The 56514-nt window shown below is 66.9% G+C and carries 49 protein-coding genes and 1 tRNA gene (2 of these 50 running past the window's edge); 25 read left to right on the top strand and 25 right to left on the bottom strand.

The genetic code is table 11. The annotated features are described in order from the left end of the window. The 4 genes from J8I34_RS05410 to ilvA form a co-directional block, all read left to right on the top strand. A protein-coding gene (locus J8I34_RS05410) for a TerC family protein (protein WP_029045574.1) crosses the window boundary here: on the top strand, positions 1-133 show its end. The gene continues 572 nt to the left of window position 1, outside the view; 133 of the gene's 705 nt are visible here — the last part of the coding sequence; the start codon falls outside the window, past its left edge; it ends in the stop codon at positions 131-133. 128 nt (positions 134-261) lie between these two features. After that, the gene (locus tag J8I34_RS05405) at positions 262-1056 is read left to right on the top strand and encodes a thymidylate synthase (protein WP_209805519.1); all 795 of its coding nucleotides are present in this window, start codon (positions 262-264) and stop codon (positions 1054-1056) included. Continuing rightward, positions 1053-1553 (top strand): dihydrofolate reductase, encoded by a 501-nt coding sequence (locus tag J8I34_RS05400; protein ID WP_029045572.1) that lies wholly within the window; start codon positions 1053-1055, stop codon positions 1551-1553. The genes J8I34_RS05405 and J8I34_RS05400 overlap by 4 nt, the downstream gene beginning before the upstream one ends. A gap of 213 nt (positions 1554-1766) precedes the next feature. Further along, a complete protein-coding gene (gene ilvA, locus J8I34_RS05395; RefSeq protein WP_209805518.1) occupies positions 1767-3350 on the top strand; it encodes a threonine ammonia-lyase, biosynthetic in 1584 nt (527 codons plus the stop codon). A gap of 58 nt (positions 3351-3408) precedes the next feature. On the opposite strand, the gene pmbA is transcribed toward ilvA, so the two are convergent. Beyond that, the gene (pmbA, locus tag J8I34_RS05390) at positions 3409-4776 is read right to left on the bottom strand and encodes a metalloprotease PmbA (RefSeq protein WP_029045570.1); all 1368 of its coding nucleotides are present in this window, start codon (positions 4774-4776) and stop codon (positions 3409-3411) included. Between the two features lie 57 nt (positions 4777-4833). Here pmbA and yjgA point away from each other — a divergent pair, with 57 nt between their 5' ends. Beyond that, positions 4834-5448, top strand: a complete 615-nt coding sequence (yjgA, locus tag J8I34_RS05385) for a ribosome biogenesis factor YjgA (RefSeq protein WP_029045569.1) — start codon at positions 4834-4836, stop codon at positions 5446-5448. After that, on the top strand, positions 5445-6092 hold the full coding sequence (gene mog, locus J8I34_RS05380) for a molybdopterin adenylyltransferase (RefSeq protein ID WP_051320352.1): 648 nt from the start codon (positions 5445-5447) through the stop codon (positions 6090-6092). Before yjgA ends, mog begins: the two co-directional genes overlap by 4 nt. A 52-nt stretch (positions 6093-6144) precedes the next feature. On the opposite strand, the gene J8I34_RS05375 is transcribed toward mog, so the two are convergent. Together J8I34_RS05375 and orn are read right to left on the bottom strand one after the other, a co-directional pair. Further along, positions 6145-7026: an AEC family transporter gene (locus tag J8I34_RS05375; RefSeq protein WP_209805517.1), complete on the bottom strand. Its 882-nt coding sequence runs from the start codon at positions 7024-7026 to the stop codon at positions 6145-6147. 90 nt (positions 7027-7116) lie between these two features. Further along, complete coding sequence (gene orn, locus J8I34_RS05370; protein WP_029045567.1) at positions 7117-7752, bottom strand: oligoribonuclease; 636 nt, start codon at positions 7750-7752, stop codon at positions 7117-7119. A gap of 96 nt (positions 7753-7848) precedes the next feature. On the opposite strand from orn, the gene J8I34_RS05365 reads away from it, so the two are divergent. From J8I34_RS05365 to J8I34_RS05355, 3 genes are read left to right on the top strand one after another with little or no spacing between them, the layout of a single operon-like run. After that, positions 7849-9096: a M48 family metallopeptidase gene (locus J8I34_RS05365; RefSeq protein ID WP_029045566.1), complete on the top strand. Its 1248-nt coding sequence runs from the start codon at positions 7849-7851 to the stop codon at positions 9094-9096. After that, on the top strand, positions 9093-10073 hold the full coding sequence (gene rsgA, locus J8I34_RS05360) for a ribosome small subunit-dependent GTPase A (RefSeq protein WP_029045565.1): 981 nt from the start codon (positions 9093-9095) through the stop codon (positions 10071-10073). Before J8I34_RS05365 ends, rsgA begins: the two co-directional genes overlap by 4 nt. A gap of 32 nt (positions 10074-10105) precedes the next feature. Continuing rightward, positions 10106-10411, top strand: coding sequence for a putative signal transducing protein (locus J8I34_RS05355; protein WP_029045564.1), 306 nt, complete (start codon positions 10106-10108; stop codon positions 10409-10411). 30 nt (positions 10412-10441) lie between these two features. Here J8I34_RS05355 and J8I34_RS05350 read toward each other — a convergent pair whose 3' ends face one another. Then, positions 10442-11434, bottom strand: a complete 993-nt coding sequence (locus tag J8I34_RS05350; protein WP_029045563.1) for a CobD/CbiB family protein — start codon at positions 11432-11434, stop codon at positions 10442-10444. Positions 11435-11607: 173 nt separating this feature from the next. Further along, positions 11608-12306 (bottom strand): pirin family protein, encoded by a 699-nt coding sequence (locus J8I34_RS05345; protein ID WP_029045562.1) that lies wholly within the window; start codon positions 12304-12306, stop codon positions 11608-11610. 161 nt (positions 12307-12467) lie between these two features. On the opposite strand from J8I34_RS05345, the gene J8I34_RS05340 reads away from it, so the two are divergent. Next, complete coding sequence (locus tag J8I34_RS05340) at positions 12468-13388, top strand: LysR family transcriptional regulator (protein WP_209774146.1); 921 nt, start codon at positions 12468-12470, stop codon at positions 13386-13388. Between the two features lie 10 nt (positions 13389-13398). Next, positions 13399-14304 carry a tRNA glutamyl-Q(34) synthetase GluQRS gene (gene gluQRS, locus J8I34_RS05335; protein ID WP_029045560.1) on the top strand — a complete coding sequence of 302 codons (906 nt, stop codon included), beginning with the start codon at positions 13399-13401 and terminating at the stop codon, positions 14302-14304. Between the two features lie 30 nt (positions 14305-14334). Here gluQRS and J8I34_RS05330 read toward each other — a convergent pair whose 3' ends face one another. Next, positions 14335-15831, bottom strand: coding sequence for a DEAD/DEAH box helicase (locus tag J8I34_RS05330; protein WP_029045559.1), 1497 nt, complete (start codon positions 15829-15831; stop codon positions 14335-14337). A gap of 263 nt (positions 15832-16094) precedes the next feature. Here J8I34_RS05330 and J8I34_RS05325 point away from each other — a divergent pair, with 263 nt between their 5' ends. Beyond that, positions 16095-16313 (top strand): hypothetical protein, encoded by a 219-nt coding sequence (locus J8I34_RS05325; protein WP_035876877.1) that lies wholly within the window; start codon positions 16095-16097, stop codon positions 16311-16313. Between the two features lie 829 nt (positions 16314-17142). Here J8I34_RS05325 and J8I34_RS05320 read toward each other — a convergent pair. The 7 genes from J8I34_RS05320 to J8I34_RS05290 all read right to left on the bottom strand — a co-directional run bounded on the left by J8I34_RS05320 (position 17143) and on the right by J8I34_RS05290 (position 24757). Beyond that, a complete protein-coding gene (locus J8I34_RS05320; RefSeq protein ID WP_209805516.1) occupies positions 17143-17496 on the bottom strand; it encodes a DUF1428 domain-containing protein in 354 nt (117 codons plus the stop codon). A gap of 229 nt (positions 17497-17725) precedes the next feature. Next, positions 17726-17804: transfer RNA gene (locus tag J8I34_RS05315), tRNA-Ile, on the bottom strand. A gap of 10 nt (positions 17805-17814) precedes the next feature. Next, on the bottom strand, positions 17815-20355 hold the full coding sequence (rpoD, locus tag J8I34_RS05310; protein WP_245175787.1) for an RNA polymerase sigma factor RpoD: 2541 nt from the start codon (positions 20353-20355) through the stop codon (positions 17815-17817). Between the two features lie 201 nt (positions 20356-20556). Next, positions 20557-22377: a DNA primase gene (gene dnaG, locus J8I34_RS05305; protein WP_209805515.1), complete on the bottom strand. Its 1821-nt coding sequence runs from the start codon at positions 22375-22377 to the stop codon at positions 20557-20559. Positions 22378-22577: 200 nt separating this feature from the next. Next, positions 22578-23027: a GatB/YqeY domain-containing protein gene (locus J8I34_RS05300; protein ID WP_209805514.1), complete on the bottom strand. Its 450-nt coding sequence runs from the start codon at positions 23025-23027 to the stop codon at positions 22578-22580. A gap of 126 nt (positions 23028-23153) precedes the next feature. Further along, entirely contained in the window at positions 23154-23366 is a 213-nt protein-coding gene (gene rpsU, locus J8I34_RS05295) for a 30S ribosomal protein S21 (RefSeq protein WP_209805513.1), read from the bottom strand. A 131-nt stretch (positions 23367-23497) separates the two neighbouring features. After that, positions 23498-24757, bottom strand: coding sequence for a BaiN/RdsA family NAD(P)/FAD-dependent oxidoreductase (locus J8I34_RS05290; RefSeq protein ID WP_209805512.1), 1260 nt, complete (start codon positions 24755-24757; stop codon positions 23498-23500). A gap of 156 nt (positions 24758-24913) precedes the next feature. Between J8I34_RS05290 and tsaD the strand changes: the two genes are divergently transcribed. Beyond that, entirely contained in the window at positions 24914-25948 is a 1035-nt protein-coding gene (gene tsaD, locus J8I34_RS05285; RefSeq protein ID WP_209805511.1) for a tRNA (adenosine(37)-N6)-threonylcarbamoyltransferase complex transferase subunit TsaD, read from the top strand. Between the two features lie 65 nt (positions 25949-26013). On the opposite strand, the gene folE2 is transcribed toward tsaD, so the two are convergent. The 4 genes from folE2 to J8I34_RS05265 all read right to left on the bottom strand — a co-directional run bounded on the left by folE2 (position 26014) and on the right by J8I34_RS05265 (position 30225). Next, positions 26014-26817 carry a GTP cyclohydrolase FolE2 gene (gene folE2, locus J8I34_RS05280; RefSeq protein WP_209805510.1) on the bottom strand — a complete coding sequence of 268 codons (804 nt, stop codon included), beginning with the start codon at positions 26815-26817 and terminating at the stop codon, positions 26014-26016. A gap of 255 nt (positions 26818-27072) precedes the next feature. Next, positions 27073-28989 carry a 1-deoxy-D-xylulose-5-phosphate synthase gene (gene dxs / locus J8I34_RS05275; protein WP_209774141.1) on the bottom strand — a complete coding sequence of 639 codons (1917 nt, stop codon included), beginning with the start codon at positions 28987-28989 and terminating at the stop codon, positions 27073-27075. A 43-nt stretch (positions 28990-29032) separates the two neighbouring features. Next, positions 29033-29917 (bottom strand): polyprenyl synthetase family protein, encoded by an 885-nt coding sequence (locus J8I34_RS05270; protein WP_209805509.1) that lies wholly within the window; start codon positions 29915-29917, stop codon positions 29033-29035. Continuing rightward, positions 29914-30225 carry an exodeoxyribonuclease VII small subunit gene (locus J8I34_RS05265; protein WP_029045547.1) on the bottom strand — a complete coding sequence of 104 codons (312 nt, stop codon included), beginning with the start codon at positions 30223-30225 and terminating at the stop codon, positions 29914-29916. Before J8I34_RS05265 ends, J8I34_RS05270 begins: the two co-directional genes overlap by 4 nt. Positions 30226-30593: 368 nt before the next feature. Between J8I34_RS05265 and J8I34_RS05260 the strand changes: the two genes are divergently transcribed. The 3 genes from J8I34_RS05260 to J8I34_RS05250 all read left to right on the top strand — a co-directional run bounded on the left by J8I34_RS05260 (position 30594) and on the right by J8I34_RS05250 (position 33695). Continuing rightward, a complete protein-coding gene (locus tag J8I34_RS05260; protein ID WP_209805508.1) occupies positions 30594-31697 on the top strand; it encodes an aromatic ring-hydroxylating oxygenase subunit alpha in 1104 nt (367 codons plus the stop codon). Between the two features lie 176 nt (positions 31698-31873). After that, the gene (locus J8I34_RS05255) at positions 31874-32797 is read left to right on the top strand and encodes a DMT family transporter (RefSeq protein ID WP_029045545.1); all 924 of its coding nucleotides are present in this window, start codon (positions 31874-31876) and stop codon (positions 32795-32797) included. Positions 32798-32840: 43 nt separating this feature from the next. Then, a complete protein-coding gene (locus tag J8I34_RS05250) occupies positions 32841-33695 on the top strand; it encodes a sulfurtransferase (RefSeq protein WP_029045544.1) in 855 nt (284 codons plus the stop codon). A 23-nt stretch (positions 33696-33718) separates the two neighbouring features. On the opposite strand, the gene J8I34_RS05245 is transcribed toward J8I34_RS05250, so the two are convergent. The 4 genes from J8I34_RS05245 to polA form a co-directional block, all read right to left on the bottom strand. Further along, the gene (locus J8I34_RS05245; RefSeq protein ID WP_232232320.1) at positions 33719-34510 is read right to left on the bottom strand and encodes a ZIP family metal transporter; all 792 of its coding nucleotides are present in this window, start codon (positions 34508-34510) and stop codon (positions 33719-33721) included. A gap of 242 nt (positions 34511-34752) precedes the next feature. Next, positions 34753-35631 (bottom strand): dienelactone hydrolase family protein, encoded by an 879-nt coding sequence (locus J8I34_RS05240; protein WP_209805507.1) that lies wholly within the window; start codon positions 35629-35631, stop codon positions 34753-34755. A 123-nt stretch (positions 35632-35754) separates the two neighbouring features. Continuing rightward, positions 35755-37080, bottom strand: a complete 1326-nt coding sequence (locus J8I34_RS05235; protein ID WP_029045541.1) for an NAD(P)/FAD-dependent oxidoreductase — start codon at positions 37078-37080, stop codon at positions 35755-35757. Between the two features lie 151 nt (positions 37081-37231). Beyond that, complete coding sequence (gene polA, locus J8I34_RS05230) at positions 37232-40060, bottom strand: DNA polymerase I (protein ID WP_209805506.1); 2829 nt, start codon at positions 40058-40060, stop codon at positions 37232-37234. Positions 40061-40064: 4 nt separating this feature from the next. Between polA and J8I34_RS05225 the strand changes: the two genes are divergently transcribed. The 4 genes from J8I34_RS05225 to J8I34_RS05210 all read left to right on the top strand — a co-directional run bounded on the left by J8I34_RS05225 (position 40065) and on the right by J8I34_RS05210 (position 43611). After that, positions 40065-41012 carry an LOG family protein gene (locus tag J8I34_RS05225; RefSeq protein WP_232232318.1) on the top strand — a complete coding sequence of 316 codons (948 nt, stop codon included), beginning with the start codon at positions 40065-40067 and terminating at the stop codon, positions 41010-41012. Between the two features lie 246 nt (positions 41013-41258). Further along, a complete protein-coding gene (locus tag J8I34_RS05220) occupies positions 41259-41672 on the top strand; it encodes a hypothetical protein (protein ID WP_209805505.1) in 414 nt (137 codons plus the stop codon). Positions 41673-41814: 142 nt separating this feature from the next. Next, a complete protein-coding gene (locus J8I34_RS05215) occupies positions 41815-42807 on the top strand; it encodes a homoserine kinase (protein WP_029045537.1) in 993 nt (330 codons plus the stop codon). A gap of 6 nt (positions 42808-42813) precedes the next feature. Next, positions 42814-43611, top strand: a complete 798-nt coding sequence (locus J8I34_RS05210) for a BPSS1780 family membrane protein (protein ID WP_029045536.1) — start codon at positions 42814-42816, stop codon at positions 43609-43611. An 82-nt stretch (positions 43612-43693) separates the two neighbouring features. Here J8I34_RS05210 and J8I34_RS05205 read toward each other — a convergent pair whose 3' ends face one another. Then, on the bottom strand, positions 43694-44452 hold the full coding sequence (locus J8I34_RS05205; RefSeq protein ID WP_209805504.1) for an IclR family transcriptional regulator: 759 nt from the start codon (positions 44450-44452) through the stop codon (positions 43694-43696). A gap of 178 nt (positions 44453-44630) precedes the next feature. Between J8I34_RS05205 and sauS the strand changes: the two genes are divergently transcribed. From sauS to J8I34_RS05190, 3 genes are all read left to right on the top strand, one after another. Continuing rightward, entirely contained in the window at positions 44631-46076 is a 1446-nt protein-coding gene (sauS, locus tag J8I34_RS05200; protein ID WP_209805503.1) for an acylating sulfoacetaldehyde dehydrogenase, read from the top strand. Next, complete coding sequence (locus J8I34_RS05195; RefSeq protein WP_209805502.1) at positions 46073-47602, top strand: acyl--CoA ligase; 1530 nt, start codon at positions 46073-46075, stop codon at positions 47600-47602. Before sauS ends, J8I34_RS05195 begins: the two co-directional genes overlap by 4 nt. Positions 47603-47843: 241 nt before the next feature. After that, complete coding sequence (locus J8I34_RS05190; RefSeq protein WP_029045532.1) at positions 47844-49136, top strand: MFS transporter; 1293 nt, start codon at positions 47844-47846, stop codon at positions 49134-49136. A gap of 33 nt (positions 49137-49169) precedes the next feature. Here J8I34_RS05190 and J8I34_RS05185 read toward each other — a convergent pair whose 3' ends face one another. Then, a complete protein-coding gene (locus J8I34_RS05185; protein WP_029045531.1) occupies positions 49170-51518 on the bottom strand; it encodes a UvrD-helicase domain-containing protein in 2349 nt (782 codons plus the stop codon). A gap of 269 nt (positions 51519-51787) precedes the next feature. On the opposite strand from J8I34_RS05185, the gene J8I34_RS05180 reads away from it, so the two are divergent. After that, on the top strand, positions 51788-54655 hold the full coding sequence (locus J8I34_RS05180; RefSeq protein ID WP_209805501.1) for a valine--tRNA ligase: 2868 nt from the start codon (positions 51788-51790) through the stop codon (positions 54653-54655). Positions 54656-54777: 122 nt separating this feature from the next. After that, positions 54778-55668: a UTP--glucose-1-phosphate uridylyltransferase GalU gene (galU, locus tag J8I34_RS05175; RefSeq protein ID WP_029045529.1), complete on the top strand. Its 891-nt coding sequence runs from the start codon at positions 54778-54780 to the stop codon at positions 55666-55668. A 63-nt stretch (positions 55669-55731) separates the two neighbouring features. Here the strand turns inward: galU and J8I34_RS05170 are convergent, their stop codons facing one another. Together J8I34_RS05170 and J8I34_RS05165 are read right to left on the bottom strand one after the other, a co-directional pair. After that, positions 55732-55959 (bottom strand): sulfurtransferase TusA family protein, encoded by a 228-nt coding sequence (locus J8I34_RS05170; RefSeq protein ID WP_029045528.1) that lies wholly within the window; start codon positions 55957-55959, stop codon positions 55732-55734. A 28-nt stretch (positions 55960-55987) separates the two neighbouring features. Next, positions 55988-56514, bottom strand: the 3' portion of a protein-coding gene (locus J8I34_RS05165; protein ID WP_029045527.1) for an NUDIX domain-containing protein. It continues 58 nt past the right edge of the window; the window shows 527 of its 585 coding nt (coding positions 59-585); its start codon lies off the right edge, out of view; its stop codon occupies positions 55988-55990.

Genomic DNA, 56514 nt, shown 5'->3' with positions numbered 1-56514 from the left:
GGTCAAGGCGTTCTTCGAGGCCAACCCGGTGGTTAACTGGGGCCTGTACGTGCTGATCATCGGCGGCGTACTGGGTGCCGGCTACCTGGTCCAGAAGCGCCGCGATCAGCAGGAACCGGCTGGCAGCCACTAAGGCTCGCCGCGCCGGGGCAGCCGCCCCGGCCTGCTGAAGGAAGGGCCGCCCGGAAGGGTGGCCCTTCTTGCTTTAAAATGCCTGCTTTGCGGGTCCAGCGCCCGCGCCACATCCCCTGCCCCGCGCCGATGAAACAGTATCTCGACTTCATGCGCCATGTGTACGAGCATGGCACCGACAAGGCCGACCGCACCGGCACCGGCACGCGCTCGGTGTTCGGCTACCAGATGCGCTTCGACCTGCGCGAAGGCTTCCCGGTAGTGACCACCAAGAAGCTGCACCTGAAGTCCATCATCCTGGAGCTGCTGTGGTTCCTGCAGGGCTCGACCAACGTGCGCTGGCTGCAGGAAAACGGCGTCAGCATCTGGGACGAGTGGGCCGACGAGAACGGCGAGCTGGGCCCGGTGTACGGCTCGCAGTGGCGCTCGTGGCCGGCGCCGGACGGCCGCCATATCGACCAGATCACCGACCTGATGGCGCAGATCCGCGCCAACCCGGACTCGCGCCGGCTGATCGTGTCGGCCTGGAACGTGGCCGATATCCCCCGCATGAAGCTGCCGCCCTGCCACGCGTTCTTCCAGTTCTACGTGGCCGACGGCAAGCTGTCGTGCCAGCTGTACCAGCGCAGCGCCGACATTTTCCTGGGCGTGCCCTTCAATATCGCCAGCTATGCGCTGCTGACGCACATGATCGCGCAGCAGGCCGGGCTGGAAGTGGGCGACTTCATCTGGACCGGCGGCGACTGCCACATCTACAACAACCACTTCGAGCAGGTGCAGACCCAGCTGGCGCGCGAGCCGCTGCCGCTGCCGCGGCTGAACATCCTGCGCAAGCCCGACAGCATCTTCGACTACCGCTACGAAGACTTCGAACTGGACGGCTACCAGTCGCATGCCGCCATCAAGGCACCGGTGGCCGTATGACGATCCTGACCCTGGTTGTCGCCAAGGCCCGCAACGGCACCATCGGCCGCGACAACACGCTGCCGTGGCGCCTGCCGGAAGACCTGGCGCATTTCAAGCGCACCACCATGGGCGCGCCCGTGATCATGGGCCGCAAGACCTGGGACTCGATCGGCCGCCCGCTGCCGGGCCGGCGCAATATCGTGGTCAGCCGCAACCCGGACCTGCGCATCGAAGGCGCCGAGGTGGCAACGTCGCTGGAAGACGCGCAGCGCCTGTGCGTGGGCGTCGACCAGATCTTCCTGATCGGCGGCGCGCAGCTGTATGCCGAGGCGATGCCTTGCGCCGACCGGCTGGTCGTGACCGAGATCGATGCCGACGTGGAAGGCGACGCCTTCTTCCCGCCGATCGACCGCACGCAATGGCTGGAAACCGCGCGCGAGACGCATCATTCCGAGGCCAACGGCTTCGACTATGCGTTCGTCACGTACGATCGGCCAGCTTCGGAAGAGTCCTGAGCCGCTGCCGGCGTCATTGACAAATCCCGCCGCATCGCCCAAAGTCTGGCCCATGGACCGCCGTCACTTCCCCGTCGCGCGAATTATTCGCACCATTCTCCGAATGGTGGGTTAGCGCGCGTCCAGAACCAGTTTCCGCAAACACCCGCCCTGCAGGCGGGTGTTTTGTTTTCCGGCTCCAGGGCAATCGACAACGAACCCCGGAGCCGCACCATGCACACCACCGCCGAAGCCGCCGCTGACGACGCCGCCGACGCCACCACATCCGCCGCGTCCGACCATCACGCCTACCTGAAGCGCATCCTGACCGCGCGCGTCTATGATGTGGCGCGCGAGACCGAGCTGGACTTTGCCAGGCACCTGTCCGCCCGGCTGCACAACCAGGTCTACCTTAAGCGCGAAGACACCCAGCCGGTGTTCTCGTTCAAGCTGCGCGGCGCCTACAACAAGATGGCGCACCTGAGTCCCGAGGCGCTGCGGCGCGGCGTCATCACCGCCTCGGCGGGCAATCATGCGCAAGGCGTGGCGCTGTCCGCGGCGCGGCTCGGCGTGCGCGCGCTGATCGTGGTGCCGACCACGGCGCCGCAGGTCAAGGTCGACGCGGCGCGCGCGCACGGCGGGCCCACCGTCGAGGTGGTGCAGGCCGGCGGCTCCTATACCGATGCCTACCGCCACGCGATGCAGTTGCAGGCCGAGCAGGGACTGACCTTTATCCCGGCATTCGACGACCCCGACGTCATCGCCGGCCAGGGCACGGTGGCGGCGGAAATCCTCAACGCGCACCGCGGCCCGATCCACGCCATCTTCGTGCCGATCGGCGGCGGCAGCCTCGCCGCTGGCGTGGCCACCTACGTCAAGGCGGTGCGGCCGGAGATCAAAGTCATCGGCGTGCAGACGGAGGACTCGTGCGCGATGGCGCAATCGGTGCGCGCGGGACGGCGCGTCGAGCTGGAGGAAGTGGGACTGTTCTCGGACGGCACCGCGGTCAAGCTGGTCGGCGAAGAGACCTTCCGGCTGTGCCGCCGCTACCTGGACGAGATCATCACCGTCGACACCGACGCGCTGTGCGCGGCGATCAAGGATGTGTTCGAGGACACCCGCAGCGTGCTGGAGCCCGCCGGCGCGCTGGCGGTGGCCGCGGCCAAGCAGTACGCGGCGCGCGCAGGCCTGCGCGGCCAGACGCTGGTGGCAGTGACCTCCGGCGCCAATATCAACTTCGAGCGCATGCGTTTCGTTGCCGACCGCGCCGAACTGGGCAACGCGCGCGAAGCCATGTTCGGCGTGACGCTGCCCGAGGCCTGCGGCGCGTTCCGCCGCCTGTGCGCCCGGGTGGGGGACCGGCAGATCAGCGAGTTCACTTACCGGATTGCCGATGCCCAGACCGCGCACGTCTTTGTCGGCATGCAGCTGCGCGCGGCCGGCGAGGCGACGGAGATCCTCGACACGCTGCACGCCGACGGCTTCCCGGCGCTCGACCTGACCGCCGACGAGGTGGCCAAGGGGCACGTCCGCCATATGATCGGCGGGCGCTCGCCGCTGGCGCGCGGCGAACGCTTGTTCCGCTTTGAATTCCCCGAGAAGCCAGGGGCATTGATGGACTTCCTGTCGGCGCTGGCGCCGGACTGGAACATCAGCCTGTTCCACTACCGCAACCAGGGCGGCGATACGGGATCGGTGCTGGCCGGCATCCAGGTCACCGACGGCCAGGTACACGCATTCCGCGAGCGGCTGGCCACGCTGGGCTATCCCTGGCAGGAAGTCAGCGACAACCAGGCGTACCGCATGTTCCTCGCGTAGACGCTGGTAAACGAAAGCGAGCCGCCCGAAGGCGGCTCGCAGTTCCGTCAGTCGCTGGTCAGTTGCCGGCGATGGTCATCTGCTCGATCAGGATCGAGCCGGTTTCCTTGGTGCCGCGGATCAGCGAATCGGCGCCGATCGCGACGATCTGCCGGAACATCTCGGCCATATTGCCGGCAATGGTGATTTCCTCCACCGGGTACTGGATCACGCCGTTCTCGACCCAGTAGCCCGACGCACCGCGCGAATAATCGCCGGTCACGTAGTTGACGCCCTGCCCCATCAGCTCCGTCACCAGCAGGCCGGTGCCGAGCTTGCGCAGCATCGCCGGGAAGTCATCGCCGGGCTCGGTCAGGTTGCTGTGCAGCGTCAGGTTATGCGAGCCGCCCGCGTTGCCGGTGGTCTTCATGCCGAGCTTGCGCGCCGAATAGGTAGACAGGAAGTAACCCTGCACCACGCCGTCGCGGACCACGTCGCGCTCGTGAGTGCGCACGCCTTCTTCGTCGAACGGGGCGCTGCCCATGGCGCCCGGGGTGTGCGGCTGCTCGTGGATCTGCACGTGGGGCGCGAACACGGCCTTGCCCAGCGTATCGCACAGGAAGGTGGACTTGCGATATAACGCGCCGCCCGACACCGCCTGCACGAAGGCGCCCAGCAGGCCGGCGGCCAGCGGCGCCTCGAACAGCACCGGGCAGCGGCGCGTGGACAGCTTGCGCGCCTGCAGCCGCGCCAGCGCGCGCTCGGCGGCGTAGCGGCCGATGTCCTCCGGGTTGGCCAGTGCCAGCGGCGAGCGCTTGGACGAGTACCAGTCATCGCGCTGCATGCCGCCGCCGCTGCCGGCGATCGGCGCGCACGAGATGAAATGGCGCGAATACGGATAGCCGCCCGAGAAACCGCGCGTGGTCGCCAGCACGAACTGCGAGTGCTGCGCCGACACGCTGGCGCCGTCGCTGTTGCGGATGCGCGGCGACACCGCGAAGGCGGCGGCCTCGGCGCGGGTGGCGATGTCGATGGCGGCCTCGGCATCGATGGTCCAGGGATGGAACAGGTCCAGGTCCTGCGGCGAGCGCTCCAGCAGTTCTTCCTCGGCCAGGCCCGCGCATTCGTCTTCCGCGGTGAAGCGGGCGATGTTGTAGGCCGCCTCGGCGGTAGCGCGCAGCGCCGCCGGCGAGAAGTCCGAGGTGCTGGCGTTGCCGCGGCGCTTGCCGATCATCACCGTGACGCCGACCACCTTGTCGCGGTTCTGCTCGATCGTTTCCACCTGCCCCTTGCGCACCGATACGGACAGCCCGCTGCCTTCGGAGATCTCCGTGGCGGCGTCCGTCGCGCCCAGCTCGCGTGCCACACGCAGCACATCGGCGGCCATCTCGCTGAGCTGGGCCTGGGTGTAGGTGAAATGCGCGGTCTGTTCTGCGATCTGGTCCATGTGGGATCCGTGCCTCGGGGTCATCAAAAGTCCAAGCGGGAATCATAGCAAGATAAAATGCCGGTCATGACGCGAAATTCCCGTAATTCCCAAGGCTCACGCTTCCCTGGCGCGTTTTCGCCGGAGCCCGAAGACGACGAACCGAAAAGCAAGTCGCAGCGCAAGCGCGACATGACCGCCCTGCAGGACCTTGGCGCGGAGCTCGAGGCCCTGCCCAAGGACCGGCTGGCGCGCGTGCCCATGCCCGAAACGCTGGCCGACGCCATCCATGAGGCGCGCCGCACCACCAGCCATGAGGGCAAGCGCCGCCAGATGCAGTTCGTGGGCAAGGTCATGCGCGGCCTCGACGACGACGAAGTCGAGGCGGTCCGCGCCGCGCTGGAAGGCTTCAAGGGCACCAGCAAGGCCGAGACCGCGCGCATGCACCTGATCGAGCGCTGGCGCGAACTGCTGCTTGCCGACGACGCGGCGTTGACGCGGTTCCTCGGCGAACACCCGGTCGCCGATGTCCAGTCGCTGCGCAACATCATCCGCAACGCACGCAAGGAAAAGGAGCAGGCCAGGCCGCCGCGCTACTTCCGCGAACTGTTCCAGGCCATCAAGGCAGCGCTCGACGCCAAGGACGGCGCTGCCTCCAGCGACGCAGCCCCTTCCCCGGAGCCCGAGGCATGACCCAGACGACGCAGTCCACGCAGCCGGTATCCCGCAATCATCCCGACGAACTCGTCGTCGGCTTTGTCTCGGTCTCGGACCGCGCCTCGGCCGGCACCTATCAGGATGAAGGCATCCCGGCGCTGCGCGAGTGGTTCGGCCGCACGATGACCTCGCCATGGCAGGCGGTGGAGCGGCTGATCCCCGACGAGCAGGCACAGATCTCGCGCACGCTGATCGATCTGGTGGACGTGGCCGGCTGCGACCTGGTGCTGACTACCGGCGGCACCGGCCCGGCGCGGCGCGATGTCACGCCGGAGGCCACGCTGGCGGTGGCCACCAAGGAAATGCCGGGCTTCGGCGAGCAGATGCGGCAAGTAAGCCTGCACTTCGTGCCGACCGCGATCCTGTCGCGGCAGGTGGCGGTGATCCGCGAGACCGCCAGCCGCGCCGCGCTGATCATCAACCTGCCCGGCCAGCCGCGCGCCATCCGCGAGACGCTGGAAGGCCTGCGCGATGCCGACGGCAAGCCGGTGGTGCAAGGCATCTTTGCCGCGGTGCCATATTGCATCGACCTGATCGGCGGGCCTTACATGGAAACCGACGAGGCCGTGGTCAAGGCCTGGCGCCCGAAGAACGCGGTGCGCGCCAAGCCTGCTGAGTAAGTCACAGAAACCTCTCCGCCGGCACCTGCCGGCGGCAGCCGCCCCCTGCGCCTCATCGCAATCCCAGGTACAACCCCACCGGCACGAACACCACCGCGGCAATGTTGCCGAGCAGCACGATCGACGCGACCTGGTCGGGCTCCTGCCGGAAATGATCGGCAATCAGGAAGTTCAGCACCGCCGGCGGCAGCGCTGCGAACACGAACAGCAGCCCGCGCTGCAGTTCCGTCAGCGGCACCCACTGCGCCAGCAGCAGCGCCACCGCGATGCCGGTCAGCGGGCACGCGACCGCGCCCACCAGGCCCATGCCCCAGTTGCGCAGGCTCACGTCCTTCATGCGCACGCCCAGCGCGAACAGCATCAGCGGCACGGTGGCATCGCCCAGCAGCTTGACCGACTGGTAGACCGGGTCCGGCAACGTGAACCAGGGCCGCGCCAGCGACAGCCCGACGCCGGCCACCGTGGCCAGCACCATCGGGTTGCGCGCTATCTGCGCCATCGACGCATGCCGGTTGACGATCTTCAGGCCGAGGGTGAAGTGCATCAGGTTCGACGCCGCGAACAGCGCCACCGCCGGTGCCAGCCCGGCGTGGCCGAAGGCAAAGACCGACAGCGGCAAACCCATGTTGCCGCAGTTGTTGAACATCATCGGCGGCACGAAGGTGCGGGGATCGACCTTGAGCAGCCGCGCCACCGCCCACGCCAGCACGCCCGAACCCAGCACCACCGCCACCGCGCAGACCAGCAGCACCAGCTGGTCGGCCAGCACGAATTCCTTGCTGACAAAGGCCGACACCACCAGCAGCGGCGCGATCACGTCGAGCGTGGCGCGGTTGATGCCGGCCATGTCCGGATGGGCCTTGCGCCCGTACAGCCACCCGACCAGGATGATCAGGATGACCGGCGTGATGATGGATACGATGCGCTCGAACATGGCAGGCTCGACGGGAGGTGCCCGGGAGGGCAGCGCGCGCCCCGTCGGTGGTGGTTGGTTATTGTTGTCGTCGCAGGCCGGGAACCCGGCTTATTGCGCCGGGGTGTCGGCAGCAGGAGTGTCGGCAGGCGGAGTGGCCGCCGGCGCGCCCGGCGGCGTGTGACGGATAAAGTGCGTGCGGTAGTAGCGCAGCTCTTCCACCGATTCCAGGATGTCGGCCAGCGCCGTGTGCAGCTGGCGCTTGACGAAACCCTTGTGGATGACCGGCTCCCAGCGCTTGCACAGTTCCTTGAGCGTGGACACGTCCAGGTTGCGGTAGTGGAAGAACGCCTCGAGCTTGGGCATGTAGCGCGCCATGAAGCGGCGGTCCTGGCAGATCGAGTTGCCGCACATCGGCGACTTGCCGGCCGGCACCCAGCGCTTGAGGAAGGCCAGCAGCTCGGCCTCGGCCTGCTCCTCGGTCAGCGTGGACGCCTTGACCTTGTCGATCAGGCCGGAGCGGCCGTGGGTGCCCTTGTTCCAGTTGTCCATGCCGTCGAGCACGGCATCGCTCTGGTGGATCACCAGCACCGGCCCCTCGGCCAGGATGTTCAGTTCGGAGTCGGTAATGACGATCGCGATCTCGATGATGCGGTCGGTATCCGGCTGCAGGCCGGTCATTTCCATGTCCAGCCAGATCAGGTTGTTCTCACTCTTGACGGATTTGGCGGTGGCGTGGGTGGTCATCGGGACTGCTGAGAAAAGGATTTGGGGAAGCGGCCGCGGCGGAGGCGGACACGAACAACTTATAATTCTCGCATATCCGTCCCAAGGCTCTTGCCGATGTTCACGATTGTCTTCCTCGCCGCGCTGGTGCTGATGGTGCTGACCAAGCTCTGGCTGGCCGCGCGCCAGGTGCGCCATGTGGCACAGCACCGGAATGCGGTGCCGGCGCGTTTTGCCGACACCATCTCGCTCGCCTCGCACCAGAAGGCGGCCGACTACACCATCGCCCGCACCCGGCTGTCGATGCTTGAAGTGCTGGCCGGCGCGGCGGTGCTGATCGGCTTCACCATGCTGGGCGGGCTGCAGTGGCTCAACCAGGCCTGGCTGGAAACCTTCGGCCCGGGCTATGCGTATGGCGTGGCGCTGGTCGCCAGCGTGGCGGTGATCGGGGGGCTGGTCGACCTGCCCTTCTCGCTCTATGGCCAGTTCGGCATCGAGGAGCGCTTCGGCTTCAACAAGATGACCTTCCGCCTGTGGCTGGCCGACATGGTCAAGATGCTGCTGGTCGCGAGCGTGCTGGGCCTGCCGCTGCTGCTGGCGGTACTGTGGCTGATGGAGCGCGCCGGCTCGCTGTGGTGGCTATGGACGTGGCTGGTGTGGATGGGCTTCAACCTGTTCCTGCTGGTGGTGTTCCCGACCTTTATCGCGCCGCTGTTCAACAAGTTCGAGCCGCTGACCGACGAATCGCTGCGCCAGCGCATCGAGGCCCTGATGCAGCGCTGCGGCTTTGCCAGCAAGGGCCTGTTCGTGATGGACGGCAGCAAGCGCAGCGCGCACGGCAACGCCTACTTCACCGGCTTCGGCGCGGCCAAGCGCATCGTCTTCTTCGACACGCTGCTGGCGCGCCTGTCGGGCGACGAGATCGAGGCGGTGCTGGCGCACGAACTCGGCCACTTCAAGCGCCGCCACGTGGCCAAGCGCATCGCGGTCACCTTTGCACTGAGCCTCGTGTTCCTCGCGCTGCTGGGCTGGCTGGCGACGCGCACGTGGTTCTACACCGGCCTCGGCGTGGCGCCCAACCTGGGCGTGTCCAACCATGCGCTGGCACTGGTGCTGTTCTTCCTGACGCTGCCGGTGTTCACCTTCCTGCTCGGCCCGCTGTCGAGCCAGTCGTCGCGCCGCCATGAATTCGAGGCCGACGCCTTCGCCGCCGACCAGACCAACGCCGGCCACCTGGTGTCGGCACTGGTGAAGCTGTACAAGGACAACGCTTCGACCCTCACGCCCGATCCGCTCTACAGCGCCTTCTACTACTCGCATCCGCCCGCCGCGCAGCGGATCGACCGGTTGCTGGCGCACGCATGAGCCGCACCTCCCGACACCGCGGCGCCGGCAGCGCCAATGCCGGCACGAATGCAGGCAAAAGCGCCGAGCCCGCACTGATCATCGCCGCGCACGGCCGCCACTACGTCGTCGAGCTGGCCGACGGCACGCGCATGCATGCCTTCCCGCGCGGCAAGAAGAGCGACAGCGCCGTGGGCGACCATGTCAGCGTCGAGCTCGCCGCGGCCGACCAGTGCGTGATCACCAGGGTGCAGGCGCGCAAGAACCTGCTGCATCGCTCGGACCAGTTCAAGTCCAAGCTGCTGGCGGCCAATATCGACCAGGTCATCATCGTGCTGGCGACCGAGCCGGGCTTCTCCGAAGACCTGCTTGGGCGCGCGCTGGTATCGGCCGAGGCACTGGAGATCCGGCCGCTGATCGTGCTCAACAAGACCGACCTGCCGGAACGCCTGGAGGAGGCGCGGCGGCGCCTGGCGCTGTACCGCGAGCTTGGCTACGACACGCTGGAACTGTCGGTGCGCGCCGATCCCGACCAGGCGCTGGGGGCGCTGCAGCCGCGGCTGGCCGGGCTGTCCAGCATCCTGATCGGCCAGTCTGGCATGGGCAAGTCGTCGCTGCTCAACCTGCTGATCCCGGGCGTCGACGCGCAGACGCGCGAGATCTCGGCCAAGCTCGATTCCGGCAAGCACACCACCACCTTCACGCGGCTGTACCACCTGCCGGCGGACTGGGGCACGGTCGACGGACGCCAGGGTGCGCTGATCGACTCGCCCGGCTTCCAGGAATTCGGCCTGTACCACCTCAGCGAAGGCATGCTGGAACGCGCCTTCCCGGAGTTCCGGCCGCGGCTGACGGAGTGCCGCTTCTACAACTGCCACCACACCAACGAACCAGGCTGCGGCGTGCTGGCGGCGGTGGCCTCCGGCGCGATCGCCGAGCGCCGCCACCAGCTCTACGCGCAGCTGCTGCACGAGTCCAGCCAGCAGAAGCCGTGGTAAGGTAAGCGCACCTGGGTAACCGGTGAGCTGCCATGAAACTGCTGCTGTACGCCACCTCGCTGGTCCACGCCGCCCATTGCAAGAACGTCCTGCAGGCTGCCGGCATCCGGGCGGAACTGCGCAACACCTGGCTGGGCGGGGCCACCGGCGAGATCCCGTTCCGGGAAAGCGCGCCGCAGGTCTGGCTGGTCGATGACGAGACGGAGGCGCAGGCGTGGGCGGCGCTCAATGCCGCGGCGAACCCGGTGCCGGGGCCAAGCTGGCAATGCCGCCACTGCCACGAATGGCATGAGGCACAATTTGGCGCCTGCTGGCGCTGCGGTGCGGCACGCGACTAGCGCCGGCGGCCGCTTTCACCTACGCCCGTATCAGCCCACCCACAGCGCCAGCGACACCATGGCGAGCAGCAACATCCACAGCACCACCGCACGCCATACCAGCCCGACTGCCGACTGCAGCGTGCGCACGCCAGGCTCGGCGCCGAATTCCGGCGCCGACGGCTCAGGACCGTTGTCCTCTTCCATGCCGGGCGCATAGTCCACCGCCGGGCCGACCACGCTGGCACGCAGCACCACGGTGGAGTCGTCCTCGGCCAGTGGCGTGCCCAGGCGCACGCCCAGCGCCCCGCCGCCGCTGGCGAGCAGGATGCCGTTGACCGCGTCGTTCCACTTGCGCGCATGATTGCGCCACGCGTACACGGCATCCTCGAAATTGCCGACGATGGCAAAGCCGATCGCGGTGAGGCGCGAGGGGATCCAGTCGAGCAGGTAGAACGCGTGCGCGGCGAAACGGCCCAGCGCGGGGCTGCGCTCGGTCGACGGCTCGTTCCAGTGGCGCCCGAGGTATTCCGCGACGCGGTACAGCACCACGCCGCCGGGCCCGACCGGCACCAGGAACCAGAAGAACACGCCGAACACATGCCGGTGCACGGCGATGATCGCTGCTTCGAGCGTGTGCCGCACGATTTCGGTGACCGGCATCTCGACCGTGTCGAGGCCGGTCCACTCATGCAGCAGCGTGCGCGCTGTGTGGACGTCGTCTCGGTTCAGCGCCTCGTGGATGTCGGTGAAGTAGTGGCTGAACTGGCGGAAGCCCAGCGTCATGTACAGCACCAGCACGTTCCAGGCGAGGGTCAGCGCCACGCTGATCGAAGCCAGCAGGTAATGCACCACGACCACCGCCAGCGTCAGCGGCAGCACTACGGTGAACCAGGCCAGCGCGGCATCGCGGGGGCGGCCGGTGTCGAAAGCATGCTCGGCGCGGTCGCCCAGCGCGCGCACGATCTCGTGGATCGGGTTGTTGCGGCCCAGGGCGCGGAACTGCTCGGCGATCAGCGCCAGGAGAATAGAAACAAAGGTCATCTTGGTACGGGTGTTCCAAGGGGGCGCGCCCCACCCGATGTGCCGGTGCAGGCGCAATGCATAGCGAGAAGATAGCACAGCGATACCTGACCCTACCCATTGCGATACAAAAAGCAAAAGCCCGCCGGTGGGCGGGCAGGACTTCTTCGATCGAAACTGCGCGTGGCGGGGGATCAGGGCAAATCGAACACCAGCACCTCGGCCTTGTCGCCGCCGGACAGCGCGATCTCGCCGACCGACTCCAGCCTGGCCGCATCGCCCGCTTCCAGCGCCGTGCCGTTGACCAGCACGCGGCCGCGCGCCACATGGACATAGGCGCGGCGGCCCGGCGCGAGGGCCAGCGTGGCCGCCTCCTCGCCGTCGAACAGCCCGGCGTACAGGCGCACATCCTGGTGCACCACCACCGAACCGTCGGCGCCGTCCTGGCTGGCCACCAGGCGCAGCTTGCCGCGCTTGTCGGCCGCCTCGAAGTGCTTTTCCTCGTAGCCTGGCTCGATGCCATTCTGCGCCGGCATGATCCAGATCTGCAGGAAGTGGGTCGTATCGTGCGCCGCATGGTTGTACTCGGAGTGACGCACGCCGGTGCCGGCGCTCATGCGCTGCACGTCGCCCGGGCGGATCACGCTGCCGTTGCCCATGCTGTCCTTGTGCGCCAGCTCGCCTTCGAGCACGTAGCTGATGATCTCCATGTCGCGGTGGCCGTGCGTGCCAAAGCCCATGCCCGGCGCGACGCGGTCTTCGTTGATCACGCGCAGCGGCCCGAACTGCACATGCTGCGGATCGTAGTAGTCGGCAAACGAGAACGAATGATAGGACTTCAGCCAGCCGTGATCCGCATAACCGCGCTCTGCAGACTTTCTGATTTCAATCATTTTGATGGCCCTCCTTGGCCTTTTTTCGTGTCGCCACCGGCATCCGAACCGCTTGCAACCGTTTGGCGGCATGTATTGCGTTGTTGATGCTAGGAAGTTTAGGCCCCGACGCGTATATTTACGGGGATCACCTTAGAAGCACTCATTCAGTTTTTCTGAATATGCCACTCTCACTTGAATCCCTCGAAGTCCTGGACGCCATCGAGCGCAAGGGCAGCTTCGCCGCCGCCGCCCACGAGATGGGCAAGGTGCCCTCCGCGCTGACCTACGTGGTGCGCAAGCTGGAAGAAGACCTGGACGTGCTGCTGTTCGACCGGCGCCGCCACCGCGCCGAGCTGACCCCGGCCGGACGCGCACTGCTCGATGAGGGCCGCCACCTGCTGCACGCCGCCGACGACCTCGCGCGCCGCGTCAAGCGGCTGGCCACCGGCTGGGAAGCCACGCTGACCATCGTGGTGGACGACCTGATCAATTTCCGCGCGCTGCTGCCGGTAATCCACGATTTCTATGCCGAGAACACCGCGACGCGGCTGCGCTTTGCCAAGGAAGTGCTGGGCGGTGCCTGGGACGCGCTGGTCAGCAACCGTGCCGACCTCGTAATCGGCGGCGCCTACGATGCGCCGAGCACGCAGGGCTTCCAGATCCGGCCGCTGGGCACGGTGCCGTTCGTGTTCGCGGTGGCGGCGCACCATCCGCTGGCCACCGAGGAAGGCCCGCTCACTACCATCCAGATCGCCAAACACCGTATCGTCGCGGTGGGCGACACCTCGCGCAACCTGCCGGCGCGCACCCATGGCGTGCTGGCCGGGCAGGACGTGCTGGTGGTCCCGACCATGCGCGACAAGATGGAGGCGCAGATCCGCGGGCTCGGCTGCGGCTGGCTGCCGGCGCCGATGGCGCAGCCGCATATCGAAAGCGGCGTGCTGCAGGTGCGCGAGACAGTCGAGGTGCGCGCCCCGGGCAATTTCAAGGTGGCCTGGCGCACCAGCAACCGCGGCAAGGCGCTGCAATGGTGGGCCGGCAAGCTGGAAGACCCACGCCTGGCGCAGGCGCTGCTGCTGCAACCCGAACTTGCCGGCTGAGGGTGTCCGCATGGCAGTGACGGCTGCAAAGTTTGCCTCGGCGGGCGGCTACCGCGGCCGCTTTGCCCCCTCGCCGACCGGCCCGCTGCATATGGGCTCGCTGGTCACCGCGCTGGCCAGCTGGCTGGATGCGCGCGCGCATGGCGGCCAGTGGCTGGTGCGCATCGAGGACATCGACATGCCGCGCTGCGTGCGTGGTGCCGACGACGACATCCTGCGGACGCTGGAGCGCCTGGGCATGATGCCGGACGAGCCGCCGGTGTGGCAAAGCCGGCGCGAGGTGCACTACGCCGAGGCACTGCGCCAGCTCGACGCCGCCGGACAGCTCTACCCCTGCGGCTGCTCGCGCAAGGAAATCGCCGATTCGCTGGTGCACGTGCGGGAGCGGCACCAGACGCTTGGCTACCCCGGCACTTGCCGGCACGGCCTGAACGGCAAGCTGCCGCGCGCCTGGCGCGTGCGCGTGCCGGATGGCCCGGCCGCGACGATCTGCTTCGACGACCGCTGGCAGGGGCGCCAGTGCCAGGACCTCGAAACCGAACTGGGCGACTTCGTGCTGCGCCGCGCCGACGGGCTATGGGCCTACCAGCTGGCGGTGGTGGTGGACGATGGCCTGCAGGGCATCACGCATATCGTGCGCGGCGCCGACCTGCTCGACTCGACGCCACGGCAGATCCACCTGCAGCACCTGCTGGGCCTGCCCACGCCGAGCTACCTGCATGTGCCGGTGGTGGTCAACGAGATCGGGGAAAAGCTGAGCAAGCAGAGCGGCGCGCAGGCGATCGACACCAGCGCGCCGCTGGAGGCGCTGCGCCAGGCAGGCAGGCACCTGGGACTGGCGAACAACGAAGGGAATGTGCGGGACTGGCTGGCGCGCGCCACGGAGAACTGGCGCCAGCGGATGGCGGCGGCCTGAGCTGCAGGCCGCCTCAGCAGGATCGCCCGATCAGGACTTGCGCGGCACGCCGCCCAGCAGCGCCGCGACCGGCCGCTTGGGCGCCTGGCGGCCACGGCTCAGCGCGGCGGCGATTTCCTCCGACGGCTTGACCTGCGAGCTGCTGGCGCTGGGCTCGTACGGACGCGAGAAGAACGGATCGTCCGACGGACGGAACACCTGGCGGCTGCCGCTGTGCTCGTGGCGGCGCGGCCGCTCCTCGTCGCCGTTGCCACGCGCGCGGCGCAGGTCGCCGCGCTGGCGGCGGCGCTCTGCATCATCCTGGCGCGACTTCTCGCCGGTCGGGTCGAAGCCCTCCAGCTTGCCGCGCGGAATGCTGCGCTTGATCAGCTTCTCGATGTCGGACAGCAGGCGCTCATCGTTGCCCGGCACGAAGATCGACAGTGCATCGCCGCTGGCGCCGGCACGGCCGGTCCGGCCGATGCGGTGCACGTAGTCCTCGGCGCTGTACGGCACATCGAAGTTGATCACGCAGGGCATGTCGGGGATATCGAGCCCGCGCGCCGCCACGTCGGTGGCAACCAGCGCGTCGATGGTGCCGCTCTTGAAGCCGTCCAGCGTCTGCATACGCTCGGTCTGGGTCTTGTCGCCGTGGATCGCGGAGGCATTGATGCCCTCGCGCTCCAGGTGCCGCGCCAGGCGCGAGCAGCCGATCTTGCTGTTGACGAAGACGATGCACTGGCGCGACAGTCCCTGCTCGGCCCGCTGCTTGAGCAGGTGCACCACCGCCGCCTGCTTGTGGCCATCTTCGACCTGGTACACGGTCTGGCGCACGTTCTCGTTGGTCGAGTTGCTGCGCGCCACCTCGATGGTGACCGGCTGCTTCAGGTAGCTGGCGGCCAGCCGCTTGATTTCCGCCGAGAACGTCGCCGAGAACAGCAGCGTCTGGCGCTGCGCCGGCAGCAGGTTGATGATGCGCTGCAGGTCCGGCAGGAAGCCCATGTCGAGCATCCGGTCGGCCTCGTCCAGCACCAGCATCTGCACCTGCGACAGGTTGACCGACTTCTGCTGCACGTGGTCGAGCAGGCGGCCCGGCGTGGCCACCAGGATCTCGACGCCGCGGCGCAGGGCATCGGTCTGCGGGTTCATGTCGACGCCGCCGAATACCACGGTGCTGCGCAGGTCGGTGTGCTTGGCATAGCGGGCGACGTTGTCGTAGACCTGGTCCGCCAGTTCGCGCGTGGGCGTCAGCATCAGCGCGCGCACCGGGTGGCGCGCCGGCGAGGCGCTGGCGTTGGCCAGCGGCAGCAGGCGCTGGATGATCGGCAGCGCGAAACCGGCGGTCTTGCCGGTGCCGGTCTGCGCGGCGCCCATCACGTCCTTGCCGAGCAGCACGACCGGGATCGCCTGCGCCTGGATCGGCGTGGGCGTGGTGTAGCCCTGGTCGGACAAGGCACGCAGGATGCGCGCGTCCAGGCCAAAGCTTTCGAAGGTCTGCACCGCGGTCTGCCCGGCGGTGTTGGGTTCTGGTGCGGTCGTAGTGGTCATGGGTATCGGTGTCTGGCGGGAGGCGAACCCGGCACAAACGGATACGCGTCTGGAACTCATCTCGCCCTGGCTCTCGGCTGGCACCGGAGAGGTGCCGGCGCGGCCATGCCGCTTGCACAGGGCATGCAGCTTTTGACCAAGAGAATCAAAGACTTAAATTTTAGCATTTCTGCACGCACAGTGACCAGCATGGCCCGGCCGTGCCGGCGCCGCGACCGTGCGCGGCCACGCGGGGGCGTTTTAAAGAAACTGTCACATCGGCAATGGATGATGCCGGCGGCGCCGTAGACAAGGCCAGCCGCGACCGGCCGCGCGAACGCCACCCTCCGACCACCGAGACCATTATGGACTTCGAGCAATTCCGCCAGACCTGCCAGCAGTTCCTGCGCACTTCGAGCCAGTTCCTTGGCCTGGCCGCCGCCCTGCCCTTGCCACCGCGGCCGGCGAGTCAGCCGGCCCAGCCTGCACAACAGGCGGCCTGACAGGCGAATCCGCCGGACCGCCAGCCCGGCATCCAGGTACCTCCAGCGCCGCGGATGCCGTTATCCCGGATTACCTTGCCCCACTTCTTGCAGTCGCCGCTCATGCGCGCCGCCAGGTGCTCGGCGGCAAATAGGCGGTGACGGTGCCCATCATCTTCTGCTGCACGGTTGGTGACCCACCATCACGATGCGCAGGCCGCGGGCCGTGGCGATCGGCATGAAGTCCTTGAAGGTGTCGTTGCCCCTGCGATTGAGCAGGGGCGGCACCAGCAGCGTCGGCGTGAATGCCCTGACCCGGCTGGCTGGCTCGCGATGAAAAAGCCCCGCGTACCGGGGAGGGCAGCGGGGCTCAAGTGGTAGCGGGGCAACCTTCCGATTACCCACGCAGTGATCTTGGCCGATCGGGTCACGGCGCACATCACCCAAATGCGGGCTTTGGGCACGCGCCTGGCGCTGCCTGCAAAGCCTGTCAATCATCACTCGCGCCCGCCACCCCTGGTATCGGGGTTTTCTCCGAGCGGGTTTCCGCCAGCTTCCCGTCCCGCCGCGCATGCGGTCTACTGGTATCACATTGACAGGGCACCGCCAACGCGGCGTATCGCCGCAGTCGATGGAGCACCAAGACGATTCCAATGACCGGGAGACAGACCATGGTGACGAAAAAAGAAGACGCATTCGTACTGAAGAACCTTCTTGCCCTCGCAGCACTGGAAACCGTAGGCGGCGCGATCGCCCTCGGAATGGTCTTTCACCTAATCTGATCTGAGCTTGCCCGGGCACCGCGCCGCCACGCCGGCGCGGTGCCCGTCGCTGCTGCTCATTACGCGCCTTACTCGTCGACAATCACCTCGAAGCCGCCATAGATCATCCGCTGGCCATCGAACGGCATCGGGTCCATCCCTTCCTTCAGGCGCGGGTCTTCCATCGCCGCCTTCATGCCGGTGTCGCGCTTCCCTTTTGACGGCCAGACGATCCACGAGAACACCACCGCCTCATCGTCCTTGCGCTTGACCGCCATGGTGAAGGACGTCACCTTCCCTTCCGGCACGTCGTCACCCCAGCATTCCACTACCTTCAGCGCGCCGTGCTCCTTGAACACCGCTGCGGCCTTCTGCGCCACCTGGCGGTAGGTTTCGCGATTGGCCTGCGGCACGGCCAGCAAGAATCCGTCGATATAAGACATGGATCTGACTCCTCGTCGGGTTGAACGGTTGCGAATCCATTGCATCCGAATACCTTAGTCCATCGCTACGATGGCTAAAGTTCCAGTGTTTGCCCGCGGTCAGCGGCAGGCAGAGGTGGTCGGACCGATGCCGGAGGACGAAGCGGCGTTGCCGGATGTGGGGCTCCGGAAGTCACCGGCGTAAGCAAAAAGGGGGTTACGGCATTCACCGTAACCCCCTTTTCAGCATTGGTGGGCCTCCCGTGAGTCGAACACGGCACCAACGGATTATGAGTCCGCTGCTCTAACCAGGCATGAGCTAGAGGCCCTTGGAAGCGTTTAGTTGCCTTCCAGGAAACTCTTCAGCTTGTCGGAGCGGCTCGGGTGGCGCAGCTTGCGCAGTGCCTTGGCCTCTATCTGGCGGATCCGTTCGCGCGTGACGTCGAACTGCTTGCCGACCTCTTCCAGCGTATGGTCGGTGCTCATTTCGATGCCGAAGCGCATGCGCAGCACCTTGGCTTCGCGCGGTGTCAGCGAGTCCAGCACGTCCTTGACGACGTCGCGCATGGAGCCGTGCAGCGCCGCTTCGGCCGGGGCCAGCGTGTTGGTGTCCTCGATGAAGTCGCCCAGATGGGAGTCGTCGTCGTCACCGATCGGCGTTTCCATGGAGATCGGTTCCTTGGCGATCTTCATGATCTTGCGGATCTTGTCTTCCGGCATCTCCATCTTCTCGGCCAGCGTTGCCGGATCCGGTTCATTACCGGTTTCCTGCAGGATCTGGCGCGAGATGCGGTTCATCTTGTTGATCGTCTCGATCATGTGCACCGGAATACGGATGGTGCGCGCCTGGTCGGCGATCGAGCGCGTGATGGCCTGGCGGATCCACCACGTGGCGTACGTCGAGAACTTGTAGCCGCGGCGGTATTCGAACTTGTCGACCGCCTTCATCAGGCCGATGTTGCCTTCCTGGATCAGGTCGAGGAACTGCAGGCCACGGTTGGTGTACTTCTTGGCGATCGAGATCACCAGGCGCAGGTTGGCCTCGGTCATCTCGCGCTTGGCTTCGCGGGCACGACGCTCGCCCTCGGCCATCTTGCGGTTGACGCCCTTCAGTTCCTTCAGCGGCAGCACCACGCGCGACTGCAGGTCGATCAGCTTCTGCTGCAGTTCATGCACGGCCGGCACGTTGCGCTCGACGATGCCGCTGTAGCCCTTGCCGTCGGCCACCACGGTGCCGATCCACTCCAGGTTGGTCTCGTTGCCCGGGAAGCGGGCGACAAATTCCGAGCGCGGCATGCCGCACTTGTCGACCACGATATTCAGGATCGAGCGCTCGAGCTTGCGCACTTCGTCCACCTGGCCGCGCAGCGTGTCGCACAGACGCTCGACATTGCGGGCGGTGAAACGGATCCCCATCAGTTCGGCCTGGATGGCTTCCTGGGCCTTGACGTAAGGCTTGGACTTGTAGCCCTCCTTCTCGAAGGCACGGCGCATCTTGTCGAACTGCTCGGCGATCACGCGGAATTTTTCCAGCGCGTTCTGCTTCAGCTCTTCCAGCTGGCGCGCGGAGGCACCGGCGCCGGCTTCGCCTTCGTCGTCATCGTCCTCGTCGCCTTCCTCGTCGTCGTCGGACTCGATATCCTCGTCCTCGGACGCTGCGGCCGCGGCCGAGGGTGCTTCCGGGGCTTCGTCGGCGTTCGGGTCGATCAGGCCGTCGACGAACTCGTCGATCTTGATCTCGTCGTTGGCCACGCGCTCGGCGTGGGCCAGGATCTCGGAGATGGTGACCGGGCATGCCGAGATCGCCATCACCATGTCCTTCAGGCCGGCTTCGATGCGCTTGGCGATCTCGATCTCGCCCTCGCGGGTCAGCAGCTCGACCGTGCCCATTTCACGCATGTACATGCGCACCGGGTCGGTGGTGCGGCCGAACTCGGAGTCAACCGTGGACAGGGCCGCCTCGGCCTCTTCCTCGGCTTCTTCCTCGCTGGTGGCCGACGGCGCGTTGTCGTTGAGCAGCAGCGTCTCGGCATCCGGCGCCTGTTCGTAGACGGCGATGCCGATGTCATTCAGCGTCGCGACCAGCGTGTCGATCGTTTCCGAATCGACCATGTCGTCCGGCAGGTGATCGTTGATCTCCGCGTAGGTCAGGTAGCCGCGCGACTTGCCGAGCTTGATCAGCGCCTTGAGCTTCTGGCGACGCAGCTCGAGCTCCTCTTCGGTCCCCTGCTGGGTCGAGGCGAACTCCTTGAGCAGGGCCTTTTCCTTGGCCTTGCGGTCCTTGGCTTTCTGCTTTTCGGTCTTCGGCGCGGCTGCGGGCGTCGCAGCACGCATGTCGTTCTCGTAAAACTCTTCAGTCACGTCGTCTGTTGTGCTGTCGTCGTGCTGCATCTCGGCCTTGGGCTTGCGGCCGCGCTTTTTCGGCTCCGGCTTGATTGCCGGGGCAGCGGGACGCTCGGATGCAACGGATGCAGGGGTCGCGGTGCGCGCCTTGGATGCCGTCGCGGTGCTGTCCGCCTTGGCGGCTCCGCTCTTGGCGCCGGCTGCTGCCGCTCGCTTGCTCTCGACTTCGGTATTCTGCTGTTTCGCCACGGTGATACTCTTGCCTTTCACTGGTGCAGACACGGCAACCTTGCCGCTCGTACTGGCGCCCTCGCGTGCCGAAGTCGAGGCCTGTGTTTCTTTGGATGTGCGAGTCCTGGCAGGAGTCGTCACGGCGGGCGCTTGCGCGCTACGCACGGACTTGGATGGCGCAGACCGGGCTGGTGTCCTGACTGGCGCGGTCGATGTCTTCGCCGCCGTCGTTTTCGCAGACGCCTTGCCGCTCCCTGATTGGGGAGCCTTCGTTGTAACCTTTTCGGTTGCTTTGGCCTTTGCCATTGGCACGCTCACTTTCACCAGAACTGGGAAGAAAGATTTCGCAATCCAAACCGGCTATTGTAGCACGCCACGGATAGCCGGCTTCCTGTCAGGTGGGGTTTTCACCTGAAAAATCAAGGCTTAAGCTCGGCGGTGCCGGCCTAGCCCCTCATCCAACGCCTGATACTGCCTCCCGGTTGATAGCCGTTGCGCCGCGACGCCTCAGCCAAGTTGACGCCGCCGGTGGATCTCGCCCACCAGCCAGCGCATGCGCTGCTTGGCCGCCTCATCGGCGGTCCCTGCCACCACTTCGGCCTGCAGCATGTCGAGTTCGCGCCGCAATGGCTCGGCCAGCAGCTTGGTGATGGCGGCATCGAACTCCTGTGTGGCAGGCGCCTCTTCGATCTCTTCCTTCAGCACGGCGGTACGCGCGGCCGCATACAGCTCGGCGTATGGCGATTGGGCCAATTGCTCGCTGAACGCCGCGAAATTCACCTCACCCTGCAGGCCGTCGCACGTCGACACCAGATGAGTCAGCACTTCGCTCTCTGCGCCCATGCCGCCTTCGCCATCCAGCAGCAAGGCACGGGCGTCTTCGTCGAGCCGCGCCGACAGTGCCGGATAGCACATCAGCAACTGGATCACGCGCTGCTCGAGGCCGGTCGGTGCCTGCCGCCTCGCCCGCGGACGCGGCTTCTCGAAACGGCCCACACGGGCCGGATCGCTGCGCAGGCCGCAGATGGCTTCGATCTCGGCAGGTGTCGTACCCGTTGCATCGGCAAGTTCGCGCACAATCTGTAGCCGCAGTCCGCCGGCCGGCATCGCCTGCAGCAGCGGCTTGGCCTCGTACTGGGCGCGGGCACGGCCCTCGGGCTGGCGCAGGTCAAGCTCCTCGGTCACCGACTGCAGCAGGAAGCGCGACAGCGGCATGGCGTTGCGCACCTGCGTGGCAAAGGCCTCGGTGCCCTCTTCGCGCACGTAGCTGTCTGGATCGTGCTCGGCCGGCAGGAACAGGAACCGGATGGTCTTGTTGTCGGCGACGTGCGGCAGGCAGGCTTCGAGTGCCCTTCGCGCCGCACGGCGGCCGGCGGCATCGCCATCGAACGAGAACACCACCGCGTCGGTCTGGCGCAGCAACTTCTGCACGTGCACGGGGGTGCATGCCGTGCCGAGCGTAGCGACGGCATTGGCAAAACCGAGCTGGGCCAGTGCCACGACGTCCATATACCCTTCGACCACCAATACGTAGCCGGTTTCCCGGATGGCATGGCGCGCCTCGAACAGGCCGTACAGTTCGGTCCCCTTGCTGAACAGCGGGGTTTCGGGCGAGTTCAGGTACTTGGGTTCGCCCTGCCCCATTACGCGGCCGCCGAAGCCGATCACGGCCCCCTTGGTGTTGCGGATGGGGAACATGATGCGATCGCGGAAACGGTCATAGCGCCGCGGCTTGCCGTCGGGATCGCGCTTGTCGCTTTCGATCAGCAGGCCTGATTCGACCAGCGGCGCGGCAATAGTGTCATCGCGATAGCTGCCGAACACCGCTTCCAGCCCCTGCCAGTCGTCTGGCGCATAGCCCAGGCCAAACTGTGCGGCGATCTCGCCGGTCAGCCCGCGCCCCTTCAGGTACTGAATCGCCTGCGGCGCGGTGCGCAGCTGCCGGCGGTAGAAGTCGGTCGCGCGGGTCATGGCGTCGGACAGCGCAACCGAACGGGCCTGCTGTTCGGCGCGCTGGCCCGGTGGCAGCCGGTCGCGCTCTTCCGGCACGGTCATGCCGACCGACTGGGCCAGCTCGCGCACCGCCTCCGGGTAGGACTGGCCGGAGTACTCCATCAGGAAACCGATGGCCGAGCCATGCGCGCCGCAACCGAAGCAGTGATAGAACTGCTTGGTCGGCGAGACCGTGAAAGACGGCGATTTCTCGTTATGGAAGGGGCATAGCCCCATGAAATTCGCGCCGCCCTTCTTCAGCTGCACATACTTGCCCACCACATCGACAATGTCGACACGGTTGAGCAGGTCCTGAATAAAGGATTGCGGAATCACCCGACTGACCGTCCCGAGGCTTGGCCGTCCCGCGACGGGAGGCAATTTCTAGGAATGCGTGACCGGTGCGGCGCCCGGTTGCTATCGGAATATTGTAGTGCAGCGCGATCAGGCCGCCCGCAATGTTGACAACTCCGTGCATCTACGCCAAATCCGACGGATCCGGCATGCTTCACGCCTATATCTGATTAAATCAGTACTTACTTCGGAGCCAGCGCCGCCTTGACCAGGGCCGACACGGCCGTCATGTCGGCACGGCCGGCGAGCTTGCCCTTGAGCACGCCCATGACCTTGCCCATGTCCTGCGGGCCGGCCGCCCCGGTGGCGGCGACCGCTTGCTGGACTTCGGCGGCGACTTCGGCCTCGGAGAGCGCGGCGGGCATATAGACCTTCAGTACCTCGACTTCGGCCAGTTCCTTGTCGGCCAGGTCGTTGCGGCCCGCCTGCTGGAACTGGGAGATCGAGTCCTTGCGTTGCTTGATCAGCTTCTCGACCACGGCCAGCACGGCGGTATCGTCAAGCTCCGTGCGCTCGTCGACCTCGCGCTGCTTGATCGCGGCCAGCAGCAGGCGGATGGTGCCGAGGCGCTCCGCTTCGCGGGCGCGCATGGCGGTCTTCATGTCTTCGCTGATACGGGCTTTGAGGGACATCGTGATCTTCCAGAAAGTGTGCGGACACTCACAGGTGGCGGTGAAAGCCGCTCGCTGCAAGGCCCATAACGCAAAAACCCGCCGAAGCGTGCGCCACAGCGGGTTGATGCAAGCGTGAGGCCCGCTTCAGTACAGCTTCTTCGGCAGCATCTGGCTGCGAATGCGCTTGTAATGACGCTTTTCAGCGGCGGTCTTCTTGCGCTTGCGCTCGGCGGTGGGCTTTTCGTAAAACTCGCGCGCCCGCAATTCAGGGATCCGTGCGTTCTTTTCGATGGTGCGCTTGAAACGGCGCAAGGCGACTTCAAAAGGCTCGTTTTCCTTGAGGCGGATCGTAGTCATTTGGCCAGAAAATTAGATTTTCGGGATAGCGGCTTTACGAAGTTCTGGATTGTAGCACCAAGCCCCGGGCACGGAAGTGGCGCGCAACGGACACTGAAAAAGCGACGTTCCGGCCCCATCAGGGCCGATGATCAGGCCACGGATTGCCCGGCGGCCGCGCTGCGGCTGGCCTCGGCCACCGCCTTGCCCGCGGCGACGCCGGACGCCCAGGCCCATTGGAAGTTGTAGCCACCCAGCCAGCCGGTCACATCGACGACCTCGCCGATGAAGTAGAGCCCTGGCACCTCGCGTGCCATCATCGTCGTCGAGGACAGCGCGCGCGTATCGACGCCGCCGATTGTCACTTCAGCCTTGCGATAACCTTCGGTGCCCGACGGCACGATGCGCCAGCCGTTGAGCGATGCGCCAAGCTTGCGCAGTCCCTTGTCCGTGACATCGTGCAGCGGCATGGCGGCATCGACGCCGGCGGCCGCGCACCATGCGTCGGCCAGCCGCGCCGGCAGCCGCTGCGCCATCAGGTTGCCAAGGTGCTTGCGGCTGCCGCCCTTCTGCTCCAGCAGCCAGGCCGCGGCGTCTTCGCCGTCGAACAGGTCGATGGCGATCGGCGTGCCCGGCTTCCAGTAGCTCGAGATCTGCAACACCGCCGGCCCGGACAACCCACGGTGGGTCCACAGCAGGTCTTCCCGGAACGCGCCGGCCGTCTTGCCGTTGCCGGTGACGACATCCACTTCCAGCGACACCCCGGCCAGCGGCGCGAACGGGGCCCAGTCCTTGCCATCGAAGGTCAGCGGCACCAGCGCCGGCCGGGTTTCGGCGACGCCGAGCCCGAACTGGCGCGCGATGCGGTAGCCGAAGTCGGTGGCGCCGATCTTGGGGATCGACAGGCCGCCGGTCGCCACCACCAGTGCGCCGGCGCGGATCGTGCCGGTGGAGGTCAGCAGCAGGAAGTCGTCGCCCTCGCGGCGAATCTCTGTCACAGAACAGCCGGTCTGCCAGCGTACGCGGCCGGTGTCGCATTCCGCGCGCAGCATGGCGATCACATCCTCGGCGCTGTCATTGCAGAACAGCTGGCCGCGATGCTTCTCATGCCAGGCAATGCCATGGCGGCGCATCAGGTCGAGGAAGTCCTGTGGCGTGTAGCGGGCCAGCGCCGAACGGCAGAAGTGCGGATTGGACGACAGGTAGTTGGCCGGCCCCGCCTGCAGGTTGGTGAAATTGCAGCGACCGCCGCCGGAAATGCGGATTTTCTCGGCCAGCCTGGTGGCGTGATCGACCAGCACCACGCTGGCGCCGTTCTGTCCGGCGACGGCGGCGCACATCATGCCGGCCGCGCCCGCGCCCAGCACGGCCACGTCATACCGGCCCGTCCGGGTTCCCGTCGCCCCGCTCATTGCTCGCCTCGCCAATCCATCTGTTGCCACCGCTCAAGAAAGGGCAGATTGTAGCGAAAAGCACGCCGCACGCCGCTGTGCTACCCTGCGCGCTTCCTGCAACCTGTTGTTTCGACGGCCGTTTCGCCTTTTGCGGCGGCCTTCGGCTTCTTCCTCATGCTTGTCCTCGGCATCGAATCTTCCTGCGACGAAACCGGGCTGGCCCTCTACGACACCGAGGCCGGCCTGTTGGCGCATGCACTGCATTCGCAGATCGCCATGCACCGCGATTATGGTGGCGTGGTCCCCGAACTTGCCTCGCGCGACCATATCCGCCGTGTGCTGCCATTGCTCGAGCAGGTGCTGGCCGACGCCGGCCGCACCCGCCAGGACATCGACGCCATCGCCTTTACCCAGGGGCCGGGCCTTGCCGGCGCGCTGCTGGTCGGCGCCTCGGTGGCCAATGCGCTGGGTTTTGCGCTGAACGTGCCGATGGTCGGCGTGCACCACCTCGAGGGCCACCTGCTGTCGCCGCTGCTGACGCGCGAGCCGCCGCCGTTCCCGTTCGTGGCGCTGCTGGTGTCTGGCGGGCATACCCAGCTGATGGACGTGCGCGGCGTCGGCGACTACACGCTGCTGGGCGAGACGCTGGACGATGCCGCGGGCGAGGCCTTCGACAAGACCGCCAAGCTGCTCGGCCTGGGGTATCCCGGCGGGCCGGAGGTGTCGCGACTGGCCGAGTTCGGCACGCCGGGCGCGTTCGCGCTGCCGCGGCCGATGCTGCATTCAGGCAATCTCGATTTTTCCTTCGCGGGGCTGAAGACCGCGGTGCTGACGCAAACCCGCAAGCTGTCCAATACCTGCGAGCAGGACCGGGCCAACCTGGCGCGGGCCTTTGTCGACGCGATCGTCGATGTGCTGGCGGCCAAGTCGTTCGCAGCACTGAAGCAGACCGGCCACAAGCGGCTGGTGGTGGCCGGCGGCGTCGGCGCCAACCGGCAGCTGCGCGAGCGGCTGGACCAGCTCGGCAAGCAACGCAGGATCGACGTCTATTACCCTGACCTGGCGTTCTGCACCGATAACGGCGCGATGATTGCGTTTGCCGGCGCGATGCGGTTGCAGGCGGCGCCGGAGCTGGCGCGGCGCGAGTATGGCTATGGCGTGACGCCGAGGTGGGATCTTGCGGATATCCGGTTGCCGTCCGCAGCTTGATGGGTCTCTCGCCAATGAAAAAGCCACCGCGTGCGGTGGCTTTTTCTATATCGGCGGCAACCGGATCAGCTCACCCGCTTGTCCCGCTCGATCACCGCATACGCGCTGTGGTTGTGGATCGACTCGAAGTTCTCCGCCTCCAGCACATAGGCCACGATGCGGTCATCCGCATTCAGCCGCATCGCGATATCGCGCACCAGGTCTTCGACGAACTTGGGGTTCTCGTACGCACGCTCGGTCACGAATTTCTCGTCCGGGCGTTTGAGCAGCCCCCACAGTTCGCACGACGCCTCTTCCTCGGCCATCCGCACCAGCGCTTCCACCGGCAGCTCTGCGGCCAGTTCCACGTCCATCGTGATATGCGAGCGCTGGTTATGCGCGCCGTACTGCGAGATCTTCTTCGAGCACGGGCACAGGCTGGTCACCGGCACCATTGCCTTCAGGAACACGCGCGTCCGGCCGTTGCGCACTTCGCCGGTCAGCGTGACCTCATAGTCCAGCAGCGACTGCACGCCCGACACCGGCGCGATCTTGCTGATGAAGTACGGGAAGGTGACCTCGATGCGGCCCGCCTCGGCTTCCAGCTTCTCCAGCATCTTGTCGAGCAGCAGGCGGAAGCTGGCCAGCTCCAGCGGCGCGCGCTCTTCTTCCAGCAGCGCGACGAAGCGCGACATATGCGTGCCCTTCTGGTCCGCCGGCAGGTGCACGTCGAGGTTGAAGGTACCCACGCTCGGCACGGTGCCGGTCGGGGTCTTCAGGGTCACGGGATATCGCACGCCCTTGACACCGACGCGCTGGATGGGGATCTGGCGGGTGTCGAGGCTCGACTGGACGTCGGGCATCACGAAGGCGGGATTGATGTCATTCATCTACGGTTTCCTCCAGGGCTGCGCCAGCGTCTGAGTGGCTCGCACAGGTCCTTACGGTCGCGGCATTTTCGCAGTCCATCCATGCCGCGCAACGAGTGTGAAACCACGGGACCGGCACAGGGCGCGCCGACCCGCAGCTGCGAACACAAAAAGGGGGAGTTTAAGGGAATTTGGGCGCACTCGTTGCCGAGGGCTGAATCCCCTTGGCCGGCGCGGGTGATCTCAGCCACCCGCACGGGAACACGCCGGCAGCGGTCAGGCCACGCGCGAAGCGACCGTGACCTTGGGCTGGTCCAGGCCGAAGCGCTGCCGCACCGAGCGCTCGATGCCGGCTGCGTCCAGCCCGCACTGCTGCAGCAGGTAGGCCGGGTCGCCATGGTCGACGAAACGGTCGGGCAGGCCCAGTACCAGCACCGGGATATCGATGCCGGCTTCGGCGAGCGCCTCGAGCACAGCGCTGCCCGCGCCGCCCATCACGCTGCCCTCTTCCACCGTGACCAGGAAGTCGTTCCCGGCGGCCAGGCGCTTGACCAGCTCCACGTCGAGCGGCTTGACGAAGCGCATGTCGGCGACGGTCGCATCCAGCGCCTCGGCTGCACCCAGGGCCGGATGCAGCATCGAGCCGAAGGCCAGGAAGCCGACACGCTGGCCGGCGCGCCCGGTGCCTTCGCGGCGCACCACGCCCTTGCCGACCGGCACGCCGGCCAGTTCGGCGGCAATCACCGCACCCGGGCCGGAGCCGCGCGGATAGCGCACCGCGGTAGGACAAGTCTGGTGGAACGCCGTGGTCAGCAGCTGGCGGCACTCGTTTTCATCCGACGGCGTCATCACCATCATGTTGGGGATGCAGCGCAGGTAGGCGATATCGTAGGCACCCGCGTGGGTGGCGCCGTCGGCGCCGACCAGGCCGGCGCGGTCCAGCGCGAACACCACCGGCAGGTTCTGCAGCGCCACGTCATGGATCAACTGGTCATAGCCGCGCTGCAGGAAGGTGGAGTAGATCGCCACCACCGGCTTCAGGCCCTCGCAGGCCAGGCCGCCGGCGAAGGTCACCGCGTGCTGCTCGGCGATGCCGACGTCGTAGTAACGGTCCGGGAAGCGCTTCTCGAACTCGACCATGCCCGAGCCTTCGCGCATCGCCGGGGTAATGCCGACCAGGCGCTTGTCGGCGGCGGCCATGTCGCACAGCCATTCGCCGAACACCTGCGTATACGTTTTGCGCGCGGGCTTGGCGGCCGGGCGGATGCCTTCGGCCGGGTTGAACTTGCCCGGGCCGTGGTACAGGATCGGGTCGGCCTCGGCCAGCTTGTAGCCCTGGCCCTTCTTGGTCACCACGTGCAGGAACTGCGGGCCCGCCCCTTCCAGCGCGCGCTCGCGGATGTTCTGCAGCGTCGGCACCAGCGAGTTCAGGTCGTGGCCATCGATCGGGCCGATGTAATTGAAGCCGAATTCCTCGAACAGCGTCGCCGGCACCATCATGCCCTTGGCGTGTTCCTCGAAGCGCTTGGCAAATTCCAGCACCGGCGGCGCCACCGACAGCACCTTCTCGATGCCCTTCTTGGTGGCCGCATAGAACTGGCCGCTCAGCAGCCGCGCCAGGTGGCGGTTGAGCGCGCCCACCGGCGGCGAGATCGACATGTCGTTGTCGTTGAGCACCACCACCAGCGGCAGGTCCTTGTACACGCCGGCGTTGTTCAGCGCCTCGAAGGCCATGCCCGCGGTCATGGCGCCATCGCCGATCACCGCCACCGAGACGCGCTTCTGGCCCAGCGTGCGCGCGCCCAGCGCCATGCCAAGCGCGGCCGAGATCGAGGTCGACGAATGCGCGGTGCCGAAGGTGTCGTACTCGCTCTCGCTGCGGCGCGGGAAGCCCGAGATGCCGCCCCACTGGCGCAGCGTGCCCATGCGCTCGCGGCGCCCGGTCAGGATCTTGTGCGGGTAGCTCTGGTGGCCCACGTCCCACACCAGCCGGTCATCGGGAGTGTTGAAGACGTAATGCAGTGCGATGGTCAGTTCGACCGTGCCGAGGTTCGAAGAGAGGTGCCCGCCGGTCTGCGAGACCGATTCCAGCACGTAGGCGCGCAGCTCTTCGGCCAGCGTCTGTAGCTCGCGCCGGTCCAGCTTGCGCAGGTCTGCGGGGGCGTCGATCTTCTTGAGGAGTGCGTAGGTCATAGTGTCCGTTCGGCCGCCGGATTCTTTCGTCCGGCTCGTCAATTCAGTGTGTGCGCAGCACGATCAGATCCGCCAGGTCGGCCAGGCGGGCCGCGCGGCTGCCAAAGCCGGCCAGCGCCGCATGCGCCTCGGTGCGCAACGCCCCGGCCAGGTCGCGCGCCGCCGCCAGCCCCATCAGCGACACGTAGGTCGGCTTGTCGTGCGCGGCGTCCTTGCCGGCGGTCTTGCCCAGCGTGGCGGTATCCGCGGTGACGTCCAGAATATCGTCAACCACCTGGAACGCCAATCCCACCGCCGCCGCATACTTGTCCAGCTCGGCCAGCCCGCTGGCGTCGATTTCGCCACACAGCGCGCCCATGCGCACGCTGGCGCGCAGCAGCGCACCGGTCTTCATCCGGTGCATGGCCTCGAGCGCGCCGCGCGTCATGGCGCGGCCCACGTTCTGCAGGTCGATCGCCTGGCCGCCGGCCATGCCGGTCGAACCCGATGCCTGCGCCAGCTCGGCCACCAGCTTCAGCCGTGCCGCGGGGCTCAGTACGTCGGCGCCGGCCAGCACGATGAAGGCCTGGGTCTGCAGCGCATCGCCCACCAGCAGCGCGGTGGCCTCATCGTAAGCCTTGTGCACGGTAGGCCGGCCGCGGCGCAGGTCGTCGTCGTCCATGCACGGCATGTCGTCGTGGACCAGCGAGTAGGCGTGGATCATCTCCACCGCGCAAGCCGCCGCATCGCAGGCTGCGGGGTCGGCCCCGCTGACCTCGCCGGCAGCATGCACCAGCAGCGGCCGCACGCGCTTGCCGCCGCTCAGTGCAGCATAGCGCATGGCTTCGTGCAGCGTATGCGGCACGGTGTTGGCATCGGGCAACGCCGCCCGCAGCGCGGCTTCGGTACGGGCGCCCTGCGCCTGCATCCACTGGGCGAAATCGGTCATGCCTCGTCCGCCCCCTGCGCGCCATTGATCCCGTTGGCCCCGTTGCCTTCGCCGGCGAGCGGCTTCAGTACCTCGCCTTCCAGCACCCTGACCTGCTGCTCCACGCGCTCCAGCTTCTGCTGGCAGTAGCGCACCAGCTCGGCGCCGCGGCGGTAGGCCGCCAGCGAGGCCTCGAGCGGCAGTTCGCCGCTCTCCATGCTGGCCACCAGGGTCTCGAGCTCGGCCATCGCCGCTTCATAGGAAGCGGGCGGCGCGGAGTCCGTGATGGTGTTTTCGGTCTGGACCGCGGCGGTCGTCGTCTTTGGCATGTAGGGCCCTGAAAATATGGCGCCGGGGGAAAACCCGGATGGGGAAGCCCGGATTTTACGCCAAAGCCGGCGCTTGCCCCATCCTTGAGCACGCGCGCGGAGTGCCGCCGGGGCATATGTGACTTGTGCGCTTGGGTCGTCTTTCCGAATGCGGCCGGTACGGCACCCCAATGACGACCCGGGTCGACTTTTTCGCTAAAAACGCAAAAAAATCAGTCCCTTAACTTTTTGGGTCGGGTACAATCTCCCGCTCGCCGCGAGGGTCTGGCGCATCCTTGCCAAACCCGCGGCTGTCTTTCCCAAATCGATTCAATTTTCGATGGTTGGGTTGTTCACTGCTTTCACCTGTTCATCTGGGAGTGGGGATAATGTCCAATCTCAGCACCGCGCTCAAGTTGGCGCCGGCTGATACGCAACTGCCCGTCGGCGTCTACTTCGACGAAACGCTGCATCAACAAGAACTCGAACTGCTGTTCAGGCAAGGCCCGGGCTACGTCGGCCACGAACTGATGGTTCCGGAGGTCGGCGACTACCACACGCTCAAGGCCGAGGACGAGGGCCGCATGCTGGTGCGCAATGCCGCCGGCGTGGAACTGATGTCCAACGTGTGCCGCCACCGCCAGGCCATCATGCTCAACGGCCGCGGCAACAAGCAGAACATCGTCTGCCCCCTGCACCGCTGGACCTACGACCTCAAGGGCGAACTGCTCGGCGCGCCGCATTTCGACCAGCAGCCGTGCCTGCACCTGAAGCGCTCCCCACTGCAGAACTGGAACGGGCTGCTGTTCGACGGCAAGCGTGACGTGCGTGCCGACCTCGCCAGATTGGGCGTGGCCCAGGACCTGAACTTCGACGGATACATGCTCGACCACGTCGAGGTGCACGACTGCGACTACAACTGGAAGACCTTTATCGAGGTCTATCTGGAGGATTACCACGTCGTGCCGTTCCATCCGGGGCTCGGCAGCTTTGTCTCGTGCGACGACCTGAAATGGGAGTTCGGCGAATGGCACAGCGTGCAGACCGTGGGCCTGCATGCGGGCCTGAAGCGCCCCGGCAGCCCGACGTACCAGAAATGGCACGACGCGGTGCTGCGCTTCAACAACGGCGTGCTGCCCAAGCACGGCGCGATCTGGCTGACCTACTACCCCAACATCATGGTGGAGTGGTACCCGAACGTGCTGGTGATCTCGACGCTGCACCCGCTGGGTCCGCGCAAGACCCGCAACGTGGTGGAGTTCTACTACCCCGAGGAAATCGCGCTGTTCGAGCGCGAATTCGTCGAGGCCGAGCGCGCCGCCTATATGGAAACCTGCGTCGAGGACGACGAGATCGCCGAGCGCATGGACGCCGGCCGGCTGGCGCTGATGAAGCGCGGCACCAGCGAGGTCGGGCCATACCAGTCGCCGATGGAAGATGGCATGCAGCACTTCCACGAGTGGTATCGCCGCGCCATGTCATACCAGGGCTAGTGCGATAACCGCACGCCTTGCGCCATCACGGACCGCTGCGGCGGTCCGTTTTGCTTTAGGGCGCGATGTGCGCTGATAGAATCATTGCTCCGCAATGCCGGGCCGAACCGTCGCCGCCCGCGTCTTTCGCAAGACCCTCGCAACACCACGCCACACCTCGCCCCCGCGCCCCCGCCATGCAATCGCTCTGGATGCTGTTCGCCGCCTTCTCGTTCTCGTTGATGGGGGTGGGCGTCAAGCTGGCATCCGACCTGTACACCACCGGCGAAATCGTGTTCTACCGTGGCCTGATCAGCGTGGTCATCATGTGGGTGCTGTTGTCGTCGCGCGGCGTGCCGGTGCGCACGCCGTACATGCTGTCGCATATCAAGCGCAGCGTGTTCGGGGTCACCGCACTGATGCTGTGGTTCACCTCGATCACGCTGCTGCCGCTGGCGACCGCGATGACGCTGAACTACATGTCGCCGGTGTGGATCGCGCTGATCCTCGGCGCCAGCGCCGCCCTGGCCGGCACCGCCGGCAATGCCGACCGGCGCCTGGTGCTGGCGATCCTGCTGTCCTTTGCCGGCGTGATCTGCCTGCTGCAGCCGTCGGTTGGCAAGGACCAGCTTACCGGCGGCCTTGTCGGCCTGATCTCCGGGGTCTTTACCGCGCTGGCGTATGTCGAGGTGCGCCAGCTTGGCCAGCTGGGCGAGCCCGAGGGCCGCATCGTGTTCTATTTCTCGCTGGTCGGCATGATCGCCGGCCTGGCGTGGATGCTGATCTCGGGCGTGAGCCCGCATACCTGGTATGGCGTCGGCCTGCTGCTGGCCATCGGCATCCTGGCGACGCTGGGCCAGACCGCGATGACGCGCGCCTACAAGCGCGGCAACACCCTGCTGACCGCCAACCTGCAATATGCCGGCATCGTCTTTTCCAGTGTGTGGGGCATGCTGATCTGGTCCGACCAGCTCAACTGGCTGTCGTGGCTGGGCATGGGGCTGATCATCGCCAGCGGCATCGCCACCACGCTGATGCGCGCCCGCCAGGGCACCGACGCCAAGCCAACGCCGGCCACGCCGGTCAAGTCGCCGGAGGCGGAAGTGCATCCCGAGGTGTAGCATCCGTTAAGCTTTCGTTCCCTTCGCTTGCTACAGGATTCCCATGCAGAAACCGCTGATTTCCGTCACCGCACTGCAGGCGCTGCTGGCCGGCAACGGCCGGTGCGTCGTGATCGACTGCAGCTTCGACCTGGCCAACCCCGCCGCCGGCCGCGAGGCGTACCACGCCGGCCACCTGCCGGGCGCGTTCTACCTGCACCTGGACAACGAACTTTCGGGCCGCAAGACCGGCAGCAACGGCCGCCATCCCCTGCCCGACGCCGACGACTTCGTCGCGCGGCTGCAGGCGCTGGGCGTGGAAGACGACACCCCGGTGGTGGCCTACGACGCGCAGGGCGGCATGTTCGCCGCCCGGCTGTGGTGGCTGCTGCGCTGGATCGGCCATGGCGAGGTCGCGGTGCTGGACGGCGGCAAGGACGCCTGGATCAAGGCGGGCATGCCGCTGGAGCATGAGGCCACCCCGGAGCCTGAGTTTCCCGGCAAGATCTCGCGCCGCGAATCGCTGGTGCCGACGGTGGACGCCGCCGCCCTGCTCGCCAACCTCGACCGCGCCGCGCTGCTGGTTGTCGACGCACGCGCGCCCGACCGCTTCCGCGGCGAGAACGAAACGCTGGATCCGGTCGGAGGCCATATTCCCGGGGCCGTCAACCGCTTCTTCAAGGACAACCTCGACGCCGAAGGCCGTTTCAAGTCGCCGGAAACGCTGCGCGCCGAGTTCGGCGCCGTGCTGGGCCAGCGCGCGCCCGCGCAGGCGGTGATGCAGTGCGGTTCAGGCGTCACGGCCTGCCACAACCTGCTGGCGCTGGAAGCGGCCGGACTGGGCGGCGCGGCGCTCTATCCGGGCTCGTGGAGCGAATGGTGCGCCGACCCGGCGCGCCCGGTGGCGACCGCCACCTGACGATCCGGGCCTGACGATCCTGCCTAGTGCGAAGTTGCCACCGGCGCGGCGCCGCCGTGCCCGTGGCTGTGCCGCTCGTGCACGCCGTTGGTGATAAAAACGATCGCCGAAATCCCCGCGGCCACCAGCACCACCTGGATCGCCGACTCGCGCCAGCGCGGCTTGCGCTGCATCTGCGGCATCAGGTCGCTGACGGCGATATAGAGGAAGCTGCTGGCGGCGATCACCAGCACGTAAGGGACCCAGCCGCTCATCTCGTCGAGCAGGAAATACCCGACCAGGCCGCCGGCGAGGGCCGCCACGCTCGACAGCAGATTGAAGGCGAAGGCGCGCGCCTTGGAGAAGCCGGCGTTGAGCAGCACGATGAAGTCGCCCACTTCCTGCGGGATCTCGTGCGCGGCGATCGCCAGCGCAGTGACCACGCCGATATGCGGGTCGGCCAGGAAGGCCGCCGCGATCACGATGCCGTCGGCAAAGTTATGGAAGGTGTCGCCCACCAGGATGGTCAGGCCGCTGCGCCCCGCCTCTTCGCGGTCATGGCCGTGGTGGTGGTGGTGCCCGTCGCCCTCGTGGTGGTGCGAGTGGCGCAGCAGCGAAATCTTCTCCAGCAGGAAGAAGCCCAGCAGCCCCGCCAGCAGCGTGCCGAACAGCGCGCGCGGGTCGGCGCCGGACTCGAACGCCTCCGGCAGCGAATGCAGCAGCGCGGTGGCAAGCAGCACGCCCACCGAGAAGCTCACCATGCGCTCGACCACGCGGGACGCCACCGTCAGCGACAGCAGCGCCGCCCCGAAGATGCTGCCCACGCCCGAGATCATGGCGGCGAGCAGGATGTACAAAAGCGTCGAATGGATGATGGGCTCCCAGGTGGCGACGCTGCCGGCCTTTCAGCCATCCCTTACGTACCTTAAGCACCTTAAAGCACGCCAAGCAGCCCCGCCGTTCCGCCCGCATTGCGCCGGGCGGCAAACGCAACAATGTTGCAATAACTCAAAGGCCGCATTGTACGTATCCGCCGGGACTTTGCAATCCTGCTGTCGGCCAGGTCACCCCGAACGGATCACGCCACGCCCTGCTGCTTGAACCAGGCCAGGCACTTTTGCCAGCCGTCCTTGGCGTCCGCCTCGCGGTAGCTGGGACGGTAATCGGCGTGAAAAGCATGGCCGGACTCGGGATAGATGACGAAGCGCGAGGCCTTGGCGTCAGGGTCGGGCGACGCCGCCAGCGCAGCCTTCATCTTCTCCACATGCTCCAGCGGGATGCCGGTGTCCTTGCCGCCGTACAGGCCGAGCACCGGCGCATGCAGCTGGCCGACAAGGTCGATCGGGTTCTTTGGCTTCAGCGGCGCCGGCTCGGGCGACAGCTGGCCGTACCCGGCCACGGCGGCCTTGAGCTGGCGGCTGTGCGCCGCGAACAGCCAGGCGATGCGGCCGCCCCAGCAAAAGCCGGTGATGCCGAGCCGCGACACGTCGCCGCCATTGGTTCGGGCCCAGGCCACCGCGGCGTCGAGGTCGCCCATGACCTGGGCGTCGGAGACCTTGGCGATCACCTCGCGCTGCAGTTCCTGGATGGAACCGAAGCTCTGCGGGTCGCCCTGGCGGGCGAACAGCTCGGGCGCGATCGCCAGGTAGCCAAGCTTGGCGAAGCGCCGGCAGATATCGGCAATGTATTCATGCACGCCAAAGATTTCGCTGACGACCAGCACCACCGGCAGGTTCTTCTTGCCTTCGGGCTGGGCCCGGTAGACAGGCATGTTGAAGCCCCCGGACGGAATCGTGACCTCGCCGGCGGTCAGGCCGGCGAAATCGGTCTTGATCGCCTGCTGGGCCATCACCGGCAGGGCGGCTGCGGCGAAGGCGGAACCGAGCGCGGTCTTGACGAAGCCGCGGCGGTCGAAGGTCTGGCCGGGGACGAGGCTTTCCACTTCAGGTTTGAGCATGCGTGTCTCCAGGAACGTGGGTGGCTGGCGCGCCAAAAATCGCCAGCCACCGATTCTAAGCAGACATGACGCTTCGTGCGCGTGCTGGCACGACGTTCCGCTCAGTGCAGCCTCGGGGCAGCCTCAGTGCAATTTCACCCGCGGGCTGGTCTTGCTGCGCAGCCAGTGCGACACGGTATCCAGCGCCATGCCGACCGCACCGTGCAGCGCCATCACGTGCATCCGGTACAGCGAGGTGTACATGACACGCGCCATCAGCCCTTCGATAAACATCGAGCCGCCGATCAGCCCGCCCATCAGGCTGCCCACCGCGCTGAAGTGTCCCAGCGACACCAGCGAACCGAAGTCCTTGAAAGCGAACGACGGCAGCGGCTTGCCTTCGAGCCGCGCGCACAGCGCCTGGTAGAGGAAGGTCGCCTGCTGGTGCGCCGCCTGCGCGCGCGGCGGCACCGAGGTCTGCTTCTCAGGCCACGGGCAGCTGGCGCAGTCGCCGAAGGCGAAGATGTCGGGATCGCCCTCGCTCTGCAGCGTTGGGCCGACCACGACCTGGCCCTGGCGGCTGGTCGGCAGGGCCAGCGTGGCCAGCACCTGCGGCGCGGTAATGCCCGCGGCCCATACCGTGAGGTCGGCATCGATGGTCTTGCCGCTGGCGGTCAGCACAGCCTGCGGCGTGACCTCGGTGACGCGCTCGCTGGTAAAGACATCGACATCGAGCTTCTTCAGCAGCTTGGCGGTTTCTGCGGAGACGCGCTCCGACAGCGCCGGCAGGATGCGCGGGCCGGCCTCGATCACATGGATGCGCACGTCGCGGCGCGGATCGAGGCGGTGCAGGCCATAGGCGCTGAGCACATGCGCGGTGTTGCGCAGCTCGGCCGACAGTTCGACGCCGGTGGCGCCGGCTCCGATGATGGCCACGTCCACGCGCGGACGGCCATCCTCGCCCATGCGCCCGCGCCCGTTCTGCGCGCGCACGCAGGCGGCGATCAGGCGCTTGCGGAAGCGTTCCGCCTGCGCCACGGTATCGAGCGCGATGGCGTGTTCGGCGGCGCCGGGCACGCCGAAGAAATGGGTGACGCAGCCGATCGACAGCACCAGCGTGTCGTACGGCAGCTCGCGCGCGGGCAGCAGCTCCGCGCCGTCCTGGTCATTGCAGGCCGACACCGCGATGGTCTTGCGCGTGCGGTCGATGCCGGTCAGCTCGCCCTGCTGGAACTCGAAATGGTGCCAGCGCGCCTGCGCCGCGTATTCGAGCTGGTGCGTGTTCGGATCCATGCTGCCGGCGGCAACTTCATGCAGCAGCGGTTTCCAGATGTGGGTCGGCAGGCGGTCCACCAGGACCACCTGCGCCGTTCCCTTCCTGCCAAGCTTGTCGCCAAGCCTGGTTACCAGTTCCAGCCCTCCTGCCCCGCCGCCGACGACTACGATGCGGTGCGCCTTTGCTTCTGTCATGGTCTACCCGATGCGTATTGTGAAATCCGTGCCTGAGGCATGAACCACAGTCTGCTGCATTGCAGCATGCATGGCAAGCCGCATAAACCGACTCAGCAGTCGCTTCAATCGATACCACCATGCATCGCGGGCGGAGGTTGTCCGCTCAACTTCAATGCGCTTCTTCCCAGTTGGCGCCGCTGCCCACCTCGGCCACCAGCGGCACGCGCAACTGCGCCACCGTGCACATCAGCTCCGGCAGGCGCGCCTTCACCAGTTCCAGCTCATGCTCGGGCACTTCCAGCACCAGTTCATCGTGCACCTGCATGATCTGGCGCGTCTGCAGCCCGTCGCGCTCCAGCCAGCCCTGCACCGCGATCATCGACAGCTTGATCAGGTCGGCGGCCGTGCCCTGCATCGGCGCGTTGATGGCGGCGCGCTCGGCGGCCTGGCGGCGCGGGCCGCTGCCGCCGTTGATGTCGGGCAGCCACAGCCGGCGGCCGAACACGGTCTCGACATAGCCCTGCTCGCGCGCGGTCTGCCGGGTTTCTTCCATGTAGTGCGCCACGCCGGGGTAGCGCATGAAGTAGCGGTCGATATAGTGCTTGGCCGCTTCGCGTTCGATGCCCAGGTTGCTGGCCAGCCCGAACGCGCTCATGCCGTAGATCAGGCCGAAGTTGATGACCTTGGCATAGCGGCGCTGCTCGCTGCTGACCGCATCGCGCTCCACGCCGAAGATCTCGGCGGCGGTGGCGCGGTGGATGTCCTCGCCGTTGGCGAAGGCGCGCAGCAGGTTCTCGTCGCCCGAGATATGGGCCATGATGCGCAGCTCGATCTGCGAGTAGTCGGCCGATACGATCACGCTGCCCGGCTCGGCGATAAAGGCTTCGCGGATGCGGCGGCCCTCCTCGGTGCGCACCGGGATGTTCTGCAGGTTGGGTTCGGTCGATGCCAGCCGGCCCGTCACCGCGGTCGCTTGCCCGTAGCTGGTGTGCACGCGGCCGGTGCGCGCATTGACCATCCTGGGCAGCTTGTCGGTGTAGGTGGACTTGAGCTTGGCCAGGCCGCGGTAGTCGAGCAGCAGCTTGGGCAGCGGGTAGTCCTCGGCCAGCTTCTGCAACACCTCTTCGTCGGTCGACGGTGCGCCGCTGGCGGTCTTCTTCACCACCGGCAGCTTCATCTGGTTGAACAGGATCTCGCCGATCTGCTTGGGCGAACCGAGGTTGAACGGCTGGCCCGCGGCCTCATAGGCGGACTGCTCCAGCGCCAGCATGCGCTGGCCCAGCTCGGCGCTCTGCGCGGCCAGGCGTTCGGCGTCGATCAGCACGCCGTTGCGCTCGATCTTCTGCAGCACCACGGAGACCGGCATCTCGATCTCTTCGTACACCCGGCGCAGCCCCGCGGCGCCTTCCACCTGCGGGAACATCTTGCGGTGCAGGCGCAGCGTCACGTCCGCGTCTTCGGCGGCGTACTCGGTGGCGCGCACCAGGTCGATCTGGTCGAAGCAGATCTGGCCGGCGCCCTTGCCGCACACTTCCTCGTAGGTGATGGTCTTCAGGCTGAGCAGCCGCTCGGCCAGGCTGTCCATGCCGTGGTTGCGGTGCGATGCCAGCACGTAGCTCTGCAGCATGGTGTCGTGCGCCACGCCGCGCAGCGTCAAGCCATGGTTGGCGAAGACGTGGATGTCGTATTTCAGGTTCTGGCCGAGCTTGGGGCGGCTGGCATCCTCGAGCCAGGCGCGCATGCGCTCCAGCACGAATTCACGCGAGAGCTGCCCGTGCTCTGGCAGGCCGGTCACGTCCGGGCCGCGGTGCGCCACCGGGATGTAGCAGGCTTCGCCCGGCGTCACCGACAAGGAGATGCCGACCAGCTGCGCCTTCATGGGGTCGAGCGAATCGGTCTCGGTATCGATCGCTACCAGCGGCGCGGCCTCGATGCGCCGCATCCAGTCTTCCAGCATGCCCTGGGTGGTGACCGTCTCGTAGCGGATCTCGGTGGGCGCGCTCTCTTCCGTTGCCTGGGCCACATTATCAGCGGACGCGGCCGGCGCATCGAACAGGCCGCCCTGTGCCGGTGCCGCGCCCGCGCGGGCGCGGGCCTGCGCGCGCGCCTGGGTACGCGAATCCGGCAGGCGTTCACCGGTGGCCTCGCGCAACCAGGTCTTGAAGCCGTAGCGCTGGAAGAATTCGACCAGCTTGTCCTTGTCCTCGCCGGTCTCGCGCAGCGCGTGGAAATCCGCCACCGCCTTGCTCAGGTCGCAGTCAGTCTTGACCGTGACCAGCTGGCGCGCCATCGGCAGCCAGTCGAGCGTATTGCGCAGGTTTTCGCCGACCACGCCCTTCATGCCCGGCGCGGCGGCCATCACGCCGTCGAGCGAGCCATGCTCGGCCAGCCATTTGACTGCGGTCTTGGGGCCCACCTTGGGCACGCCGGGGACGTTGTCCACCGCATCGCCGATCAGCGACAGGTAGTCGATGATGCGCTCGGGCGGCACGCCGAACTTGGCCGCCACGCCCGGGGGATCGAGCACTTCGCCGCTCATGGTGTTGACCAGCGTGACCCGGTCGTTGACCAGCTGCGCCAGGTCCTTGTCGCCGGTGGATACAACCGTACGCACGCCCTGCTCGGTGGCCTGGCGCGACAGCGTGCCGATCACGTCGTCGGCCTCGACGCCGTCGACCACCACGATCGGCCAGCCCAGCGCGCGCACGGCTTCGTGGATCGGCTCGATCTGGCGCGCCAGGTCTTCCGGCATGGACGGCCGGTGTTCCTTGTAGGCCGGATACATGTCGTCGCGGAAGGTCTTGCCCTTCGCGTCGAACACGCAGGCGCTATACTCTGCCGGGTAATCGTTGCGCAGCTTGCGCAGCATGTTGATCATGCCGTAGATTGCCCCTGTGGGCAGACCCTCTCCATTCCTCAGGTCCGGCAGAGCGTGATAAGCGCGATACAAATAGCTCGATCCGTCGACGAGCAAGAGTGTTTTTGGACTATCCGACATTCCCATGGACTCAAAATTGACTGGTGCCGCTGCGGGCGGTGCCTCGACCGCCCCCCTTGCTGATCCGGATGTTTCCGATATCTCCGGCGATACCGTGCAACCCCCGCCGGAGGCAGCGTCCGAACACGCCGCAGCCATAGCCGCCGCGGCCGATGCCGCCGCCGCAGGCCATCCGCCTGAAGTGGCCGCTGAAAAAGCCGCCGCCGCGGCCGCGCGCGCCAATCCGCGCAAGATGATCCCCAGCCTGCGTGCGCTGGCCGACGAAGACCGCGCTACCGCAAAGAAGGCGCGCGCATCGTGGCAAATGTTCACGATTATGGCAGAGTTCATCGAGGCGACCGAGTACCTCTCGGAGATCCGCCCGGCCGTGTCGATCTACGGCAGCGCACGCCTGCGCGAGGATTCGCCCTACTACCAGCGCACCATCGAGATCGCGCGGCTGTTCTCCGATGCCGGCTTCGCTGTCATCTCGGGCGGCGGCCCCGGCATCATGGAAGCGGCCAACAAGGGCGCGCACGCCGGCAAGTCGGCCAGCGTGGGCCTGAACATCGAGCTGCCGCACGAGCAGCAGGGCAATCCATACCAGGACATTGCCATGCGCTTCCGCCACTTCTTCACGCGCAAGGTCACCTTCGTCAAGAACTCGGACGCGTTTATTGTGATGCCGGGCGGCTTCGGCACGCTGGACGAGCTGGCCGAGGTGCTGACGCTGGTGCAGACCGGCAAGTCGCGCTCGGTGCCAGTGGTCATGTTCGGCAGCCGCTTCTGGAAGGGCCTGCTGGACTGGTTCCGCTTCACGCTGCTGCCGATGGGCCTGATCGCCGAGCACGACCTCGACCTGATGAAGATCGTCGACGAGCCGCATGAAGTGCTCGAAGCAGTCTACGACTACTACGAGCGCCGTGGCGGCGACAAGCCGATCCCGCCCAAGGAAGAGATGTTCTACCTGTAAGCGCCCGGCCGGGTTCGGCCCGGCCGGCTTGCGCCGCAAGCCACGCGTCAGGCACACCGGGGCGTTGCGCGGGTGCGCCGCGGGGCACGGCCCGGCCTCCGGGCACGGCAGAATTGCTAGAATGGAACCTGTCCGTTCTGCCAAGCCCGGCGCCGCCGGGTTGCAGCCAACCGCCGCATGCCGCGGCGCCGCCCGCCGCCCCTTATTGCCCTTATGGAGCGCCGCGACGCCGCACAGGAGCCCCTGATGACCTCCCGTTCCACCCGGTCGTGCCGTTCTGCCCGGTCCGACGACCCCCTGCCCGCAGGCCTGCGCCTGATGGCCGCGGCTGCCGCCACATTTGCGCTGGCGGCACCCGTGCTGGCCCAGGGCAACCAGGAAAGCAGCGCACTGACACAGCAGGAACTGAACCAGATCAACAACCAGCCGATCGCGCCGGCAGCCAAGACCCAGCTGAACCAGCCGCGCCAGCCGAGCTTCCAGCTCAACGAGCGCGACGGCACGCAGGTGCGCGAGTACCGCGACAAGGGCCGGGCCACCGATATCCAGGTCAAGTCCGGCTTCGGCACCAGGTACGAGATGAGCAAGCCGGAGGACAGCTCGCCGCGGATCCGTGAGCACGATGTCAACCGCGTGCCCTCGGTCAACCTGAAGTTCTGACCATGCAAGCGTCCCGCCGCAGCGGCGGCGGGACGCTGACCCACGGCCCGGCGTGACCGGGCCGCGCCGGCCCTCCGGCAGTCATGCCGCGGCGGCGGCCCTTGCTTTGCCGCCGCTTTCCGATTCGCTTCACACAACGAGTATGGCCGTATTCACCACGGTCTCGCAGGACGAGATCGCCAGCTGGCTGCTTGATTTCGACCTTGGCGAAGTGCGCGAACTGCGCGGCATCGCCTCGGGCATCGAGAACAGCAATTTCTTCCTTACCATGGAGCAGGATGGCCAGGCACGCCAGTACGTGCTGACCATCTTCGAGCGGCTGTCGTTCGCGCAGCTGCCCTATTACCTGCACCTGATGGCGCACCTGGCCGAGCGCGGCATCCGCGTGCCGGCGCCGATCCCGGCGCGCGACGGCGAGATCCTGCGCCCGCTCAAGGGCAAGCCGGCCACCATCGTCACGCGCCTGCCCGGGGCCTCGCAACTGGCGCCGGACGCGCAGCACTGCGCCGAAGTCGGCGACATGCTGGCCCGCATGCACCTGGCCGGCCAGGACTACCCGCGCCGCCAGCCCAACCTGCGCAGCCTGCCGTGGTGGCAGCAGACCGAGCCCGAGATCCTGCCTTTCCTCGATGCCGGCCAGCGCGCGCTGCTGCAACGGGAAATCGCGCACCAGGCGGCGTTCTTCGGCAGCGCCGACTACGCCAGCCTGGGCGAAGGCCCCTGCCACTGCGACCTGTTCCGCGACAACGTGCTGTTCGAGGAAGACGGCAGCGGCCGCCACCGTCTAGGCGGGTTCTTCGACTTCTACTTTGCCGGCAACGACAAGTGGCTGTTCGACCTGGCGGTCACCGTCAACGACTGGTGCATCGACCTGGCCAGCGGCGAACTCGACCACGCGCGGGCGCAGGCAATGCTGCGGGCTTATCATGCGGTCAGGCCGCTGACCGGCACCGAGGCCGCGCACTGGCAGGACATGCTGCGCGCGGGCGCGCTGCGCTTCTGGGTGTCACGGCTGTGGGATTTCTACCTGCCGCGCGAGGCCGACATGCTGCAGCCGCACGATCCCACCCATTTCGAACGCATCCTGCGCCGGCGCCTGGACGCCAGTCCCGCGCGCCCGCTCCCCTGGATCTGATCCGTCATGCAACTACTGGAAGTTCCTGCCAAGGAAGGCTACGTCTGGTTCCGCCAGGGTATCTGGCTGTTCCGCAAGAACCCGCTGACTTTCCTGATGCTGCTGTTCGTCTACCTGATTGCCGCGCAGCTGGCCATCGTGGTGCCGCTGATCGGCATCATCGCGCTGCTGGTGGTCACGCCGGGCCTTTCTGTCGGCGTGATGACCGCATGCCGCGACGTGATCCAGAACAAGCGCGTGCTGCCAACCGTGCTGCTCGCGGGCTTTCGCGCCAATGGCAAGGAAGCCACGCGCAACCTGCTGGTGCTGGGCGGCATCTACGCCGGGCTGGTGTTCATGCTGGGGCTGATCGCCGGCGCCGTGGTCGACATGAGCGCGCTGGTGCCGATCGTGCTGAAGGAAGAAGCACCCTCGGCCGAAGCAGTGCGGCAGCTCTACTACGCGATGATGATCGGCGCGCTGCTGTACACACCGATCGCGATGATGTTCTGGTTCGCGCCACTGCTGGCGGCCTGGCATGGCGTGCCGCCGGTGAAGGCGCTGTTCTTCAGCTGGACCGCATGCTGGCGCAACCGTGGCGCGTTCTTTACGTACATCGTGCTGTTCGCGATGCTGCTGGTGGCGATCCCGTTCTTCCTGGAAGCGGTATTCAGCGTGTTCGGGGCGGAAACGGTGCTGTCGTTCCTGGTGACGCCGTATTCGCTGCTGATGCTGGCGATTTTGTATTGCTCGTTCTATGCGACCTACCGCGGGTGTTTCAACGTGACCCCGCCGGGGGTGGAGCCGGCTGCGCCGACGGTCTAAGTCTGCATTTTCAGCGCTGATGGTTTGCTCCCTCTCCCGCTCGCGGGAGAGGGGAGCAAACCAGCGGCAAACACGCCCACAATTACTCCCCGAACGTCTTCACCATCGCGTCCGCCGCCAGGCGCAGGTCGGGCACGAATCCCATCAGCCGGTCCATCGTCATCCGCGCCAGCGGCGCCTGCACCGCGATCGCCGCGCAGGCGCGGTTGCGATTGCGCATCACCGGCACCGCCACCGCGATCATCCCCTCGAGATTTTCCTGGTTGTTGATGCCCAGGCGCCGCCGCCGAGTCTCGGCCAGCTCCGCGTGCAGTGCGGCAGCGTCGGTGATGGTACGAGCCGAATGCGCGCGCAGCGGCAGATTGGCCACCAGACGTTCGCGCTGCGCGCATGGCAGGAACGCCAGCAACAGCTTGCCGCTCGCGGTGCAATGCAGCGGCACGCGCGAGCCCGGCTGCAGGTGCATGCGCAGCGGCCATTGCGTTTCCACGCGATCCAGGTAGACCACGTCGTCGCCCGACAGCATGGTCAGGTTGCAGGTCTCGCCGACCTTGTCGACCAGCTGCTGCAGGATCGCGTGCCGCGCCGCGGCTGGCCCCGCCTGCATCAGCACGTTGACCGCGAGCTGGCGCACCCGTGAAGAGCATTCATAGCCGGGGCTGCCCGCCGTGCGCGATACCAGCCACGTGCTTTCCAGCTGCTTGAGGATGCGGTGCACGGTCTGCTTGGGCAGCCCGATCTCCTGCACGATGACCGACAGCGGCATGGGCCCGTCGGCCGCGGACAGGATCTCCAGGATGCGGAAGGCACGCACCGCGGCGGCGTTCGAGTGATTGCTCATGGATGCAATTTAGCGGATTCCGGGACGCCCTGGCGTCCCGAAAACTGCATTAGCGGTTGCAGACCGCAGCCGTGCTCGCGAAAGCGCACAAATTGGGACGGCATGCCTGTCCGGGTTCACTAGATTCGATCCGGGGCCGCCGCGGCGGACCTACCCGAACCAACCCCGGAGCCGATCCATGAGTGTGCAGATACTGCAGCGCCAGCAGTCCCATTCCACCGATGTGTCCGTGCAGGAAGACCAGGTCGATGCGATCGTGGCGCGCGCCCGGCAGGCGCAGCGCGCGTTCGCGCGTGCCGGCCAGGCCACCGTCGACACCGCCGCGGCTGCCGCCGCGTGGGCCATCATGGAGCCCGCGCGCAACCGACGGCTGGCCGAGCGGGCCGTGGCCGACACCGGCCTTGGCAACGTCGATGACAAGATCCGCAAGAACCATCGCAAGACACTGGGCCTGCTGCGCGACCTGCACGGACGCAAGACCGTCGGCGTGATCTCGCGTGACACGGCCACCGGCATCACCGAGATCTCGCGGCCAGTCGGCGTGGTCGCCGCGATCACGCCGTCGACCAACCCCGGGGCGACGCCGGCCAACAAGATCATCAACGCGCTCAAGTGCGGCAACAGCGTAGTGGTGGCGCCCTCGCCCAAGGGACAGGGCACGTGCGAGCTGCTGCTGTCGTTCATCCACGCCGAGTTCGCGCGCGCCGGCCTGCCCGCGGACCTGGTGCAGATGCTGCCCGCGCCGGTGTCGAAAGCCTCGACCGCAGAGCTGATGCGCCAGGCCGACCTGGTGGTGGCCACCGGCTCGCAGGCAAACGTGCGCATGGCCTACACCTGCGGCACGCCCGCCTTCGGCGTCGGGGCCGGCAACGTGGCCGCCATCGTCGATCGCAGCGCGGCGCTGGCCGATGCGGCGGCAAAAATCGTCCGCTCAAAGACCTTCGACAACGCCACCAGCTGCTCGTCGGAGAACAGCCTGGTGATCCTCGACGCGGTCTACCAGCCCATGCTCGAAGCGCTTGCCGCCGTCGGCGGCGTGCTGCTGACGGCCGAGGAAAAGGCGCGGCTGCAGGCGCTGATGTGGCGGCACGGCAAGCTCGCCGGCGACATGACCGGCCAGAGCGCGCCGCGCATTGCCGAACTGGCGGGCCTGGCGCGCGTGCGTGCGTTGCAGCCGACCATGCTGCTGGTGCCGGAGACCGGCGTCGGCAGCGACTATCCCTTCTCCGGCGAAAAGCTCTCGCCGGTGCTTACGCTCTATCGCGCCGCCGACTTCACGGCCGCCGTGGCGCGCGTGGCGAGCCTCTACGACTACATGGGCGCGGGCCACTCGGTCGGGCTGCATACGGCCGATCCGCAGCAGGCGCTGCAACTCGGGCAGGAACTGCCGGTGGCGCGCGTGATCGTGAACCAGGCGCACTGCTTCGCCACCGGCGGCAATTTCGACAACGGCCTGCCGTTCTCGCTGTCAATGGGCTGCGGCACCTGGGGCGGCAACAACTTCTCGGACAACCTCGGCTGGCGGCAGTACCTCAACATCACCCGCATCGCAGAGCCGATCGCCGAGCGCGTGCCCGACGAGCGCGAGCTGCTGGGCGACTACTTCGCGAGGGTCGGCCAATGAACGCGCGCATCCGCCCCGAAGTGCTCGACACCGTGGCCACGCTGCTGGCCGCCCGTGCCGCGCAAGCCCCCGACAAACCCTACCTGCTGTCTCCCGACAGCGGCCGCGCGCTCAGCTTCGGCGCCCTGGCTGCCGACGCCGATGCACTCGGCCGCCGCTACGCCGAGGCCGGCCTCGCCAGCGGCCAGACGGTGTCGGTGTACCTGCCCAACGGCGAACAGACCGCGCGACTTCTGCTTGGCACCATGGCCTGCGGGCTGGTGGCCAATCCGATCAATCTTCTGTGCCAGCCCGCGCAACTGCGCTACATCCTTGGGCACTCCGACACGCGGCTCGTATTCACCTCGCCCGAAGGCGAAGCCGCGATCCGCACGGCGCTGGCCGAAGCCGGCGTCGAGGTGCCAGTGGTGGTCACCGCGCCGGACGGCAGCGTGTTGCCCGCGCTGCCGGAAAGGCAGCCCGGCGCAGCCCCCCTTCCGCCACCGCAGCCCCACCACCCGGCGCTGCTGATGTACACCTCCGGCACCACCGGCACGCCAAAGGGCGTGCTGCTGACCCACCGCAACCTCTCCGCCAACGGCGCCAGCGTCAGCCGCGAGCATGCGCTCGGCGCGGGGGATCGCGTGCTGGCCACGCTGCCCCTGTACCACATCAACGGGCTGGTGGTGACCGCGATCGCGCCGCTGGTGCACGGCGGCTCGGTGGTGATGCCGATGCGCTTCTCGGCCAGCGCGTTCTGGCACGACATTGCCCGACATGGCTGCACCTGGCTCAACGTGGTGCCGACCATCATCGCTTACCTGCTCAACGATCCCGACGGCCGCGCGCCGGCCGGCGTGCGCTTCTGCCGCTCCGCTTCCGCCGCATTGCCGCCCGAGCACCATCGCGCGTTCGAGCAGCGCTTCGGCATCGGCGTGATCGAGACCATGGGCATGACCGAAACCGCGGCTCCGGCCTTCAGCAATCCGCTCGATCCGCAGCAGCGCCGCATCGGCAGCATCGGCCGGCCTTCCGGCACGCAAGCCCGCGTGCTGGGGCGCGACGGGCAACCGCTGCCCGATGGCGAGATCGGCGAGATCGTGCTGCAAGGCGAGAGCGTGATGGCGGGCTACTACAAGGCGCCCGAGGTCACGCGTGAAGCCTTTACACCCGACGGCTGGCTGCGCACCGGCGACCTCGGCTATTGCGATGCGGAGGGCTACTTCTACATCACCGGCCGCGCCAAGGAACTGATCATCAAGGGCGGCGAGAACATCGCGCCGCGCGAGATCGACGAAGCGCTGCTGCGCCATCCGGGCGTGCTGGAAGCGGCGGCAGTTGGCGTGCCCGACCCCGCCTACGGGCAGGAGATCGTCGCCTTCATCGTCCGGCGCGAGGCCGTGGCCTGCGACGACGCGGCGCTGCGCGCGCACTGCCTGCGCGAGCTGGGCCGCTACAAGACGCCCAGGGAATTCCGCTTCATCGCGGAGTTGCCGCGCGGGCCTTCCGGCAAGGTGCAGCGACTCAAGCTGCTGGACCCTGCCTGACCTGACGGCCCTTCCCTTCCCCCACCCTCGCCAAGGAGCCCAATCACCCGCCACCACGATTCCCGGAGACACACACGGAGACACACACGGAGACACACAGCTGTTTGCTCAAGGACGGGGCAGCGCAGCCAGGACTTACCACTGGCGCGCCCCTGACGAGCCGCAAGCGCATGGCAATGGACCATGCGCCGGCCGCCGCCCCGTCAACACCACGCGCGCCCGCCGCGCATAGGAGGTGGTTATGAAGCAACGCATCAAGACCCGGCATATGATCCTCGGCGTCATGTGCCTGATGTATTTCATCGCCTATATCGACCGCGTCAACATCTCGGTCGCCGCCCCGCTGATCCGCGAAGAGATGGGGCTGACGTCATCGCAACTCGGGCTGGTGTTCTCGGCCTTTGCCTATCCCTATGCCGCCATGCAGATCCTGGGCGGCTGGATGTCCGACAAGTTCGGGCCCAAGAAGGTGCTGATCGTGCTGTCGCTGATCTGGGGCGTGGCGACGGTGCTGACCGGCTTTGCCGGCAGCGTGATGATGCTGGTGGTGCTGCGCTTCGTGCTCGGCATCGGCGAAGGCGGCGCGTTCCCGACCGCCACGCGCGCCTTCACCTACTGGATGCCGGTGGCGGAACGCGGCTTCGCGCAGGGCATTACGCACAGCTTCGCGCGGCTGGGCGGTGCGATCACGCCGCCGATCGTGCTGGCCATCGTCGCCACGGCGGGATGGCGCGAGGCCTTCGTCGTGCTGGGTGTGGTGAGCCTGGGCTGGACCGTGCTGTACGCAATGATGTTCAAGGACTCGCCCGACCAACATAAGCGCGTCACGCCGGAAGAACTGCAGGAGATCGGCTACCGGCGCGGCGATTCGCAGCAGGCGGCCAAGGCGCCCACGCCGTGGCGCCGGCTGTTCCGGCGGATGTGGCTGGTGACCTTCGTCGACTTCTGCTACGGCTGGTCGCTGTGGGTCTATCTGACGTGGCTGCCGTCGTACCTGAAGGAGGCGCGTGGTTTCGACCTGAAGCAGCTGGCGCTGTTCACCGCGCTGCCGCTGATGGCGGGGGTGGTCGGCGATACGCTCGGCGGCGTGCTGTCGGACCGCATCTACCGGCGCACTGGCAACCTGCGCCTGGCGCGCGGCGCGATCCTGTTCGTCGGGCTGGCCGGCTCGCTGATGTTCATCGCGCCGATGACCTTCACGGCCGATGCCGTCAACGCGGTGATCCTGCTGTCGCTGTCGTTCTTCTTCCTGGAGCTGACCAATGCCGTGCTGTGGAGCCTGCCGCTGGATATTGCCGGCAAGTACGCCGGTACCGCGGGCGGCATGATGAACACCGGCTTCGGGCTGGCCGGCATGGTGTCGCCGGTGGTGTTCGGCTACCTGATCGAGCGGACCGGCAGCTATGACCTGCCGTTCATGATCTCGGGGGCGTTGCTTGGCGTCGGTGCGGTGGCATCGCTGTTCATCAACCCGCGGCTGACCGTGGACAGCCCCGAGTCCAAGGCCGGCGAAGTGCGGCACGCCCTGTCCTGAGCCCGCAAGCGGCGCCGGCCCGGCCGGCGCCGCTCAGTCGATCGCGTCCAGCTTCGCCACCGACAGCGCCAGCCACTTGGCGCCGTGGCGCTTGAACTTGATATTGGCGCGGGCGTCGTTGCCTTCGCCCTCCAGCGCGGTGATCACGCCTTCGCCGAACTTGTTGTGGAACACCGACTGGCCCACGCGCAAGCCGGTGCCAGCCTCGCGCTTGGCGTCGGCGTAGCCGTTGCCCTTGTCCATGCCGCCGGTCGGGCGCGTGCCAGTGTAGGGAACATCCTCCGGCTTGCGGAACCAGTCGCGGCCCCAGGCGTTGTCGCGTTCCTGGCGGCGCACGCCGCCGTAGCCCTGCACCGCGGGCGTCAGCCACTTGAGCGCGCCTTCCGGCAGTTCCTCGAAGAAGCGCGAGCGGACGTGGTACTTGGTCTGGCCGTGCAGCACGCGGCTCTGCGCGAACGACAGGAACAGGCGCTCGCGCGCACGCGTGATCGCCACGTACATCAGGCGGCGTTCTTCCTCCAGCCCGTCGGGGTCCATCATGCTGTTCTCGTGCGGGAACAGCCCTTCTTCCAGCCCGGTGATAAAGACCACGTCGAACTCCAGCCCCTTGGCCGCGTGCACCGTCATCATCTGCACCGCGTCCTGCCCGGCCTGGGCCTGGTTGTCGCCGGCCTCCAGCGAGGCATGCGTCAGGAACGCGACCAGCGGCGTCATCACCACCGGCAGCGCCTCGGGGTCGAGCACCTGCTGGGACTGGTCGCCGTCGGCGAGCACCGGCGTGGCGGGGGCACGGTCCGCGGGGATCACCGCGGCGAGCGCGTCCAGCCCATAGCCTTCTTCCACCACGAAGGCCTGCGCGGCGGTCACCAGTTCCTGCAAGTTCTCGATGCGGTCCTGGCCTTCCTTCTCGCCCTGGTAGTGGGTGATCAGGCCGCTGGTGTTGATCATGTACTCGACGGTCTCGGCCAGCGTCATGCGGCGGGTGTCGTCGCGCATCTTGTCGATCAGGCGCGTGAAGGCGGCGAGCTTGCTGCCGGCCGCGCCGGGCACGTAGGCCACGGCCTCGGACAGCGCGCAGTCGTACTGGCGCGCCATGTCCTGCAGCACCTCCAGCGAACGCGCGCCGATGCCGCGCGCCGGGAAGTTGACCACGCGGCCGAAGGCGGCATCGTTGCGCGGGTTCTCCAGCAGCTGCATATACGCCAGCGCGTGCTTGATTTCGGCGCGTTCGAAGAAGCGCAGGCCGCCATAAACGCGGTACGGGATGCCGGCGGAGAACAGCGCGTGTTCGATCACGCGCGACTGGGCGTTGCTGCGGTACAGGATGGCGATCTCGGCGCGGCTGGCGCCCTGCGCGATCTGGTCGCGGATTTCCTCGATGATCCAGCCCGCTTCCTGGCCGTCGGAGCCGGCCTGGTACACGCGCACCGGCTCGCCGTGGCCGGCGTCGGTGCGCAGGTTCTTTCCGAGGCGGCGCGCGTTGTGCGAGATCAGGTGGTTGGCCGAATCCAGGATGTGCCCGTGCGAGCGGTAGTTCTGCTCCAGCTTGATCAGCCGGCGCACGCGGAACTCATGCTCGAAGTCGCGCATATTGCCGACGTTGGCGCCGCGGAAGGCGTAGATGCTCTGGTCGTCGTCGCCCACGGCAAAGACCGCGGCCGGGTTCTGCGTGCCGTGGCCGGCCAGCAGCTTGAGCCACTGGTACTGCAGCACGTTGGTGTCCTGGAACTCATCGACCAGCACGTGGCGGAAGCGGTGCTGGTAGTGCTGGCGGATCGCGTCGTTATAGCGCAGCAGCTCGTAGCAGCGCAGCAGCAGTTCGGCAAAGTCGACCACGCCCTCGCGCTGGCACTGTATGTCGTAGGCGGCGTAGAGGTCGACGAAGCGCTTGTTGAAGTCGTCGTTGGCCTCGACATCGGCCGGGCGCAGCCCCTGCTCCTTGGCGTTGTTGATGAAGTACTGCAGGTTCTTGGCCGGGTACTTCTCATCGTCGACGTTGAGCGACTTGAGCAGGCGCTTCAGTGCCGAAAGCTGGTCCTGGCTGTCCAGGATGGCGAAGGTCTGCGGCAGCCCGGCGTCGCGGAAATGCGCGCGCAGCATGCGGTTGCACAGGCCGTGGAAGGTGCCGATCCACATGCCGCGGGTGTTGATCGGCAGCATCGACTGCAGCCGCGTCTGCATTTCCTTGGAGGCCTTGTTGGTGAAGGTCACCGCCAGGATGCCCGCCGGCGAGACCCGGCCGTTCTGCAGCAGCCAGGCGATGCGCGTGGTCAGCACGCGGGTCTTGCCGCTGCCCGCGCCCGCCAGGATCAGCGCCGGCTCGTCGGGCAGGGTGACGGCGGCAAGTTGTTCGGCATTGAGGTTGGCGAGCAGGTCGGACATCGGAGGGGCCTTGTGGAATGGCGCCAATTATACCGATGGGCCCTGTCCGATCCGTCACATCCGAGAGGCGGAAACTGCCCCGCATGCGGACGCGCGCCGGCCCTGGCCAGCCTTTCATGGCCGGGGCCGCTGTCCGCAAAATAGGCAGCGACCGGCCCGCCCCCGTATAATTTGGGGTTTCACTGGCGCCAAGGCCGCCAGGCGCAGGCTGCCGCACCCCCGCTGCGCCTTGCGACGCATCCAGACGCCAACATCGACATCCTCCCAGCATGACCGCCCAAGACCAATCGCTTGCCAAGAGCTTCGAACCCGCCGCCATCGAGGCGAAATGGGGCCCCGAGTGGGAGAGCCGCGGCATCGCCAAGCCGACCTTCGATCCTGCCCGCCCGGACTTCGCGATCCAGCTGCCGCCGCCGAATGTGACCGGCACGCTGCACATGGGCCATGCCTTCAACCAGACCATCATGGACGGCCTGGCGCGCCATGCGCGCATGCTGGGCGCCAATACGCTGTGGGTGCCGGGCACCGACCACGCCGGCATCGCCACCCAGATCGTGGTGGAGCGCCAGCTGGAGGGCCAGGGCGTGTCGCGCCATGACCTCGGCCGCGAGAAGTTCACCGAGAAGGTGTGGGCCTGGAAGGAAGAATCGGGCTCGACCATCACCCGCCAGGTGCGGCGCATGGGCGCGTCGATCGACTGGAGCCGCGAGTACTTCACCATGTCGCCGGAGATGTCGAAGGCGGTGACCGAAGTGTTCGTGCGCCTGTACGAGCAGGGCCTGATCTACCGCGGCAAGCGCCTGGTCAACTGGGACCCGGTGCTGGGCACCGCCGTGTCGGACCTGGAAGTCGACAGCGTGGAGGAAGAAGGCTCGCTGTGGCATATCCGCTATCCGCTGGTCGAGGCTGACGCCAAGGGCGGCCTGACCCACCTGACCGTGGCCACCACCCGTCCGGAAACCATGCTGGGCGACGTGGCCGTGATGGTCCACCCCGAAGACGAGCGCTACGCGCACCTGATCGGCAAGTCGGTGCACCTGCCGCTGACCGGCCGCCAGATCCCGGTGATCGCCGATGAATACGTCGACCGCGAGTTCGGCACCGGCGTGGTCAAGGTGACCCCGGGCCACGACTTCAACGACTACGCCGTCGGCCAGCGCCACAACCTGCCGCAGCTGTCGATCCTGACGCTGGACGCGAAGATCGTCGCCGACGCGCCGGCCGCGTACGCCGGCCTGGATCGCTTCGACGCGCGCAAGGCAATCGTCGACGACCTGGACAAGCAAGGCCTGCTGGCCGAGGTCAAGAAGCACAAGCTGATGACCCCGCGCAGCGAACGCACCGGCAGCGCGATCGAGCCGATGCTGACCGACCAGTGGTTCGTCGCCATGAGCAAGCCGGCGCCGGAAGGCACCTTCTACCCCGGCCGCTCGATCGCCGAAGTGGCGCTGGAAGCCGTGCAGAGCGGCGAGATCAAGCTGGTGCCGGAAAACTGGATCAGCACCTACAACCAGTGGCTGGGCAATATCCAGGACTGGTGCATTTCGCGCCAGCTGTGGTGGGGCCACCAGATCCCGGCGTGGTACGACGATGCCGGCAACTGCTTCGTCGGCCGCACCGAAGAGGAAGCCCTCGCCAAGGCGAAGGCCGCGGGCAGCACCGGCGCGCTGCGCCGCGAGGAAGACGTGCTCGACACCTGGTTCTCGTCGGCGCTGGTGCCGTTCTCCTCGCTGGGCTGGCCCGAGGAAACGCCTGAGTTGAAGCACTTCCTGCCGTCGTCGGTGCTGGTCACGGGCTACGACATCATCTTCTTCTGGGTGGCGCGCATGGTCATGATGACCAAGCACTTCACCGGGAAGGTGCCCTTCCATACCGTCTACGTGCACGGCCTGGTGCGCGATTCGGAAGGCAAGAAGATGAGCAAGTCCGAGGGCAACACGCTCGACCCGGTGGACCTGATCGACGGCATCGACCTCGATACGCTGCTGAAGAAGCGCACCACCGGCCTGCGCCGCCCCAAGGACGCGCCCAAGATCGAGAAGAAGACGAAGAAGGAATTCCCCGAGGGCATTCCCGCCTTCGGCGCCGATGCCCTGCGCTTTACCTTCGCCTCGCTGGCCACGCTGGGCCGCAACATCAACTTCGATACCGGCCGCTGCGAAGGCTACCGCAACTTCTGCAACAAGCTGTGGAACGCGACCCGCTTCGTGCTGATGAACACCGAGGGCCATGACTGCGGCATGGGCCCGTGCAACAACGACTGCGGCCCGGACGGCCACCTGCACTTCTCGCAGGCCGACCGCTGGATCGTGTCGCTGCTGCAGCGCGTGGAGGCCGACGTCGAAAAGGGCTTTGCCGAATACCGCTTCGACAATATCGCCAACGCGATCTACAAGTTCGTCTGGGACGAATACTGCGACTGGTATTTGGAACTGGCCAAGGTGCAGATCCAGACGGGCACCGAGGCCCAGCAGCGCGCCACCCGCCGCACGCTGCTGCGCGTGCTCGAGACCGTGCTGCGCCTGGCGCACCCCATTATTCCGTTCATCACCGAAGAGCTGTGGCAGAAAGTGGCCCCGCTGGCCGGCCGTGCCAAGGGCGACGGCAGCGAGACCATCTCGACGCAAGCCTACCCCCTGCCGGCCGTCGCCAAGATCGACGAAGACGCCGAGCAATGGGTCGCGCGCCTGAAGGAAGTGGTCGATGCGTGCCGCAACCTGCGTGGCGAGATGAACATCTCGCCGGCGCAGCGCATCCCGCTCTATGCCGAAGGTGACAGCGAATTCCTGAAGGCGGCCAGCGCACATATCCAGGCGCTGGCGAAACTTTCCGAGGTTCGCGTCTTCGAAGACGAGAGCACCCTGCAGGCCGAAGGCGCAGGTGCGCCGGTCGCCATTGCCGGCGGCAACCACCTGCTGCTGAAGATCGAAATCGACGTCGCCGCCGAGCGCGCGCGCCTGTCGAAGGAGGTCGAACGTATCGCTGCAGAGATCGGCAAGTGCCGCGGCAAGCTCTCCAATGAAAGCTTTGTCGCCAAGGCGCCGCCCGCCGTGGTGGCGCAAGAGACGCAACGACTCGCTGATTTCGAGCAAACGCTGGCCAAGCTGCAGGGCCAGCTGCAGCGGCTGCCGGCATGACCGGCAGCCGATGACGCCCCTGCCAGTCTGGTTTCCGTCCGGCGGCGTCGGACGGAACCGGACAGACGGCGCCGGTAATGGCTGGCAGGGTTATGAACCAGCATCTGAGAGGTACACCTGATATGGAAAATCGCGTCACCAAGGCCGTCTTCCCGGTCGCGGGCCTGGGCACCCGCTTCCTGCCAGCCACCAAGGCCAGCCCGAAGGAAATGCTGCCGGTGGTGGACAAGCCGCTGATCCAGTACGCCGTGGAAGAAGCCATGGCCGCCGGCATTACCGAGATGATTTTCGTCACCGGCCGCTCCAAGCGCGCCATCGAGGATCATTTCGACAAGGCCTTCGAGCTGGAAGTCGAGCTGGAAGCCAAGAACAAGCAGGCGCTGCTGGACGTGGTGCGCTCGATCAAGCCCGCCAACGTGGAGTGCTACTACGTGCGCCAGCCCGAGGCACTGGGCCTGGGCCACGCGGTGCTGTGCGCGGCCAAGCTGGTCGGCAACACGCCGTTCGCGATCATGCTGGCCGATGACCTGATCGACGGCAACCCGCCGGTGATGAAGCAGATGGTGGACGCCTACAACCACTACAACTGCTCGGTGCTGGGCGTCGAGGAAATCACGCCGGAGCAAAGCCGTTCCTACGGCGTGATCGATGGCCGCGAATGGGACGAAGGCGTGATCAAGGTATCGGGCATCGTGGAAAAACCCGCTCCGGAAGACGCCCCGTCCAACCTGGGCGTGGTTGGCCGCTACATCCTGACGCCGCGCATCTTCGACCACCTGCGCGAGCTGAAGCCCGGCGCCGGCGGCGAGTTCCAGCTGACCGACGCGATCCAGTCGCTGCTGGGCCAGGAGCAGGTGCTGGCCTACCGCTACCAGGGGCGCCGCTATGACTGCGGCAGCAAGCTGGGCTACCTGAAGGCGACGGTCGAGTTTGCGCTGAAGCACCCGGAAGTGGGCGCCGAATTCAGCGCCTACCTGGAGTCGCGCGAGCACCTGACGCGACCGAACAGCTGAGCGTTCGCCTCGCCCCAAAAGAAAAAGCCGCTCGAAAGCGGCTTTTTCTTTGTCTTCCTTCGATCAACGACGGCGCATGTAGAACACGAACACCTTGTCGACTTCGGAATGCGACAGCAGCTCGTTGCCGGTCTGCTTGGCAAAGGCCTGGAAATCGCGCGTCGCGCCGGGATCGGTCGCCAGCACTTTCAGCACTTCGCCGCTGGCCATGTCGGCCAGCGCCTTCTTGGTGCGCAGGATCGGCAGCGGGCAGTTCAGGCCGCGCGCATCCACTTCTTTCTGGAACTCCATTCGTCTCTTCCTTCGGTTTCTGAGGCTGTTACCAGCGGTATTGTAGCGAAGCCCCGACCTGGCTGAAGTCATGCGGGCGGCGCGGATCCGGAATATCCTCGCCGGTCTGCCGGTCGAAGAAGCGCACCGGGTAGCCGCGCGCGGCCAGCCAGTCGGCCACGGCGAAGCCGGTGCCTGCCGACCACACGCGCACGTCCTCGGGCGCCACCAGCTTGTATTCGGCCAGTTCCTCGGACAGCTCGACTGTGCCGGTCGCCTTGACGTGGTAGGCGATGATCAGCTCGTTCTTGCGCATGAACTCGTAGACGCCGATCAGCGACACCGACTCAGTATCGAGGTTGGTCTCTTCCTTCAGTTCACGCGCCACGCCCAGCTCGGGCGGCTCGTCGCGCTCCAGGAACCCCGTCACCAGCGCAAACATCTGCTGCGGCCAGGCGGCGTTGCGCGCCAGCAGCAGCTTGTCCTGGTACTCCACCACCGCGGCCAGCACCGGCAGCGGATTGTTCCAGTGCACGAAGCCGCATTCATGCTGCACGCAGGCGTGGCGTTCGCGCC

The organism is Cupriavidus phytohabitans (genome assembly GCF_017815025.1).
Lineage (GTDB): Bacteria > Pseudomonadota > Gammaproteobacteria > Burkholderiales > Burkholderiaceae > Cupriavidus.
This window is presented reverse-complemented; position numbering and strand designations above follow the sequence as displayed.

Coding starts and splice junctions, on each gene's coding strand:
- J8I34_RS05400 (WP_029045572.1), top strand. CDS start 1,053: ATGACGATCCTGACCCTGGTTGTCGCCAAGGCCCGCAACGGCACCATC.
- J8I34_RS05255 (WP_029045545.1), top strand. CDS start 31,874: ATGCAATCGCTCTGGATGCTGTTCGCCGCCTTCTCGTTCTCGTTGATG.
- J8I34_RS05235 (WP_029045541.1), bottom strand. CDS start 37,080: ATGACAGAAGCAAAGGCGCACCGCATCGTAGTCGTCGGCGGCGGGGCA.
- J8I34_RS05220 (WP_209805505.1), top strand. CDS start 41,259: ATGACCTCCCGTTCCACCCGGTCGTGCCGTTCTGCCCGGTCCGACGAC.
- J8I34_RS05340 (WP_209774146.1), top strand. CDS start 12,468: ATGCCACTCTCACTTGAATCCCTCGAAGTCCTGGACGCCATCGAGCGC.
- J8I34_RS05330 (WP_029045559.1), bottom strand. CDS start 15,831: ATGACCACTACGACCGCACCAGAACCCAACACCGCCGGGCAGACCGCG.
- gluQRS (WP_029045560.1), top strand. CDS start 13,399: ATGGCAGTGACGGCTGCAAAGTTTGCCTCGGCGGGCGGCTACCGCGGC.
- galU (WP_029045529.1), top strand. CDS start 54,778: ATGGAAAATCGCGTCACCAAGGCCGTCTTCCCGGTCGCGGGCCTGGGC.
- J8I34_RS05300 (WP_209805514.1), bottom strand. CDS start 23,027: ATGTCCCTCAAAGCCCGTATCAGCGAAGACATGAAGACCGCCATGCGC.
- J8I34_RS05325 (WP_035876877.1), top strand. CDS start 16,095: ATGGATGATGCCGGCGGCGCCGTAGACAAGGCCAGCCGCGACCGGCCG.
- J8I34_RS05170 (WP_029045528.1), bottom strand. CDS start 55,959: ATGGAGTTCCAGAAAGAAGTGGATGCGCGCGGCCTGAACTGCCCGCTG.
- dxs (WP_209774141.1), bottom strand. CDS start 28,989: ATGACCTACGCACTCCTCAAGAAGATCGACGCCCCCGCAGACCTGCGC.
- mog (WP_051320352.1), top strand. CDS start 5,445: ATGACCCAGACGACGCAGTCCACGCAGCCGGTATCCCGCAATCATCCC.
- J8I34_RS05185 (WP_029045531.1), bottom strand. CDS start 51,518: ATGTCCGACCTGCTCGCCAACCTCAATGCCGAACAACTTGCCGCCGTC.
- J8I34_RS05225 (WP_232232318.1), top strand. CDS start 40,065: ATGGACTCAAAATTGACTGGTGCCGCTGCGGGCGGTGCCTCGACCGCC.
- sauS (WP_209805503.1), top strand. CDS start 44,631: ATGAGTGTGCAGATACTGCAGCGCCAGCAGTCCCATTCCACCGATGTG.
- folE2 (WP_209805510.1), bottom strand. CDS start 26,817: ATGAATGACATCAATCCCGCCTTCGTGATGCCCGACGTCCAGTCGAGC.
- J8I34_RS05375 (WP_209805517.1), bottom strand. CDS start 7,026: ATGTTCGAGCGCATCGTATCCATCATCACGCCGGTCATCCTGATCATC.
- yjgA (WP_029045569.1), top strand. CDS start 4,834: ATGCCGGTCATGACGCGAAATTCCCGTAATTCCCAAGGCTCACGCTTC.
- J8I34_RS05355 (WP_029045564.1), top strand. CDS start 10,106: ATGAAACTGCTGCTGTACGCCACCTCGCTGGTCCACGCCGCCCATTGC.
- ilvA (WP_209805518.1), top strand. CDS start 1,767: ATGCACACCACCGCCGAAGCCGCCGCTGACGACGCCGCCGACGCCACC.
- J8I34_RS05190 (WP_029045532.1), top strand. CDS start 47,844: ATGAAGCAACGCATCAAGACCCGGCATATGATCCTCGGCGTCATGTGC.
- J8I34_RS05405 (WP_209805519.1), top strand. CDS start 262: ATGAAACAGTATCTCGACTTCATGCGCCATGTGTACGAGCATGGCACC.
- J8I34_RS05250 (WP_029045544.1), top strand. CDS start 32,841: ATGCAGAAACCGCTGATTTCCGTCACCGCACTGCAGGCGCTGCTGGCC.
- J8I34_RS05265 (WP_029045547.1), bottom strand. CDS start 30,225: ATGCCAAAGACGACGACCGCCGCGGTCCAGACCGAAAACACCATCACG.
- J8I34_RS05205 (WP_209805504.1), bottom strand. CDS start 44,452: ATGAGCAATCACTCGAACGCCGCCGCGGTGCGTGCCTTCCGCATCCTG.
- J8I34_RS05210 (WP_029045536.1), top strand. CDS start 42,814: ATGCAACTACTGGAAGTTCCTGCCAAGGAAGGCTACGTCTGGTTCCGC.
- pmbA (WP_029045570.1), bottom strand. CDS start 4,776: ATGGACCAGATCGCAGAACAGACCGCGCATTTCACCTACACCCAGGCC.
- rsgA (WP_029045565.1), top strand. CDS start 9,093: ATGAGCCGCACCTCCCGACACCGCGGCGCCGGCAGCGCCAATGCCGGC.
- J8I34_RS05290 (WP_209805512.1), bottom strand. CDS start 24,757: ATGAGCGGGGCGACGGGAACCCGGACGGGCCGGTATGACGTGGCCGTG.
- rpsU (WP_209805513.1), bottom strand. CDS start 23,366: ATGACTACGATCCGCCTCAAGGAAAACGAGCCTTTTGAAGTCGCCTTG.
- J8I34_RS05195 (WP_209805502.1), top strand. CDS start 46,073: ATGAACGCGCGCATCCGCCCCGAAGTGCTCGACACCGTGGCCACGCTG.
- J8I34_RS05270 (WP_209805509.1), bottom strand. CDS start 29,917: ATGACCGATTTCGCCCAGTGGATGCAGGCGCAGGGCGCCCGTACCGAA.
- J8I34_RS05240 (WP_209805507.1), bottom strand. CDS start 35,631: ATGCTCAAACCTGAAGTGGAAAGCCTCGTCCCCGGCCAGACCTTCGAC.
- J8I34_RS05350 (WP_029045563.1), bottom strand. CDS start 11,434: ATGACCTTTGTTTCTATTCTCCTGGCGCTGATCGCCGAGCAGTTCCGC.
- J8I34_RS05345 (WP_029045562.1), bottom strand. CDS start 12,306: ATGATTGAAATCAGAAAGTCTGCAGAGCGCGGTTATGCGGATCACGGC.
- J8I34_RS05180 (WP_209805501.1), top strand. CDS start 51,788: ATGACCGCCCAAGACCAATCGCTTGCCAAGAGCTTCGAACCCGCCGCC.
- J8I34_RS05365 (WP_029045566.1), top strand. CDS start 7,849: ATGTTCACGATTGTCTTCCTCGCCGCGCTGGTGCTGATGGTGCTGACC.
- polA (WP_209805506.1), bottom strand. CDS start 40,060: ATGTCGGATAGTCCAAAAACACTCTTGCTCGTCGACGGATCGAGCTAT.
- orn (WP_029045567.1), bottom strand. CDS start 7,752: ATGACCACCCACGCCACCGCCAAATCCGTCAAGAGTGAGAACAACCTG.
- J8I34_RS05320 (WP_209805516.1), bottom strand. CDS start 17,496: ATGTCTTATATCGACGGATTCTTGCTGGCCGTGCCGCAGGCCAATCGC.
- tsaD (WP_209805511.1), top strand. CDS start 24,914: ATGCTTGTCCTCGGCATCGAATCTTCCTGCGACGAAACCGGGCTGGCC.
- J8I34_RS05260 (WP_209805508.1), top strand. CDS start 30,594: ATGTCCAATCTCAGCACCGCGCTCAAGTTGGCGCCGGCTGATACGCAA.
- J8I34_RS05215 (WP_029045537.1), top strand. CDS start 41,815: ATGGCCGTATTCACCACGGTCTCGCAGGACGAGATCGCCAGCTGGCTG.
- J8I34_RS05245 (WP_232232320.1), bottom strand. CDS start 34,510: ATGATCTCGGGCGTGGGCAGCATCTTCGGGGCGGCGCTGCTGTCGCTG.
- rpoD (WP_245175787.1), bottom strand. CDS start 20,355: ATGGCAAAGGCCAAAGCAACCGAAAAGGTTACAACGAAGGCTCCCCAA.